At 59.4% G+C, this 57088-nt stretch carries 52 protein-coding genes and 1 pseudogene (2 of these 53 running past the window's edge); 14 read left to right on the forward strand and 39 right to left on the reverse strand.

From position 1 onward, the window contains the following. The 3 genes in view from plsB to ACXPVS_RS05615 are tightly spaced (at most 29 nt apart) and all read left to right on the forward strand, a layout consistent with a single transcriptional unit that may run on beyond the window. A protein-coding gene (gene plsB, locus ACXPVS_RS05605; RefSeq protein ID WP_458509033.1) for a glycerol-3-phosphate 1-O-acyltransferase PlsB crosses the window boundary here: on the forward strand, positions 1 to 1890 show its 3' portion. The gene continues 594 nt to the left of window position 1, outside the view; the window shows 1890 of its 2484 coding nt (coding positions 595–2484); its start codon lies off the left edge, out of view; its stop codon occupies positions 1888 to 1890. A gap of 3 nt (positions 1891 to 1893) precedes the next feature. After that, a complete protein-coding gene (locus ACXPVS_RS05610; RefSeq protein WP_458509034.1) occupies positions 1894 to 2292 on the forward strand; it encodes a YbaY family lipoprotein in 399 nt (132 codons plus the stop codon). Positions 2293 to 2321: 29 nt separating this feature from the next. Further along, a complete protein-coding gene (locus tag ACXPVS_RS05615; protein ID WP_458509035.1) occupies positions 2322 to 3011 on the forward strand; it encodes a DUF4197 domain-containing protein in 690 nt (229 codons plus the stop codon). Between the two features lie 85 nt (positions 3012 to 3096). On the opposite strand, the gene ACXPVS_RS05620 is transcribed toward ACXPVS_RS05615, so the two are convergent. Then, on the reverse strand, positions 3097 to 6168 hold the full coding sequence (locus ACXPVS_RS05620) for an efflux RND transporter permease subunit (RefSeq protein ID WP_458509036.1): 3072 nt from the start codon (positions 6166 to 6168) through the stop codon (positions 3097 to 3099). A gap of 6 nt (positions 6169 to 6174) precedes the next feature. Continuing rightward, positions 6175 to 7275: an efflux RND transporter periplasmic adaptor subunit gene (locus tag ACXPVS_RS05625; protein ID WP_458509037.1), complete on the reverse strand. Its 1101-nt coding sequence runs from the start codon at positions 7273 to 7275 to the stop codon at positions 6175 to 6177. Between the two features lie 94 nt (positions 7276 to 7369). Between ACXPVS_RS05625 and ACXPVS_RS05630 the strand changes: the two genes are divergently transcribed. Next, the gene (locus tag ACXPVS_RS05630; protein WP_458509038.1) at positions 7370 to 8005 is read left to right on the forward strand and encodes a TetR/AcrR family transcriptional regulator; all 636 of its coding nucleotides are present in this window, start codon (positions 7370 to 7372) and stop codon (positions 8003 to 8005) included. Between the two features lie 44 nt (positions 8006 to 8049). Here the strand turns inward: ACXPVS_RS05630 and ACXPVS_RS05635 are convergent, their stop codons facing one another. Continuing rightward, positions 8050 to 8832 carry a class I SAM-dependent methyltransferase gene (locus ACXPVS_RS05635; protein WP_458509039.1) on the reverse strand — a complete coding sequence of 261 codons (783 nt, stop codon included), beginning with the start codon at positions 8830 to 8832 and terminating at the stop codon, positions 8050 to 8052. Between the two features lie 93 nt (positions 8833 to 8925). On the opposite strand from ACXPVS_RS05635, the gene ACXPVS_RS05640 reads away from it, so the two are divergent. After that, complete coding sequence (locus ACXPVS_RS05640) at positions 8926 to 9546, forward strand: energy transducer TonB (protein WP_458509040.1); 621 nt, start codon at positions 8926 to 8928, stop codon at positions 9544 to 9546. Between the two features lie 17 nt (positions 9547 to 9563). On the opposite strand, the gene ACXPVS_RS05645 is transcribed toward ACXPVS_RS05640, so the two are convergent. The 7 genes from ACXPVS_RS05645 to ppc form a co-directional block, all read right to left on the reverse strand. Next, positions 9564 to 10259, reverse strand: coding sequence for an extensin-like domain-containing protein (locus ACXPVS_RS05645; RefSeq protein ID WP_458509041.1), 696 nt, complete (start codon positions 10257 to 10259; stop codon positions 9564 to 9566). A 2-nt stretch (positions 10260 to 10261) separates the two neighbouring features. Next, positions 10262 to 11083, reverse strand: a complete 822-nt coding sequence (locus tag ACXPVS_RS05650) for an isocitrate lyase/PEP mutase family protein (RefSeq protein ID WP_458509042.1) — start codon at positions 11081 to 11083, stop codon at positions 10262 to 10264. Positions 11084 to 11115: 32 nt separating this feature from the next. Further along, positions 11116 to 11976 carry a DUF72 domain-containing protein gene (locus ACXPVS_RS05655; RefSeq protein WP_458509043.1) on the reverse strand — a complete coding sequence of 287 codons (861 nt, stop codon included), beginning with the start codon at positions 11974 to 11976 and terminating at the stop codon, positions 11116 to 11118. Then, positions 11976 to 12281, reverse strand: coding sequence for a hypothetical protein (locus ACXPVS_RS05660; protein ID WP_458509044.1), 306 nt, complete (start codon positions 12279 to 12281; stop codon positions 11976 to 11978). The genes ACXPVS_RS05655 and ACXPVS_RS05660 overlap by 1 nt, the downstream gene beginning before the upstream one ends. Positions 12282 to 12457: 176 nt before the next feature. Then, positions 12458 to 13132, reverse strand: a complete 675-nt coding sequence (gene tsaB, locus ACXPVS_RS05665; protein WP_458509045.1) for a tRNA (adenosine(37)-N6)-threonylcarbamoyltransferase complex dimerization subunit type 1 TsaB — start codon at positions 13130 to 13132, stop codon at positions 12458 to 12460. A 93-nt stretch (positions 13133 to 13225) separates the two neighbouring features. Continuing rightward, entirely contained in the window at positions 13226 to 13876 is a 651-nt protein-coding gene (gene adk / locus ACXPVS_RS05670) for an adenylate kinase (protein WP_458509046.1), read from the reverse strand. A 288-nt stretch (positions 13877 to 14164) separates the two neighbouring features. Next, a complete protein-coding gene (gene ppc / locus ACXPVS_RS05675) occupies positions 14165 to 16795 on the reverse strand; it encodes a phosphoenolpyruvate carboxylase (protein WP_458509047.1) in 2631 nt (876 codons plus the stop codon). Between the two features lie 334 nt (positions 16796 to 17129). Here ppc and ACXPVS_RS05680 point away from each other — a divergent pair, with 334 nt between their 5' ends. From ACXPVS_RS05680 to ACXPVS_RS05690, 3 genes are all read left to right on the forward strand, one after another. Next, the gene (locus ACXPVS_RS05680; protein ID WP_458509048.1) at positions 17130 to 17474 is read left to right on the forward strand and encodes a pilin assembly protein; all 345 of its coding nucleotides are present in this window, start codon (positions 17130 to 17132) and stop codon (positions 17472 to 17474) included. 275 nt (positions 17475 to 17749) lie between these two features. Continuing rightward, positions 17750 to 18163 (forward strand): DUF4398 domain-containing protein, encoded by a 414-nt coding sequence (locus ACXPVS_RS05685; protein WP_458509049.1) that lies wholly within the window; start codon positions 17750 to 17752, stop codon positions 18161 to 18163. Positions 18164 to 18212: 49 nt separating this feature from the next. Then, on the forward strand, positions 18213 to 19001 hold the full coding sequence (locus tag ACXPVS_RS05690; RefSeq protein WP_458509050.1) for an OmpA family protein: 789 nt from the start codon (positions 18213 to 18215) through the stop codon (positions 18999 to 19001). 70 nt (positions 19002 to 19071) lie between these two features. On the opposite strand, the gene ACXPVS_RS05695 is transcribed toward ACXPVS_RS05690, so the two are convergent. The 15 genes from ACXPVS_RS05695 to ACXPVS_RS05765 form a co-directional block, all read right to left on the reverse strand. Then, entirely contained in the window at positions 19072 to 19401 is a 330-nt protein-coding gene (locus ACXPVS_RS05695) for a hypothetical protein (protein ID WP_458509051.1), read from the reverse strand. Further along, positions 19398 to 20312: an alpha/beta hydrolase gene (locus tag ACXPVS_RS05700; protein ID WP_458509052.1), complete on the reverse strand. Its 915-nt coding sequence runs from the start codon at positions 20310 to 20312 to the stop codon at positions 19398 to 19400. The genes ACXPVS_RS05695 and ACXPVS_RS05700 overlap by 4 nt, the downstream gene beginning before the upstream one ends. 61 nt (positions 20313 to 20373) lie before the next feature. Then, positions 20374 to 21624 carry a flavohemoglobin expression-modulating QEGLA motif protein gene (locus ACXPVS_RS05705; protein ID WP_458509298.1) on the reverse strand — a complete coding sequence of 417 codons (1251 nt, stop codon included), beginning with the start codon at positions 21622 to 21624 and terminating at the stop codon, positions 20374 to 20376. Between the two features lie 63 nt (positions 21625 to 21687). Beyond that, positions 21688 to 22242: a hypothetical protein gene (locus ACXPVS_RS05710; protein WP_458509053.1), complete on the reverse strand. Its 555-nt coding sequence runs from the start codon at positions 22240 to 22242 to the stop codon at positions 21688 to 21690. A 69-nt stretch (positions 22243 to 22311) separates the two neighbouring features. Beyond that, complete coding sequence (locus ACXPVS_RS05715) at positions 22312 to 23016, reverse strand: TetR/AcrR family transcriptional regulator (RefSeq protein WP_458509299.1); 705 nt, start codon at positions 23014 to 23016, stop codon at positions 22312 to 22314. A 114-nt stretch (positions 23017 to 23130) separates the two neighbouring features. After that, entirely contained in the window at positions 23131 to 24633 is a 1503-nt protein-coding gene (gene lysS, locus ACXPVS_RS05720; RefSeq protein ID WP_458509054.1) for a lysine--tRNA ligase, read from the reverse strand. Between the two features lie 71 nt (positions 24634 to 24704). Beyond that, positions 24705 to 25800 (reverse strand): peptide chain release factor 2 gene (prfB, locus tag ACXPVS_RS05725; RefSeq protein ID WP_458509055.1). Its coding sequence is split into 2 segments (ribosomal slippage): positions 24705 to 25727 and positions 25729 to 25800, totalling 1095 coding nucleotides; the frame shifts between segments, so codons are not numbered across the junction. Between the two features lie 107 nt (positions 25801 to 25907). Then, positions 25908 to 26909, reverse strand: coding sequence for a diguanylate cyclase domain-containing protein (locus tag ACXPVS_RS05730; RefSeq protein WP_458509056.1), 1002 nt, complete (start codon positions 26907 to 26909; stop codon positions 25908 to 25910). 47 nt (positions 26910 to 26956) lie between these two features. Then, positions 26957 to 27967, reverse strand: a complete 1011-nt coding sequence (gene cheB, locus ACXPVS_RS05735) for a chemotaxis-specific protein-glutamate methyltransferase CheB (RefSeq protein WP_458509057.1) — start codon at positions 27965 to 27967, stop codon at positions 26957 to 26959. After that, positions 27964 to 30252, reverse strand: a complete 2289-nt coding sequence (locus ACXPVS_RS05740; protein ID WP_458509058.1) for a response regulator — start codon at positions 30250 to 30252, stop codon at positions 27964 to 27966. Before ACXPVS_RS05740 ends, cheB begins: the two co-directional genes overlap by 4 nt. Further along, complete coding sequence (locus tag ACXPVS_RS05745; RefSeq protein WP_458509059.1) at positions 30249 to 30932, reverse strand: chemotaxis protein CheW; 684 nt, start codon at positions 30930 to 30932, stop codon at positions 30249 to 30251. Before ACXPVS_RS05745 ends, ACXPVS_RS05740 begins: the two co-directional genes overlap by 4 nt. After that, positions 30929 to 32182 (reverse strand): CheR family methyltransferase, encoded by a 1254-nt coding sequence (locus tag ACXPVS_RS05750; protein ID WP_458509060.1) that lies wholly within the window; start codon positions 32180 to 32182, stop codon positions 30929 to 30931. The genes ACXPVS_RS05745 and ACXPVS_RS05750 overlap by 4 nt, the downstream gene beginning before the upstream one ends. Continuing rightward, positions 32179 to 32715, reverse strand: coding sequence for a chemotaxis protein CheW (locus ACXPVS_RS05755; protein ID WP_458509061.1), 537 nt, complete (start codon positions 32713 to 32715; stop codon positions 32179 to 32181). Before ACXPVS_RS05755 ends, ACXPVS_RS05750 begins: the two co-directional genes overlap by 4 nt. Beyond that, positions 32715 to 34337: a methyl-accepting chemotaxis protein gene (locus ACXPVS_RS05760; protein ID WP_458509062.1), complete on the reverse strand. Its 1623-nt coding sequence runs from the start codon at positions 34335 to 34337 to the stop codon at positions 32715 to 32717. The genes ACXPVS_RS05755 and ACXPVS_RS05760 overlap by 1 nt, the downstream gene beginning before the upstream one ends. A gap of 195 nt (positions 34338 to 34532) precedes the next feature. Further along, complete coding sequence (locus ACXPVS_RS05765) at positions 34533 to 35264, reverse strand: tellurite resistance TerB family protein (RefSeq protein ID WP_458509063.1); 732 nt, start codon at positions 35262 to 35264, stop codon at positions 34533 to 34535. A 189-nt stretch (positions 35265 to 35453) separates the two neighbouring features. Between ACXPVS_RS05765 and ACXPVS_RS05770 the strand changes: the two are divergent. After that, positions 35454 to 36090, forward strand: a pseudogene (locus ACXPVS_RS05770) (LysR family transcriptional regulator); the annotation flags it as partial. A 517-nt stretch (positions 36091 to 36607) separates the two neighbouring features. Here the strand turns inward: ACXPVS_RS05770 and ACXPVS_RS05775 are convergent. Continuing rightward, positions 36608 to 36793 (reverse strand): hypothetical protein, encoded by a 186-nt coding sequence (locus tag ACXPVS_RS05775; RefSeq protein WP_458509064.1) that lies wholly within the window; start codon positions 36791 to 36793, stop codon positions 36608 to 36610. 392 nt (positions 36794 to 37185) lie between these two features. Between ACXPVS_RS05775 and ACXPVS_RS05780 the strand changes: the two genes are divergently transcribed. Then, a complete protein-coding gene (locus ACXPVS_RS05780; protein ID WP_458509065.1) occupies positions 37186 to 38811 on the forward strand; it encodes a glucan biosynthesis protein D in 1626 nt (541 codons plus the stop codon). Positions 38812 to 38874: 63 nt separating this feature from the next. On the opposite strand, the gene ACXPVS_RS05785 is transcribed toward ACXPVS_RS05780, so the two are convergent. The 3 genes from ACXPVS_RS05785 to ACXPVS_RS05795 all read right to left on the reverse strand — a co-directional run bounded on the left by ACXPVS_RS05785 (position 38875) and on the right by ACXPVS_RS05795 (position 42498). Then, entirely contained in the window at positions 38875 to 39981 is a 1107-nt protein-coding gene (locus ACXPVS_RS05785) for an NADH:flavin oxidoreductase/NADH oxidase (RefSeq protein ID WP_458509066.1), read from the reverse strand. A gap of 198 nt (positions 39982 to 40179) precedes the next feature. Next, the gene (gene recJ, locus ACXPVS_RS05790) at positions 40180 to 41889 is read right to left on the reverse strand and encodes a single-stranded-DNA-specific exonuclease RecJ (protein WP_458509067.1); all 1710 of its coding nucleotides are present in this window, start codon (positions 41887 to 41889) and stop codon (positions 40180 to 40182) included. 66 nt (positions 41890 to 41955) lie between these two features. Then, a complete protein-coding gene (locus tag ACXPVS_RS05795) occupies positions 41956 to 42498 on the reverse strand; it encodes a YaeQ family protein (protein WP_458509068.1) in 543 nt (180 codons plus the stop codon). A gap of 147 nt (positions 42499 to 42645) precedes the next feature. Here ACXPVS_RS05795 and ACXPVS_RS05800 point away from each other — a divergent pair, with 147 nt between their 5' ends. Together ACXPVS_RS05800 and ACXPVS_RS05805 are read left to right on the forward strand one after the other, a co-directional pair. Then, positions 42646 to 43845: a CaiB/BaiF CoA transferase family protein gene (locus ACXPVS_RS05800; RefSeq protein WP_458509069.1), complete on the forward strand. Its 1200-nt coding sequence runs from the start codon at positions 42646 to 42648 to the stop codon at positions 43843 to 43845. Beyond that, positions 43826 to 44752: a TIGR02285 family protein gene (locus ACXPVS_RS05805; protein ID WP_458509300.1), complete on the forward strand. Its 927-nt coding sequence runs from the start codon at positions 43826 to 43828 to the stop codon at positions 44750 to 44752. Before ACXPVS_RS05800 ends, ACXPVS_RS05805 begins: the two co-directional genes overlap by 20 nt. Positions 44753 to 44996: 244 nt before the next feature. Here ACXPVS_RS05805 and ACXPVS_RS05810 read toward each other — a convergent pair whose 3' ends face one another. From ACXPVS_RS05810 to ffh, 10 genes are all read right to left on the reverse strand, one after another. Then, positions 44997 to 46355: a transporter substrate-binding domain-containing protein gene (locus ACXPVS_RS05810; RefSeq protein ID WP_458509070.1), complete on the reverse strand. Its 1359-nt coding sequence runs from the start codon at positions 46353 to 46355 to the stop codon at positions 44997 to 44999. Positions 46356 to 46488: 133 nt separating this feature from the next. Further along, the gene (thrC, locus tag ACXPVS_RS05815) at positions 46489 to 47898 is read right to left on the reverse strand and encodes a threonine synthase (protein ID WP_458509071.1); all 1410 of its coding nucleotides are present in this window, start codon (positions 47896 to 47898) and stop codon (positions 46489 to 46491) included. Positions 47899 to 47964: 66 nt separating this feature from the next. Continuing rightward, positions 47965 to 49269 carry a homoserine dehydrogenase gene (locus ACXPVS_RS05820; protein WP_458509072.1) on the reverse strand — a complete coding sequence of 435 codons (1305 nt, stop codon included), beginning with the start codon at positions 49267 to 49269 and terminating at the stop codon, positions 47965 to 47967. Between the two features lie 134 nt (positions 49270 to 49403). After that, positions 49404 to 50135: a bifunctional protein-disulfide isomerase/oxidoreductase DsbC gene (gene dsbC / locus ACXPVS_RS05825; RefSeq protein ID WP_458509073.1), complete on the reverse strand. Its 732-nt coding sequence runs from the start codon at positions 50133 to 50135 to the stop codon at positions 49404 to 49406. A gap of 197 nt (positions 50136 to 50332) precedes the next feature. Then, positions 50333 to 51229 (reverse strand): site-specific tyrosine recombinase XerD, encoded by an 897-nt coding sequence (gene xerD / locus ACXPVS_RS05830; protein ID WP_458509074.1) that lies wholly within the window; start codon positions 51227 to 51229, stop codon positions 50333 to 50335. 136 nt (positions 51230 to 51365) lie between these two features. Continuing rightward, complete coding sequence (gene rplS / locus ACXPVS_RS05835) at positions 51366 to 51716, reverse strand: 50S ribosomal protein L19 (RefSeq protein WP_003175895.1); 351 nt, start codon at positions 51714 to 51716, stop codon at positions 51366 to 51368. 45 nt (positions 51717 to 51761) lie between these two features. Next, positions 51762 to 52535: a tRNA (guanosine(37)-N1)-methyltransferase TrmD gene (trmD, locus tag ACXPVS_RS05840; protein WP_458509075.1), complete on the reverse strand. Its 774-nt coding sequence runs from the start codon at positions 52533 to 52535 to the stop codon at positions 51762 to 51764. Then, the gene (gene rimM, locus ACXPVS_RS05845) at positions 52517 to 53053 is read right to left on the reverse strand and encodes a ribosome maturation factor RimM (RefSeq protein WP_008014731.1); all 537 of its coding nucleotides are present in this window, start codon (positions 53051 to 53053) and stop codon (positions 52517 to 52519) included. The genes trmD and rimM overlap by 19 nt, the downstream gene beginning before the upstream one ends. Before the next feature lie 5 nt (positions 53054 to 53058). Beyond that, entirely contained in the window at positions 53059 to 53310 is a 252-nt protein-coding gene (gene rpsP, locus ACXPVS_RS05850) for a 30S ribosomal protein S16 (protein WP_045059142.1), read from the reverse strand. Positions 53311 to 53560: 250 nt separating this feature from the next. Next, a complete protein-coding gene (ffh, locus tag ACXPVS_RS05855; protein WP_458509076.1) occupies positions 53561 to 54937 on the reverse strand; it encodes a signal recognition particle protein in 1377 nt (458 codons plus the stop codon). Positions 54938 to 55147: 210 nt separating this feature from the next. Between ffh and ACXPVS_RS05860 the strand changes: the two genes are divergently transcribed. After that, the gene (locus ACXPVS_RS05860; protein WP_458509077.1) at positions 55148 to 55960 is read left to right on the forward strand and encodes a cytochrome C assembly family protein; all 813 of its coding nucleotides are present in this window, start codon (positions 55148 to 55150) and stop codon (positions 55958 to 55960) included. Between the two features lie 12 nt (positions 55961 to 55972). Next, positions 55973 to 57088: the 5' portion of a transporter associated domain-containing protein gene (locus ACXPVS_RS05865; RefSeq protein WP_458509078.1), read on the forward strand. The gene runs 129 nt beyond the window's last position; only the first 1116 of its 1245 coding nucleotides appear in the window; its start codon is at positions 55973 to 55975; its stop codon lies beyond the right edge, outside the window.

Raw genomic sequence — 57088 nt, forward strand, 5'->3', positions numbered from 1 at the left:
CTGCGGGTACACTTTCGCAACCTGAAAGCAGCGGTGATCGGTCCGGACATTTCCCACCGTCGCAACCTGGTCAAAGGCCTGCTGAATCAGCCACTGGTCAAGCAAGCGATCCTCGACGAAGCCGAGCGTGAAAACATCTCCCCGGAGAAAGCCAAGGCCCAAGCCCTGCGTTATGGCAACGAGATCGCCTCCGACTACACCTACACCGCGATCCGCTTTCTGGAAGTGGTGCTGAGCTGGTTCTGGAACAAAATTTACGACGGAATCAAGATCAACCACATCGAAGGCGTGCAGAAGGTCGCTCAGGGTCACGAAGTGATCTACGTGCCGTGCCATCGCAGCCACATCGACTACCTGCTGCTGTCCTATTTACTGTTCCGCAACGGCCTGACCCCGCCGCACATCGCCGCCGGGATCAACCTCAACATGCCGGTGATCGGCAGCCTGCTGCGGCGTGGCGGTGCGTTCTTCATGCGCCGCACCTTCAAGGGCAACCCGCTCTACACCTCGGTGTTCAACGAATACCTGCACACCCTGTTTACCAAAGGCTTCCCGGTGGAGTACTTCGTCGAGGGTGGCCGTTCACGCACCGGGCGCATGCTGCAACCAAAAACCGGGATGCTCGCGATCACCCTGCGCAGCTTCTTGCGTTCGTCGCGGATGCCGATCGTCTTCATCCCGGTCTACATCGGTTATGAACGTGTGCTGGAAGGCCGGACCTACCTTGGCGAACTGCGTGGCGCGACCAAGAAGAAAGAATCGATCTTCGACATTTTCAAAGTCATCGGCGCGCTCAAGCAGCGTTTCGGCCAGGTGGCGGTGAACTTCGGCGAGCCGATCAAACTGGCGGAGTTCCTCGACAGCGAACAACCGGACTGGCGCCAGCAGGAACTCGGTCCGCAGTTCAAACCGGCCTGGCTCAACGAAGCCACCAACCGCCTCGGCGAGAAAGTCGCGCAGCATCTGAACGAAGCGGCAGCGATCAACCCGGTCAACCTTGTGGCCCTGGCGTTGCTGTCCACCAGCCGTCTCGCGCTGGATGATCGCGCCATGGCGCGCGTGCTCGACCTGTATCTGGCGCTGTTGCGCAAGGTCCCGTATTCGCCCCACACCACGCTGCCGGAAGGAGACGGCCGGGCGCTGATCGAGCATGTGAAGGACATGGATCTGCTGTCCGAGCAAAGCGATGCCCTGGGCAAAATCCTGTATCTGGACGAGCAAAACGCCGTTCTGATGACCTACTACCGCAACAACGTTTTGCACATCTTCGCGTTACCGGCGTTACTGGCGAGCTTCTTCCAGAGCGCCTCGCGCATGAGCCGCGAACAGATCCTGCGCTACACCCACGCGCTGTATCCATACCTGCAATCGGAGCTGTTCATCCGTTGGTCGCGGGACGAACTGGATGCAGTGATCGACCAATGGCTCGAAGCCTTCGTCGAGCAAGGTCTGCTGCGTTTTGAGAATGACGTTTATCTGCGTCCGGCACCGAGTTCTCGGCATTTCGTTCTGCTGACCCTGCTGTCGAAAAGCATCGCCCAGACCTTGCAACGCTTTTACATGACGGTCTCGCTGCTGCTCAACAGCGGTCAGAACAGCATCAGCGCCGAAGAGCTGGAAGACCTGTGCACGGTCATGGCCCAGCGCCTGTCGATCCTCCATGGCCTCAACGCCCCAGAGTTCTTCGACAAGAGCCTGTTCCGCCATTTCATCCAGACGATGCTCGATCTGGACGTGCTCAAGCGCGACGAGGCTGGCAAGCTGAGCTACCATCAATTGCTCGGCGAACTGGCCGAAGGCGCGGCCAAGCGGGTGTTGCCGGCGGAGATTCGTTTGTCAATCCGTCAGGTGGCATTGCATCGCAGTGAAGATGAGGCGGATCAGGCTTAATTTATGAAAAAACTCTTGTTACTGGGGCTTACTGCTTTGCTCGGAGCCTGCCAAACCCTACAGCCCGCCACCAAAACCAGCCTTGATGGCGAAGTCTTCTACCTGCAACGCATCGCCCTGCCGCCGGACGCCACCTTGAGCGTCAGCCTGCAGGACGTGTCCCTCGCTGACGCGCCCGCGGTGGTCCTCGACGAACACAAAGGCCCGGTCAAAGGCCAGGTGCCGCTGCCGTTTCATCTGAGTTACGATCCAACGCAGGTCAAACCGGGCCATCGTTATTCGGTCAGCGCACGGATCGAAGTGAATGGCGAACTGATGTTCATCACCACCGAGCATCACGCCGTGCAACTGGATGGCAGCGATCGGCAGCCACTGAAAATCCGCGTCGACGCCGCTCGCTAACTCTCAAATTTTGAACAAAGGAAGCTGCCATGTTCCGCCCTACCCTTCGCTTCGCCGGCCTGTGCGCAGGCTTGATGATCTCCGCCAGCGCCTTGGCGCTGTCGCTCAACGACCTGTCACAAAAAGACGCCACCGGCGGCCTCAAAGATGCCCTGACCCAAGGCGCGCAACTGGCCGTGAAGCAACTCGGCACGCCGGGCGGCTTCAGCAACAACCCGGACGTGAAAATCGAACTGCCGGGCAAACTGGGCAAAGTCGCCAGCAAGATGAAACAGTTCGGCATGGGTGACCAGGTTGATCAGCTGGAAATCAGCATGAACAAAGCGGCTGAAACCGCCGTGACCCAGGCCCAGCCAATCCTGGTGGACGCGGTGAAGAAGATGAGCGTGGAGGATGCCAAGGGCATTCTCAGCGGCGGCAAGGACTCGGCCACTCAGTACCTGAGCAAAACCAGCCGCGAACAGATCCGCGTCAAGTTCCTGCCAATCGTCAAGCAAGCCACCGACCAGGTGGGCCTGGCCAAACAGTACAACTCGTTCGCCGGGCAAGCCGCCACGCTAGGTGTGCTGGATGCGAAGAATGCCAACATCGAAAGCTACGTGACCGAGCAGGCGTTGAACGGCTTGTTCGAAATGATTGCTAAACAGGAAGAAACCATTCGCCAGAATCCCGCGGCGGCAGCGACCAGCTTGGCGAAGAAGGTGTTTGGAACGTTGTAGTTTTTGAGCGACTGAAACCCACAAAAAGCCCGCTGACCTTTACAGGTTCAGCGGGCTTTTTTTTTGCGCTATTGCTGCTGCGTGTTCAAGCTGATTCCTTTTTTACTCGGAACCACGCCGCATACAGCGCCGGCAAAAACAGCAACGTCAGCGCCGTCGCGACAATCAACCCACCCATGATCGCCACCGCCATCGGGCCGAAAAACACACTGCGTGATAGCGGAATCATCGCCAACACCGCCGCGAGCGCAGTCAACACAATTGGCCGGAAACGCCGCACCGTCGCTTCAATAATTGCCTGCCAAGGCTCGAGCCCGCCAGCAATGTCCTGCTCGATCTGATCCACCAGAATCACCGAGTTACGCATGATCATTCCGGACAGTGCGATGGTGCCGAGCATGGCGACGAAACCGAACGGCTGACGGAACACCATCAGGAACAAGGTCACACCGATCAAACCCAAAGGCGCCGTCAGAAACACCATTATCGTTCGTGAGAAACTGCGCAGTTGCAGCATCAGTAACGTCAGCACCACCACGATGAAAAGCGGCACACCAGCCTTCACCGAATTCTGCCCCCGAGCCGAGTCCTCCACCGTGCCACCGACCTCCAGCAAATACCCGTCCGGCAGTTCGGCGCGAATCGGATCGAGGGTCGGCATGATCTGCTTCACCAGTGTCGCGGGTTGTTCCTTGCCGTAGATGTCGGCGCGGACCGTCACGTTCGGCAAGCGGTTGCGGTGCCAGATGATGCCTTCTTCGAAGCCGTATTCGAGCGTCGCGATTTGCGACAGCGCCACGCTGCGACCGTTGTCAGTCGGCACCGCCAGGCTTGGCAGCAATGACAGTTCGGTGCGCTCGTGCATCGTGCCGCGCAACAAAATTTCGATCAACTCGTTGTCTTCACGGTACTGGCTGACGCTGGAACCGGTCAGAGAGATTTGCAGGAACTTCGACAGATTCGCAGTGCTCACGCCAAGCGCCCGGGCACGGTCCTGATCGACGTTCAGATACACGACTTTGCTCGGTTCTTCCCAATCCAGATGGACGTTGACCACATGCGGGTTCTCGCGCACCTTGGCGGCCACCTTACGGGCCAACGCGCGGACTTCCTCGATGTGCTCACCGGTTACCCGGAACTGCATCGGATAGCCAACCGGTGGCCCGTTCTCCAGGCGTGTCACCCGCGCGCGCAGGGCCGGGAATTGCTCCTTGAGGGCTTCGATCAGCCAAGTGCGCAGGGTTTCGCGCTCTTCGATGGTGTTGGCCAGGACGACAAACTGCGCGAAGCTCGCTGCAGGAAGTTGTTGATCCAGCGGCAGGTAAAAACGTGGCGAACCGGTGCCAACGTAAGCGACATAGTTGTCGATACCGGCGTGATCCTTGAGCAGTGCTTCGAGGCGCTTGACCTCATCGCCGGTGTTGCTCAACGAAGCGCCTTCCGCCAGTTTCAGATCGACCATCAACTCCAGACGACCCGATGCCGGGAAGAACTGTTGCGGCACAAAGCGAAACAGGATGACAGAACCGATGAACAACACGACCGTCAGGACAATGACCGTCTTGCGCCGCCGTACGCACCACGCCACCAAGCGTCTGACGCGCTGATAGAACGGCGTACCGTATGGGTCGGGCTGGCCGTCGACCGTGCCATGTTTGGCGGCATGAATCTTCGCCAGATCCGGCAGGAGTTTCTCCCCCAGATAAGGCACAAACACCACAGCGGCCACCCACGAGGCCAGCAACGCGATGGTCACCACCTGGAAGATCGAACGGGTGTATTCACCCGTGCCCGATTGCGCAGTGGCAATCGGCAGGAAGCCGGCAGCGGTGATCAGCGTACCGGTAAGCATCGGGAAGGCGGTGCTGGTCCAGGCGTAACTGGCCGCCTTGATCCGGTCGAAACCCTGCTCCATTTTGATCGCCATCATTTCCACGGCGATGATCGCGTCGTCCACCAGCAGGCCCAGCGCCAGTACCAATGCCCCGAGAGAAATCTTGTGCAGGCCGATTCCCAGGTAATACATGCAGGCGAACGTCATCGCCAATACCAAAGGAATCGCCAGCGCGACCACCATGCCGGTGCGCACGCCCAGGGAGAAGAAGCTCACCAGCAGGACGATTGCCAGCGCTTCCACCAGCACCTGAACAAATTCACCAACGCTGCTTTTCACGGCGGCCGGCTGGTCGGAGACCTTGCGCAACTGCATACCGGCAGGGAGGTTGTTCTGGATCCGGTCGAACTCGATTTCCAACGCCTTGCCCAGCACCAGAATGTCACCACCGTCCTTCATGGCCACGGCCAGACCAATGGCGTTTTCCGCCATGAAGCGCATGCTCGGCGCTGGCGGATCGTTGAAACCCCGACGCACATCAGCCACATCGGCGATGCGGAAGGTGCGGTCACCGACGCGGATCGGGAAACTCTTGATCTCTTCGACCGTCTGAAAACTCCCCGAGACGCGTAGCTGCAGTCGCTCGCTGGAGGTCTCGAAGAACCCGGCGGAGGACACCGCGTTCTGCTCTTCAAGGGCCTGCTGCACCGCCGACAACGGTAGACCCAGGGTGGCGAGTTTGACGTTGGAGAGTTCGATCCAGATCTTCTCGTCCTGTAACCCAAGCAGATCGACCTTGCCCACATCCTTGACCCGTTGCAGCTGAATCTGCACGCGGTCGGCGTAGTCCTTGAGCACCGCGTAATCAAAACCTTCGCCTGTCAGGGCGTAGATATTGCCAAACGTTGTGCCGAACTCATCATTGAAGAATGGCCCCTGGATGCCCGGTGGCAGGGTATGACGAATGTCGCCGATCTTCTTGCGAACCTGGTACCAGAGGTCCGGAATTTCCACCGAGTGCATGGAATCGCGAGCGACGAACGTCACTTGGGATTCGCCCGGACGGGAGAACGAAACGATGCGTTCGTACTCGCCGGTTTCCATCAGTTTCTTTTCAATACGCTCGGTCACCTGACGCGACACTTCCTGCGCTGTGGCTCCTGGCCAGTTGGTCCGAATCACCATGGCCTTGAAGGTGAACGGCGGGTCTTCACTTTGACCGAGCTTGGTGTAGGACAGTGCGCCGACAACGGCTAGCAAGAGCATCAGAAACAGTACGATCTGGCGATTACGCAGCGCCCATTCGGAAAGATTGAAACCCATCGGGGATTACTCCTTGTCCGCCAGATTGACCACGCGGTTGGAGCGATCCACCGGACGTACTTGCTGCCCTTCAAGCAGCACATGGACGCCAGCGGCCACCACCCAATCGCTGGCGTTCAGTCCTTCGAGTACCGGGACGGTTTTCTCGCCGAAGGCTCCGACCCGCACCGGGGTTTTCTTCAGGGTGTTGTTGGCATTGACGACCCAGACGTAGGTCGCGCCGTTTTGCGCTGTCAGCGCGGAAAGCGGCACCGACAGCGGCACCACATCGGAGGTCTGAACGAACACCCGGGCGCTCTGGCCGAGTTCAGCGGGGACCTTGCCGGTAGTGAACGCGATACGGGCGGCAAAGGTGCGCGATTTTGGATCGGCAGCCGGCGACAGCTCACGGATGCGCCCGGCGAAACGTTGGTCCGGTTGGGTCCAGAGTTCCACCGACACTGGCTGACCAACCTTGAAGCGGCCAAAGCTCTGCTCCGGCACGCTGATCAACACTTCGCGCTCGCCATCGGTAGCGAGGGTAAATACGGTTTGCCCCGCCGTCACCACTTGCCCGACTTCAACCGCGCGCTTAGCCACCACGCCATCCTGCGGCGCACGCAGCACGGCGTAACTGGCCTGGTTGGTCGAAACGTTGAACTCGGCTTTGATTTGCTTGAGGCGTGCTTCACCCGCTCGGTAAAGGTTTTCGGAATTGTCGTACTGCGAACGGCTGACCATCTGACGGTCCACCAGGGTCTTGTAGCGATCACGTTCGGCACGCACCAAGTTCAGATTGGCCTCGGCAGCGGCGACTTGGGCACGGGTGGCTTCCAGTTGCAGGCGTACATCCTGAGGATCAAGTTCCGCCAGAGGTTGATCGGCCTTGACCCGCTGCCCCTCTTCGACCAGTCGTCGACTGACTTTACCGCCAATGCGAAACGCCAGGTCCGGCTCATACCGTGCGCGGACTTCGCCGGGAAAACTTTCCATCGCCTGGGCCGAAGGCTCTGGCTGCACCACCATGGCCGGGCGGATGGTGACTTGGGGCGCCTCTTCGTGACCACACGCAGACAATAAAAACGCCAGACTAACTGGCAACGCGAGGGGCAAGGCATAGCGGAACATGGTGAAGGACCTTTCGCTAATGGTGCTTGGAATAATTATACTGAGCGGTATGTTATTAATAGCAAACTCACCAGTCCAGTATTAAAAGCGAAGAATGTCGAACAATCTTTCAGCACCCAACGGTCCGGGCCGTCCCAAGGATCTGGCCAAGCGCCAGGCGATCCTCGATGCGGCGAAAATTCTGTTTCTGAGCAAGGGTTATGCGAATACCAGCATGGACGCCGTCGCGGCCGAGGCCGGTGTGTCGAAGCTGACGGTCTACAGCCATTTCAACGACAAGGAGACGCTATTCTCCGCCGCCGTGATGGCCAAGTGCGAAGAGCAGTTGCCGACGCTGTTTTTCGAGTTGCCGGACGGCACTGCCGTAGAAACGGTGCTGTTGAACATCGCGCGCGGCTTTCATCAACTGATCAACAGCGACGAATCCGTTAACCTGCATCGGCTGATGATGACGCTGGGCAGCCAGGACCCGAAACTCTCGCTGATCTTCTTCGAGGCCGGGCCTGAGCGCATGCTGCATGGCATGGAGCGGTTGCTGACCAAGGTTGATCACAGCGGCGCGTTAAGCATCGAAAAACCGCGTAATGCGGCCGAGCATTTCTTCTGCTTGCTCAAGGGGGCGGGGAATTTCAGGCTGCTTTATGGCTGCGGCGAACCGCTGACCGGGGATGCGGCCGAGAGCCATGTGCAGGAAGTGGTGGAGTTGTTTATGCGGGCGTATCGGCCTTAGCGATGATCGTTCCCACGCTCTGCGTAGGAACGATCAGTGCTGGATCAAAGTTTCAGCGCTTTCTTCGGGTAAATATCATACCGGCTGGATTTACCGTCCAGCGCATGACTCGGCTTCGGCCCTTCGATGCATGGCGCCTTGCGCGGGCGCTTGACCACCACTCGATGGCTGGCCAACGCCAACGCCGCTTCGAGCAGTGCAGGCGCATCCGGGTCATCGCCTACCAGCGGCCGGAACAGGCGCATTTCCTTCTTCACCAAGGCCGTTTTCTCACGATGGGGAAACATCGGGTCGAGGTAGATCACCTGCGGCGGCTCGCCTTCCCAATTGCGCATTACCTCGATCGAGTTGCCCTTGAGCAAGCGCATGCGCGCCACAATCGGCGCCACGTCAAAGTCTTCCGCGCCGCGTGCCAGGCCATCTTCAAGCAACGCGCCGATCAACGGCTGACGCTCGATCAGGCTCATCTCGCAGCCCAGGCTCGCCAGCACAAACGCATCTTTGCCCAGCCCCGCCGTGGCATCCAGCACGCGCGGACGCACGCCCTGGGCAACACCGACCGCCTTGGCGATCATCTGACCGCTCCCACCGCCATACAGGCGGCGATGGGCAGCACCGCCCTCGACGAAGTCCACCCGCACCGGCCCCGGCGCATCCGGGCCCAGTTGCTGCAATTGCAAACCCTGGTCGCCGACCTGCAAGGCAAACTCACCGTCATCCACCTGCATCGGCAACCCCAGGCGCTCGGCCCATTGTTCGGCCTGTGGCTGAAAAGTCGCGGCCAAGGCCTCGACATGGATGCGGCAGGCCGCTGGTTGCTCAATCATGAGAAAACACGCTCAAAAAATTAATGATCGGCAAAAACGGCCGATAACAAAACTATCGAGCATTTTGCCAGAGCTGAGCGTCGACCGAGAAAAATGTCAGACATTCAACGCACATCGATAGGCTACATCTCGCCCCACGGCGATTTTGGCCTACGAAACTCCCAAGCACTGAGCGGCGTCAGTCACCTGTGGCAGGATTTCTTTGCCCAGGCACTGGCCGATCAGTCGGGCGATGTCGTACCGGCTTCTCTCAACTTTCCACCGGTCGATCTCGACAGCCCGATCGAACCCACTGTTGGCAGCGAACTGCTGGCTCACATCATTTCCCAGCGCGAATGCGATGTGAAAGAAACCGAGGTCCGCCCGCCCGAGCCACTGTTCCTGCCGATTGCCGAGTTCGAAATGGACCTGGCCGACAAACCTTTCCCACCGTTCCCGGTACAAGAAATTGTCGCGCAGCAGAAACAACAGGACTTCGAAAGCCGCTGGGTCCGCCCGATCGTGCTCACGGCAGGTCAACCGCTGCCAGCGTCTGGCGCCGTACCGCAACCGCGTCCGCTGCATCTGCCAATCGCCGAATTCGAACTCGATCTGCTGGACAAGCCATTCCCGCCGTTCTCGCCCGAAGAACGGGTGGAGCAACAGAAACAACTCGATTTCGATAACGGCTGGGCTCGCCCGATCGTCCTGCAAAACCTGCGAATCGCCGCCTGACCTTCAATAACAGGCCCTCAGCGACACACCTTCCACGGCCCGACATCCACATGAAAGTGATTGCGATGGGCGGCGTTGTAATCCGGACTCAAGACCACACTGAACAGGTCACAGGCACCATCGCGGACCTGACGTAAAAACCGTGCGTCCCGATTATCCTTCGGCCAATCCTTGAGCACGTTGATGGATCGGCCATCAGCCAAACGAAAACCGGCGATATCCAGCGCATCAGCGCTGGCATGCTGGCTGCGTCTGCCGTTCTCGCGGTTGTAGACGTTGCGACAGGCAAAACTGCCGAGATGGTCGACACGCGTTACCGCTTGACCGTAGATCGCTTGTGCGGCGGGTTGCAGGGCGTGGTGCTCGAACAGCGCGAACGACACCGCCAGACGGCAACTGGCGAGGAAGCTGCTGCTCAGGGCCACCTCGCCGCCTTGTACGCGCAGCGTGTTGATCAACGCACACGTCGCGTCGGGACTGTCAGCCTGATGGGTTACGCGCAATCCGGAGCTGCTCAGGGCTTGATCACACAACTGTGGATCATCGCGCAGGCGCATCAGTTTGTAGCGCGTCAGAAAATTGGGCGCGGCCTTCACGTCCAGCGGCGCCCAAGGGTTCCACTGTGGTGGCATCGATATCCAGCCACGCCAGACGCTCATCGCCGCTGTGCAGATGATTAACAGCATCAACAGCAGCCACCACCGAAACCGCATCGTCATCCTTTGAACAGTTGATTAGCCTGGGCGTACGGCATCGATCGCGACGTGAACCCGAATGTGCCCGACCTCTTGATCTCTTCGGCAGCGCGGAAGAACTCGCCGTAGGCTGCCAAGGCCAGAGCCGAACCGACACTAATCCGCTTGACGCCCATTTCGCTCAACTGCTCGACCGTCAGTTTGAGCCCACCGGACATCAATACGTTGACTGGCTTGGGCGCCACGGCGCGGACCACCGCCAACACATCTTCAGCACTGCGCAGACCCGGCGCATAAAGCACGTCGGCCCCTGCCTCGGCAAACGCCTGCAAGCGGCGAATGGTATCGGCAAGATCAGGATTGCCGTGCAGAAAATTCTCCGCGCGAGCGGTCAACATAAAGGGAAACGGCAAGCGGCGAGCCGCTGCCACGGCAGCCTCGATGCGCGCCACGGCATGCTCGAAGCAGTAGATCGGCGCGTCTTCACGCCCCGTGGCATCTTCGATCGAGCCGCCAACCGCACCGGCCTCTGCCGCACGCCAAATACTCTGTGCGCATTCAGCTGGATCGTCAGCGAAGCCGTTTTCCAGGTCGACGGCGACGGGCAGGTCAGTGGCCGCGACAATCGCCCGAACGTTTGCCAAGGTGTCGTTCAGCGTCAACGCGCCATCGGGACGGGCGTTGGAAAAGGCGTATCCGGCACTGGTGGTCGCCAGCGCCTCGAAACCCAGGCTGGCGAGCATCTTCGCCGAACCGGCGTCCCATGGGTTGGGAATGACAAAAGCCCCTGCGCGCTCGTGCAGTGCCTTAAACGCTTGGGCTCGAAGGGTGTGCGCATCCATTGGCAGGCTCCTGAAAAAGCAGGGGATCCGCTTCAGAGCAGACCAAGTTGCTCGGCAGCGGGCTCTCTGTATAGCTCAGGCAGCGGCGGCAGGCCAGGCAAACGCTGCATCAGTTTTGCGTGAAAACGTTGCGCCAGTTTGGCGGCCAGCAGGTTGTCGGCGGTGTGCAGGAAGATATAGGGCCTGCGCCCCTCTTCGATCCACACGGCGATTTTCTCGACCCACGGCAGCAGGAACGGATCGTTGGCCTCAAGCTGCGGATGGCCAATGAAACGCACCTGCGGACATTGCGTGAAGGCGGCCGGACGGGGCGGCACCCTGGGTTTTTTCGATTGGGCGTGAAGTACAGCAGGATCGGTCGATGTGCAGCTGAACAGCGCGCGGGGATCGAGGCAGATACGCTCGACACCGCGATCCAGTAGCAGGCGATTGAGCATTCTCTCGGCATCGCCCTTGGCGAAAAAGTCGTCATGACGTACTTCAACCGCCAGTGGCCGGTCCACAGCATCAATAAAACCGGCAAGCTCCGACAGTCGCTTCGGCGTAAAGCTTTTGGACAGTTGCAGCCACAGCGGTGAAACCCGTTCACCCAAGGGACTGAGCAATTGCAGGAAGGTGTCGGCAGCGGTCAATTGTTCGCGCAGATCACCGCTGTGACTGATGTCACCGGGGAACTTGGCAGTGAAGCGAAAGTGTTCGGGCATGGTTTGCGCCCAACGCTGCACGGTGGTCGCAGCCGGGCTCGCGTAGAAGGTCGTATTGCCTTCCACGGCGTTGAATACACGGGAATAGAGATTCAGAAACTCAGCGGGTTTGGCGTCTGGCGGATAAAGATAATCGCGCCAGGCGTTTTCACTCCAGGATGGACAGCCCAGGTAGTAAGGCAGTCGCATCAGATGTACAGGTCGAGGCCCAGCACATCCGAATCCCAATCGACAAAACCGGCGGTGCTCAGGTAACTGGCAAGGGCCTTTGCGACACTGTTGCTCATGGCACGGTGATAAAGCATGTCTTGTTGACGGGCGGGAAGATTGCTCAAGCGTTGCGCAGAGGCTTTGGCAGCGCGGGCAGCCATTTGCGCTTCGGATGGAATTTCCAACTCGCCGTCGATATCGACGTAGTCGTCATCCGCCACAGGACCTTTGCGAGGCTTGCGTTTGATGGGGTAGGACTGAGAGGGAACGCCGTCTATACGCATGAGTACATGTCCGGGATCAATGATGGCAGTTTAGTGGCTCATGGCCCGCTTCGCAAACTGCCGAGTGATAACTAGAACACATAAAATGGAAAAGGTTTAAAAGCTGGGGATATAGAACGACGATTGGCAACATCCGATAGATTGCCTGCTCGCGAAAGGCCCCATCGGCTTCGGAATCAACGCGCTTTCGGCGTTGCCACTTTATCGCGCAAGTACACCGGCTGAGCCTCATCAGCCACGATCGCTTCGCCGCGCGCCCAGGCAAAACGCGCCAGGGTCAGCAGGTCCTCAGCGTGAGGCAGCATGCCCGCATCCTGCCCGGTCAGGCTGACGGCGATTCGCTCGGCATACCCCCAACCAGTGCCGGCGCCAAACCACTCACCGCTGGCGTCAGCCGGCAACGCGGCGACTTCAGGCGGCAGCACCGCTTCATGGCCGACTAGCCGCATCTCCCCCGCCGTTTCGCGGTAGCAACCCCAATACACTTCGTCCATGCGCGCATCGATGGCGGCCACAACCTGGTTTACGCCATGTTCGCGATAGGCCCGCTGCGCCAGCACGGCCAGGTTCGATACTGGCAACACCGGACGATCCAGCGCAAACGCCAGCCCCTGCACCACGCCGACGGCAATCCGCACGCCAGTGAAGGCACCCGGCCCACGCCCGAAAGCGATTGCATCGACCGCTTGCAAGGTGGTCCCGGCATCCGCCAGCAACTGCTGAATCATCGGCAGCAGCTTTTGCGCATGCAGGCGTGGGATCACCTCGTAATGGCTCGTGACTTTACCGTCATGCAGCAAGGCAACGGAGCAAGCTTCAGTCGCGGTGTCCAGGGCCAGCAAGGTGCTCATCGATGTTTCCGTAAGAGAGGTCAGAAAAAGTGCGTCAGTATAAACAACTACGGCCCGCAAGCGGGCCGTAGAAGATGAAGCGATTCAGACTTTTCAGCTCAGTGCTTCAAGCACCTTGCCGGTGATCACTTCAACCGAGCCGACGCCCGCAATGTGGCTGTATTTCGGCTTGCCATCAGTCGCAGCAGACAGCGTCTGGTAGAACTCGACCAAAGGTTTGGTCTGGGAATGGTAGACCGACAGGCGATGACGCACGGTTTCTTCGGTGTCGTCCTTGCGCTGCACCAATGCATCACCGGTGATGTCGTCCTTGCCGGCGATCTTCGGCGGGTTGTAAACAGTGTGGTAAACACGGCCGCTGGACTCGTGAACACGTCGACCGGCGATACGCTGAACGATTTCTTCGTCATCGACGGCGATTTCGACCACGTGATCCAGTTCCACGCCGGCTTTCACCAGGGCTTCAGCCTGAGGAATGGTGCGCGGAAAACCGTCGAACAGGAAACCGTTGGCGCAATCGGCCTGGCTGATGCGTTCCTTGACCAGGTTGATGATCAGGTCATCGGAAACCAGACCACCGCTGTCCATGACGCTCTTGGCGATCAGGCCCAGTTCGGTGCCGGCCTTGACCGCGGCACGCAGCATGTCGCCGGTGGAGATTTGCGGGATACCGAACTTTTCGGTGATGAACTTAGCCTGAGTACCTTTACCGGCCCCGGGAGCTCCCAGCAGAATGACGCGCATCGATGTGCTCCTCAATTTTTTATATGGATAACGTCAGATTCGCCTCGTGGGGCCAATCTCAAAAAAGGGTCGTGACCGCCCAAACGGTCAAAGGCTGATCAAGATACACAGCAGGCCCGGAGCACACAAGCCGCCGAAAGTCGGAGAAACCCGCGCCTGATGTGGCCTATCGTCGGGGTAACCCTAGTCGCAACCCCATCACTAACTGTCGCCTGGCCGCACTTTTCAACCCCTCGCCCACAGGCACCTCGACGCTCGCGCCGAGTGCCTTGACCCACGACGAGAACCTTAGCCGGTATTACGCAAACCGGCGGCAATCCCCGCCACAGACACCAGAAGCGCCTGTTCTACCGGGCTGCCCTGCGCCACTTCCTGTTGTCGCGAACGCGCCAACAACTCAGCCTGCAATAGATGAAGAGGGTCGAGGTAAGTGTTGCGCAAGCGGATGAATTCAAGTGTGGCTGGGCTATGCGCCAGTAGCTGCGACTGACCGGTCAGCCCCAGAACCACCGAGCAGGCCTGCGACAATAGGTCGCGTAAATGCGCGCCCAAAGGGAGCAGATCCGGCTCGACCAAGCGCTCATCGTAAGACTGGGCGATATCGGCATCGGCCTTGGCCAACACCATTTCCAGCATATCAATGCGCGTGCGGAAGAACGGCCACTGCTCACGCATCTGCCCCAGCAGTTCACCTTCGCCGCGCTCCAGCGCTTTGCTCAGCGCAGCTTCCCAACCGAGCCACGCCGGCAACATCAGACGCGTCTGGGTCCAGCCGAAGATCCACGGGATCGCCCGCAGGCTTTCAATCCCGCCGGCGCGGCGCTTGGCCGGACGACTGCCCAGCGGCAAGCGTCCCAGTTCCTGCTCCGGAGTGGACTGGCGGAAATACTCGACGAACTGCGGATTCTCCCGCACCACGGCGCGATAAGCGCTGACACCGTCAGCGGCCAATTCGTCCATCAAATGGCGCCAGGCAGGTTCCGGTGGCGGCGGCGGCAGCAAGGTCGCTTCCAGTACCGCGGCCAGGTACAGATTGAGGTTCTGCTCGGCGATGTCCGGCAGGCCGAATTTGAAACGAATCATTTCCCCCTGCTCGGTGGTACGGAAACGCCCCGCCACCGAACCCGGCGGCTGCGACAGAATCGCCGCGTGTGCCGGGCCGCCACCGCGCCCCACGGTGCCACCGCGACCGTGGAACAACAGCAGCTCCACTTGCTGCTCGCGGCAGATGTCGACCAAGCGCTCCTGCGCCCGATACTGTGCCCAGGCCGCTGCCGTCGTGCCGGCGTCCTTGGCCGAGTCAGAGTAGCCAATCATCACTTCCTGCGGCCCTTGCAGGCGCGAGCGATAACCGGGTAACAGCAACAGTTTTTCAATCACTGGGCCGGCGTTGTCGAGGTCGGCAAGGGTCTCGAACAGCGGCACCACGCGCATCGGCCGCAACACGCCAGACTCTTTGAGCAGCAGTTGCACGGCCAGCACGTCGGAAGCGGCGCCGGCCATGGAGATCACATAAGAACCGAGCGATGCGCCCGGCGCGGCAGCGATTTCGCGGCAAGTCGCCAGCACTTCGGCGGTGTCGGCGGACGGTTTGAAGTATGCCGGCAGTAACGGCCGGCGGTTGTTCAGTTCGCGCATCAGGAAGGCAATGCGCTCTTCCTCGCTCCAGTTCTCGTAGCGGCCCAGGCCCAGGTAATCGGTGATTTCGTTCATGGCCGCGGTATGTCGCGTCGAGTCTTGACGCACATCGAGCCGCACCAGGAACAGCCCGAACGTCACCGCCCGGCGCAGGCAATCGAGCAGCGGCCCATCCGCAATCACGCCCATGCCGCACTCATGTAGCGAGTTGAAGCACAGCTCCAGCGGATCGAGCAGCTCGCGGTTGTTTTGCAACACATCGGCGGGTGCCGGCGTGGTGGTCGTCAAGGAGGCGTGAGCCCAGTTACGCGTCGCGCGCAGGCGTTCACGCAGCTGCTTAAGCACCGCGCGGTAAGGTTCGGCGCTGTCCCCGGCCTTGGCCTTCAAGTCATCGCTGGCCTGCTGCATCGACAATTCGGCCGCCAGGTGATCGACATCGCGCAGGTACAAGTCAGCAGCCATCCAGCGTGCCAGCAGCAAAACTTCACGGGTGACGGCAGCAGTTACATTCGGGTTGCCATCCCGGTCACCGCCCATCCACGAGGCAAAGCGAATCGGTGCGGCCTCCAGCGGGAGGTGCAGGCCCGTGGCGTCATGCAGCGCTTTATCAGCCTTGCGCAAATAGGTGGGGATCGCCTGCCACAGCGAATGTTCGATCACCGCGAAACCCCATTTGGCTTCATCCACCGGGGTTGGACGGGTGCGGCGGATTTCTTCGGTGTGCCACGCTTCGGCGATCAGGCGCTGCAACTTCGTTTGAATCTGCTCGCGTTCGGCTGTGGTCAGGTCACGATGGTCCTGGGCGGCCAGTTGCGCGGCAATGGCGTCGTACTTCTGGATCAGCGTGCGGCGCGCCACCTCGGTCGGGTGAGCGGTGAGGACCAATTCGATCTCCAGCCGCCCCAGTTGCCGGGCCAGGGATTCAGCACTATGGCCTTCAGCACTCAGGCGGGCCAGCAGTTCCGGCAGTACCCGCGCTTCGAACGGCGCAGGCTGTGACTCTTCGCGACGGTGAATCAGCTGATATTGCTCGGCGATATTGGCCAGGTTGAGAAACTGGTTGAACGCCCGCGCGACCGGCAGCAACTCTTCTTCGCTCAATTGGTTGAGGCTGGCGCTCAGCTCAGCGTCCATTGAACCGCGACGGTCGGCCTTGGCGCCCTTGCGAATCTGCTCGATCTTGTCGAGAAACCCGTCCCCGTACTGTTCACGAATGGTGTTGCCCAACAGCTCACCCAACAGGTGAACATCCTCGCGCAAGCGTGCATCAATATCGGTCATCAGCAGTTCTCCAGCGAAAATCCGGGTGTGCTTTGTCATTAGAGAGTGCCGTTGTAAAGCGGTTCTTACAAGCGGACGACGATGGGAATGCTGTTCGCCTGAGAAAGTTTTGGGATTGGGGATTGGTGGGTGTATATCCGTTTGTGCGGTGTTGGCGGGTGACGGTTTCGCTTTTACAGCGAGTCACCAAGGCAACGTTCACCATTAGACGACGAAGGGACTTTAAACCTTGGGCGTTAAAGCTAGTCTGAAGAGTAAGCCTTACACCGGCTGCCGCCGGCGATTGCCGGACACTGACACTGCCTGCCACGAGCAGCTGCGCACTGAGGTCATTATGAAAATCCGCGAGCTTGCCCATCACTGGGAAGAAAACGCCAAGGGTCGCCTGACCGACACCGGATACTCGATTCATCTGGATGTGGAGGCTGCCGCACGGCTGGCGGCAATTATCGATATGTACCCCAAACGGCAGCCCGTAGAACTGCTCGGCGAGCTAATCGGCGCCGCCCTGGAAGAGCTCGAAAAGAGCTTTCCGTATGTGAAGGGCTCGACCGTCGTGGCCACCGACGAAGAAGGTGATCCACTGTACGAAGACGTCGGTCCGACTCCGCGCTTTCTCGCATTGTCCCGCCGTCATTTGCACGATTTGTCGGCCGTCGACGACAAACAGAAACACTGATTAGCGCACTTCTTTCACCCTCCAACACTGCGGACTCCTGGCCCCCTACAGGGCCGGGAATACGGCTGCTTGAGGCAAGAGCTCCCGGTTTAGAGCCTTGCCCGCCCGGTCAAAGTTTTTTTGGGCGATAGGCCATATTCTCTGAACTTTCGAAAAACGCCTCGGGTCACACCCAGTAACCACACTTGGGACGGCCGTTTTAGAACACCCCCGGAAATTGAGGGTCGCGGTACCTTGCCCAAGATGGATTTTTAAGTTTTTCAGGAGTTTTTCCAATGGAGTTGAAGACCATGACGACCCGAACTGCCAGATCCTCGTTCCCCCCTCTGCGTAGCCTGAAACTGGCTGCACTGGCCATCGGCAGCAGCTTCGTTCTGGCCGGCTGTGCCGGTAACCCGCCAAGCGAGCAATTCGCCGTAACGGAATCGGCGGTCAACAGCGCCGTCAGTGCCGGCGGTACCGAGTTCGCCGCAGTGGAAATGAAGTCCGCGCGGGACAAGCTCAAACAAGCCGAAATCGCCATGCACGACAAAAAGTATGACGAAGCCAAAGTCCTGGCCGAACAGGCCGAGTGGGACGCACGCGTGGCTGAGCGCAAAGCCCAGGCTATCAAAGCGGAACAGGCTGTGAAGGATTCTCAGAAAGGTGTTCAAGAGCTGCGTCAGGAAAGCCAGCGCACCGTGCAGTAAGCGGCGCGGCACGACGTAATTCTTACTCGATTAAAAGGACGAAACCACCATGCATAAACAATTGATGATCCCTGCCCTGCTGGCCGCAAGCGTTGCACTGGCTGCCTGCTCCACGCCGCCGAACGCGAACCTGGAACAGGCCCGTAGCAACTACACCGGCCTGCAAACCAACCCGCAAGCCAGCAAAGTCGCGGCGCTGGAAACCAAAGAAGCCGGCGATTACCTGGACAAGGCTGACAAGGCTTACCGGGACAAAGAAGACCAGGCCAAGGTCGACCAACTGGCCTACCTGACCAATCAACGTGTTGAAGTGGCGAAGCAAACCATCGCCCTGCGCACCGCGGAAGCCAATCTGAAAAATGCTTCTGCGCAGCGTGCCCAGGCTCGTCTGGAGGCCCGCGACGCGCAGATCAAACAATTGCGGGACAGCCTGAACGCCAAGCAAACCGATCGCGGTACCTTGGTGACGTTCGGTGATGTGTTGTTTGGCACTGACAGGGCGGATCTGAAGTCCAGCGGTCTGGTGAATATCAACAAACTGGCGCAGTTCCTCTCGCAAAACCCTGATCGCAAAGTGATCGTTGAGGGCTACACCGACAGCACGGGCACCGCCAACTACAACCAGTCGCTGTCCGAGCGTCGTGCCGGTTCCGTGCGCACGGCGCTGGTGAAAATGGGCGTTGATCCCGCGCGTATCGTGGCGCAGGGTTACGGCAAGGAATACCCGGTGGCCGAGAACAGCAGTGTCTCGGGCCGTGCGATGAACCGTCGGGTGGAAGTGACCATTTCCAACGACAACCAGCCAGTGATCCCGCGCTCGGCGGTTAGCGCGAACTAAGCCTCTGTGCTGAAACACAACAGCCCCGCCTGAGTCGATCAGGCGGGGCTGTTGCTTTTCAGATCGGGCGCTACGGTTGCAGTTTTTGCGGGGATTCCTCACCCACGCAGCGCACGGCTTTTTTCTTGTTGTTGACCAACACGCCGCTCAGGCCTTTCTGTTCGGTGTCGAACATCACCAGCACGCCATCGATGCATTGCGCGACTTGCGGGGCCGGTTCCAGGGAGACTTTGTAGTCTTCGCCCGGCACCGTCTTGAGCATGGTGAAGTCGCTGAGCAGCAGCGCATCTTCGGGTTTGGCGAAGTGCAGGTAGCCGTAGAACCATAGGGCTGCGACAGTGCCGAGGATGCTGCAGATACCGGTGATGATCAGCGGGATGGCGTTACGTTCTTCACTCATTGCGGGCTCTCTGTTGGTTCATCTTCAGAATTTTTCGGCGCCGGGTAGTTCGGGACTTCGCCCAGGCGACGCAGACCGTTGAAATGCTGCGGGTCGTCGAGATAACGCAGCATGACTTTGCGCCAGACCGGGTCGGCGAACGTCTGCACATGACCCCCACGGGTTAGTTGCAGCACCCGCGGCGGCGGCGCAGCTTGATACAGACGGATGCCGTTGGAAAGGGGCACGATCGGATCGTCGATGCTGTGGTAGATCAGTTTCGGCACGCCATTGAGCTGCGCCATGGAATAGATCGCGCTGTCGCCGTCCGGCACCAGCCACGATAGCGGGACCTGGAACGTCCAGAACACCCAAGAGTTGCTCAACGCATAGCGACCGACACTGCGGTAACTGGCGGGCACGCCGTCGAGGACGAAAGCCTTGAGTTGTTTCTGGCGTTCGGGGTGCTGAACCAGATAATGCACGGCCATCGAACCGCCAAGGCTTTGGCCCAGGAGGATCAGCGGCTTGCCCTTGACCTCCGGCGCCTGATCGAGCCACTTGAACGCGGCGTCGATGTCCTGGTAGATCTCTGGCAACGTCGGTTCACCCTCGGACAGACCGTAGCCGCGATAGTCCAGCAGCAGCACTTGATAGCCTTCTTTGGGTAACCACCAACTCCCCCCAAGGTGCATGGGCAGGTTGCCGCCATTGCCGTGCAAATGCAGCACCGTGCCTTTGACTTCGACACCTTGTTTGGCCGGCAACCACCAGCCGTGCAGCTTGAGGCCGTCAGCGGTGGTCAGGGTGACGTCGCGGTATTCGAGTTTGGCTTTTTCCGGGGTAAACAGCTGGCCAGGCTCGGGGTAGAACAGCAGCGAGCTGCAACCGTTCAGGGTCAGCAGCAGGCAAAAAATGCCGAGGAATCTCATCCGTTGAAACCTCGCGAAAATGGAGTTGGTACACCGCGCCCACATTTGGACGGCGTACACGTTAGAGGATATTGGAGTAATCCGCTTCGATCCGGTCCAGGCTCAGGTGATTGAGGAAGTTGGAGAAGCACATCCATGCCGACAGCGCGTTCAGGTCACGGAACTGATCCGGCAAATACTTCGGTGGCACCACCAGCCCTTCATCCACCAACTGACGCAAGGTCCGCATGTCTTCCAGCGTGGTCTTGCCGCAAAACAGCAGCGGTATCTGCTCAAGCTTGCCTTTACGCACGGCCAACTGAATGTAGTTGTAAACCATGATAAAGCCCTTGAGGTAGGACAAGTCTTTGGTAAATGGCAGACCTGTCGGCACCGAGCCACGGAAAACCCGACTGGCGTTGCCGTAGCTTTCCGCCATTTCAAAACCTTGCTCGCGGAAGAACTCAAAGATCTGCAAGAAGTCAGCGCCCTCTTCCACCATGTGAATGGCACGGGTGCGGTTGGTCAGTTTGCGCAGGCGACTTGGGTACGAGGCGAAAGTGATGATTTCCATCAGGATCGCCAGGCCTTCCTGAGTCACCGTCGACGACGGCGGACCTTTGGAGAGGAAGGTGCAGATCGGCTGGTTCAGGCCATTGAGCGTGGTCCCCACATGCACCAGCCCTTCGTGGACTTCCAGAGCGCGCACGTCACGGTCGTTGAACATCGCGTCGGCGCGGATCTTGATGTAGTCGGCGCCAGCCGCCGCATCGGCGACGATCCCGTCGGACTCGAATACGCGAATGGTTTCCTCGGCCTCACCGAATACCTTGTTCAAGCGGGTTTGCAGCAGGTGGACGGCTTCCTTGGCGGTGAGGATTTTCGGTTCGTCCTTCAGGTCGCCACGGCCATCGATATTGTTCAGGTAATCCGAGAGCATCAGGCCGAGGTCGGAAAGGGTCGGGTCGCCGGCGTGGAACGCGTCGGAAGCGGCACCGTAAAGCTCCTGTGAAATCAGCCCGAAATCCTCGGTGCCGCGCGCTTCGAGCATGCGCACCACCATCCGGTATTCCTTGCACATGCGGCGCATGATCTGGCCAACCGGGTTGAACTGACCCAGCTGACGGGTGATGTCGCGCTCGATGTTCTGGAATTCCAGCTTCACCTTGCTGGAGTCGAACGACAGGGGCCGATTCAGGTAGTAATCGCGGTCCACCGCCGGCATTTCCTTGCCCTTGGCCTTGAGGAAACCCTTGCGGATGCTGTCGTCCCACTTGACTGCATCGAGGACGCGAATCGGCGTCTGCGCCAGCACAATGCGATCGGACAACATGCGTATCGTCTGCTGGTAATCGTCCACCCGAAACTCCTGTAGAAAAACCGTTTACGTGCTGGGTTATTTGGCTTTGGCCAGGCGCTGATAGCGCACGGCCTCGACGAACACATCGGAATTGGCCGGGTCGTCAAGGTAGGCGAAGACCTGGTCCAGATTGTTGTTGATCAACACGCCGTCGCCGTCGTCGGTCTGGAAGCCTTCGCCGCTGAGGACTTTTTGCCTCAGGGCCTGGTTGATCTGCTCGATATCGAGGTGATAGACCACCAGCTCATGCTTATCGGTGAGTTCAAAACCTAAGAGAGTGAAATGCCCACCGAATTGCGCCGGCACCTTGGCCGACAGGTACCAGCGACTGCCATGGCGGGTGACCGTGAAGGGATAGGCTTCACGCTCCTTGGGTTTAGCCTTGAAGTAGCTGACCGCCTGATAGTGATTGTCGCCCAGGTGTGTCAGATGCAGACTCAGCGGTTCACCCCAGGCGTTAGTGCTGGTCCATTTGCCGAGCAACCCTTTAGGCGCGGGTTCACCCGAGGGCAGCGGCTCCTTGAAGGTCACCAGACAGCCACTGAGCAGCAGGAACGACAAGGCGATCACAACGACACGCCAGGCTTTCATTCAACACTCCCTATGAACACACTTCGCCCTGCGATCGCGCCCACGCTCTGCGCGGAAACGATCAGTTGCCTACACCGACGCCAATACCAAATGCATGTAGCGAGTCAGGATGCCGAGCATTTCGGCTTCGGCGACAGGCTCGGCGTCGTTGAGCAGACCCTGATATTCCATCCGTCCGATAATCGCCGTCAACACCTTGGCATCCTGTTGTGGCTCGCGGGAACCCAATACCTCGAAAAAATGGCAGGTGCCTTGCAGAAGAATTTGCTGATGCGAGCGCACCAACATCGCCAGGCGCGGGTTCAACAAGGCCTCCTGACGAAACGCCTGTTCGGCCATCAAGTGTTCGCGACGGTTGTGCAATTGGCGCTGCACATAATCGGCGGTCAGGCGTGCGATATCGTCGGCCAGCTGTGAACGGGACTCGGGGCTGCCATCGCCATAAGCAACCATTTCGCGCAGCAGGCCCTCGTTGTTGGCCCACAGCTTGGCCATGAATGCCGCGCTGCGTTCCACGTATTGGGCAAAGGTATCGGTGAGCAGGTCATCGATATCCTTGAAATAGTAAGTGGTGGCCGACAGCGGCACACCGGCCTCTGCGGCCACCGCGCGGTGACGCACGGCCCGCACGCCATCGCGCACGACAATGCGCATCGCCGCATCGAGAATGTCCTGTCGACGCTGCTCACTGCCCTGTCGGCTGGCCTTGCGACCCTGGTACTGAACACTTTCAGCGACCGCAGTGGCGACGTCCGCTGCACCCTCTTGAGCAATTGCACGGTTCACGACAGGTATTCCTCTCTTACTTCAAAAGTAACCAATTAATACGTTTGTACCAGACAGGCAATAAAAAGCCGCCTGTTTTAGGCGGCTTTTTTATTGAAACACTTACGCTTGTGGCCGCATGTGCGGGAACAGGATCACGTCGCGGATCGACGGTGAGTTGGTCAGCAACATCACCAGGCGGTCGATGCCGATACCTTCACCCGCCGTTGGCGGCATGCCGTACTCCAGCGCACGCACGAAGTCGGCGTCATAGTGCATGGCTTCGTCGTCGCCGGCGTCCTTGTCGGCCACCTGCGCCATGAAGCGCTCAGCCTGATCTTGCGCGTCGTTCAACTCGGAGTAGGCGTTGGCGATTTCACGGCCACCGATGAACAGTTCGAAACGGTCGGTGACGTTCGGGTTGTCGTCGTTACGACGGGCCAGCGGCGACACTTCGAACGGGTACTGAGTGATGAAGTGCGGCTGCTCCAGCTTGTGCTCGACCAGCTCTTCGAAAATCATCACCTGCAGTTTGCCCAGACCTTCGAAGCCCAATACCTTGGCGCCGGCCTTCTTGGCGATGGCGCGGGCCTTGTCGATGTCGGTCAGGTCGTCAGCGGTCAACTCAGGGTTGTACTTGAGGATCGAGTCGAACACCGACAGACGCACGAACGGTTCGCCGAAGTGGAACACTTTGTCGCCGTAAGGCACGTCGGTGCTGCCCAGAACCAACTGCGCCAGCTCGCGGAACAGTTCTTCGGTCAGGTCCATGTTGTCTTCGTAGTCGGCGTAAGCCTGGTAAAACTCCAACATGGTGAATTCAGGGTTGTGACGAGTCGAAACGCCTTCGTTACGGAAGTTCCGGTTGATCTCGAACACCTTTTCAAAACCACCGACCACCAGACGCTTGAGGTAGAGCTCCGGCGCGATGCGCAGGTACATGTCCATGTCCAGGGCGTTGTGGTGTGTTTCGAATGGCTTGGCCGCTGCACCACCTGGAATGGTTTGCAGCATCGGTGTTTCGACTTCCAGGAAGTCTCGCTTCATCAGGAAGCTGCGGATGTGCGCGATGACTTGCGAACGAACGCGGAACGTCTGGCGCACGTCGTCGTTGACGATCAGGTCAACGTAACGCTGACGATAACGGGATTCGGTGTCGGTCAGGCCGTGGTGCTTGTCCGGCAGCGGGCGCAGGGATTTGGTCAGCAGACGCACGCGGGTCATTTCGACGTACAGGTCGCCCTTGCCGGAGCGCGCCAGGGTGCCTTCGGCGGCGATGATGTCGCCCAGGTCCCAGGTTTTCACCGCGACCAGGGTTTCTTCAGACAGGGTTTTACGGTTGACGTAAACCTGGATGCGCCCGGACATGTCCTGGATCACCATGAACGAGCCACGGTTGAGCATGAGACGACCGGCAACCTTGACCGGGATTGCAGCTTCTGCCAGCGCTTCCTTGGTCTTGTCCGCGTACTGTTTCTGCAAGTCTTCGCAGTAGTTGTCGCGGCGAAAGTCATTCGGGAAGGCATTGCCCTTGGCGCGCTCGGCAGCCAGCTTTTCCTTGCGCAGGGCGATCAGGGAGTTTTCTTCCTGTTGCAGGGCTTGCGGGTCGAGTTCTAGGTCGCTCATGTCTTTAAAAATTCCATCACGGGTTCGTTGCCCCCACCGATGGCAGGGGACTTAAGGTCTTGACTGGCGGTTTACAGGCCTTGCTTCAGGCTGGCCACCAGGTATTCGTCGATATCGCCGTCGAGCACTTTGTCGCAGTCACTGCGTTCGACGTTAGTACGCAAATCCTTGATTCGCGACTGGTCGAGCACGTAAGAGCGAATCTGGTGACCCCAGCCGATGTCCGACTTGGTGTCTTCCAGGGCCTGGGAGGCGGCGTTGCGTTTCTGCACTTCCTGCTCGTACAAGCGCGCCCGCAACATTTTCATCGCGGTGTCTTTGTTGGCGTGCTGGGAGCGTTCGTTCTGGCAACTGACCACGGTGTTGGTCGGTACGTGCGTAATACGGACGGCCGAGTCGGTGGTGTTGACGTGCTGACCACCGGCACCGGAGGAGCGGTAGGTATCGATGCGCAGGTCCGACGGGTTGATGTCGATTTCGATGTTGTCATCGATTTCCGGCGACACGAACACGGCCGAGAACGAGGTGTGGCGACGGTTACCGGAGTCGTACGGGCTCTTGCGCACCAGACGGTGCACGCCGATTTCGGTACGCAACCAGCCAAAGGCATATTCGCCCTTGATGTGGATTGTGGCGCCCTTGATCCCGGCGACTTCACCGGCCGACAGCTCCATGATGGTCGCGTCGAAACCGCGTTTGTCGGCCCAGCGCAGGTACATGCGCAGCAGGATGTTGGCCCAGTCCTGGGCCTCGGTACCGCCGGAGCCGGCCTGGATGTCCAGGTAGGCGTTGTTGGCGTCCATCTCACCGCTGAACATGCGACGGAATTCGAGTTTTTCCAGGGACTCGCGCAAACGCTCGACTTCGGCAGCGACGTCATCGACGGCGGCCTGGTCTTCTTCTTCGGCGGACATCAGCAGCAGGTCTTTGGCGTCGGCCAGGCCTGTGTGCATTTCGTCGAGGGTTTCGACGATCTGAGCCAGCAGGGACCGCTCGCGGCCCAGCTCCTGAGCGTATGTCGGGTTGTTCCAGACGGCCGGATCTTCAAGCTCGCGATTGACTTCAGTCAGACGCTCATGCTTTTGATCGTAGTCAAAGATACCCCCGAATAGTTTCGGAGCGCTCGGACAGGTCCTTGATACTGTTAAGGATCGGGTTGATTTCCATGGCGGGCAGCACTCGTTGGCGAACTTTTGAAAGCCGGCGAGTATAACGTAATCAGCCTGTCACGGCAGCCCGCCTAGCGGCTTTTAGGGGCGAATGAACCTGATGGCTCATTCAATCCCCACCTGATTACGCCCATTGTTCTTCGCCAGATACAGCCCTTTGTCCGCCGCCAAGATCAATTGACGGCAATCGCCGCCCGATTGCGGGGTCATGGTCGACAGGCCGATGCTGATGGTCAGGCTCGAACCTTCGGCCGGGACAACATGCGGAATCTTTAGCGAAGCGACCGTCTGGCGCAGTTTTTCCGCGACCAGTCGCGCGCCGCCCGGCGAAGTATTGGGCAGCACCAAGGCAAATTCTTCGCCGCCATAACGGGCCGGCAGGTCCGAAGGTCGCGCGCTGGCATCACGGATCGCCGTGGCCACTTTGCGTAGAGCCTCATCGCCTTCAAGGTGGCCGAAACTGTCGTTGTAGGACTTGAAGTAGTCGACATCGATCATCAGCAGAGACAGTTGACTTTGTTCTCGCAGCGAGCGGCGCCACTCAAGCTCCAGGTATTCGTCGAAATGCCGACGGTTCGACAGCCCGGTCAGACCGTCTGAGTTCATCAAGCGTTGCAGCACCAGGTTGGTGTCGAGTAACTGCTGCTGGCTGACCCGCAACGCGCGGTAAGCGGCGTCGCGTTGCAGCAACGTCATGTAGGAGCGCGAGTGATAGCGGATGCGCGCCACCAGTTCGATGTTGTCCGGCAACTTGACCAGGTAATCATTGGCCCCGGCCGCAAACGCCGCGCTCTTGATCAGCGGGTCCTCCTTGGTCGACAGGACAATGATCGGGATGTCCTTGGTCGCCGGATGGTTGCGGTACTCACGCACCAGGCTCAAACCGTCAAGACCGGGCATCACCAGGTCCTGGAGGATCACCGTCGGCTTGATGCGGATCGCCTGGGCGATGGCCTGGTGCGGGTCGGCGCAGAAGTGGAAGTCGATGTTATCTTCGTTCGACAACCCGCGACGCACCGCCTCGCCAATCATTGCCTGATCGTCCACCAACAACACCATGGCGGCGTTTTCGTCGGTTTTGAAGCCGTCGTGCTGTAAATCATTCATGAGCAGTCACCTGAGTACTACTTGGGCCAGATTGCTGTGAAAAGCCTTCATTTTTGGAAGATTTCCAGCAATCTTGGCGCTATCTTTTCCAGTGGGCGAATTTCCACAGCGGCATCGATGGCCGCTGCCGCCTTCGGCATGCCGTACACCGCACTGCTGTTCTGATCCTGAGCGATGGTCAGGTAGCCCTGTTGGCGCATGAGTTTAAGCCCCTGTGCGCCATCACGTCCCATACCTGTGAGCAAAACACCCACCGCATCGCCGTTCCAGTAACTGGCCACACTCTCGAAGAACACATCGATCGAGGGCCGGTAGATCTCGTTGACCGGTTCGGCGGTGTAGGCCAGCGTGCCGTTTTTCAACAAGCGAATATGGTGATTGGTGCCCGCCAGCAGCACCGCGCCAGCCCGCGGAGGCTCGCCTTCCTGGGCCAGGCGCACGTTCAGGCCGCTGGCGCTGCTGAGCCATTCGGCCATACCGGCAGCGAACACCTGATCAACATGCTGCACCAGCACGATGGCGGCCGAAAAATCTCGCGGCAATCCCTTGAGCAATACTTCCAGTGCGGCCGGCCCACCTGCCGATGAGCCAATGGCGATCAGGCGCTGGCGCGAAGCCGAACTGCGCAGCGGGCTCGGGGCGGCTCGCTCCCGATTGCCCCGGTCACCGATCAGCCAACCGATGTTCATGATCTTGCGCAGTAACGGGGCCGCTGCTTCTTGGGCATTGCCGGCACCGATGGCCGGCGTATCAACCACATCCAGCGCTCCGTGGCCCATGGCCTCAAAGACTCGATGCACGTTCTGCACGCGGTCGACCGTAACGATGACAATCGCGCACGGCGTAGCCGCCATGATCCGCCGGGTCGCCTCCACCCCATCCATCACCGGCATGATCAGGTCCATCAGAATCAGATCCGGCGTATTTTCAGCGCAACGCTGCACCGCCTCGGCCCCATGACTGGCGACCCAGACCACCTCGTGCGCCGGCTCGAATGCCAGGGCGCGGCGCAGGGCCTCTACGGCCATGGGCATATCGTTGACAATCGCTATTTTCATGCACGCGCTCCTCCAATGAGCTCAACCACCGCGTCAAGCAGGGCGTCGTCATGAAAACTGGCTTTGGCTAGATAATAATCGGCTCCAGCGTCCAGTCCACGTCGACGGTCCTCTTCACGATCCTTGTAAGACACCACCATCACCGGAAGGGATTGCAGGCGATTGTCCCGACGCAATAATGACACCAGTTCGATGCCATCCATACGTGGCATATCGATGTCGGTGATCAGCAGATCAAAATCCTCCGATCGCAAGGCGTTCCAGCCGTCCATACCGTCCACCGCCACCGCCACGTCATAGCCGCGATTGAGCAACAACTTGCGTTGCAGCTCACGTACGGTCAGCGAATCGTCAACCACCAGAATCCGTTTTCGAGCCGCTTCAACCGCCTGGCTGCCTTGACGGGCAATGCGCTCAAGACGCCCGGTATTGAGCAGTTTGTCCACCGAACGCAGCATGTCTTCGACGTCGACGATCAGCACCACCGAACCATCGTCGAGCAAGGCCCCGGCGGAAATGTCCTGCACCTTGCCCAGACGCTCATCCAGCGGCAAAACAACCAACGTCCGCTCGCCGATAAAACGCTCGACCGCCACGCCGTAAATCGCCTCACGCTCGCGAATCACCACCACTTTGAGGGTTTGCTGACTGTTCTGGCTCGCCGGACGCTGCAACAGTTGACTGGCCGCGACCAGCCCGACATGCCGGCCTTCGTGCCAGAAATGCTGACGACCTTCGACCTGGAGAATGTCCGACGGCTCCAGATCGCACATCCGTTCGATGTGGGCCAGCGGAAAGGCATACGCCTCGTCACCGACTTCCACCACCAGACTGCGCACCACCGACAGGGTCAGCGGCACTTGGAGATGGAAGCGACTGCCCTCGCCCGCCGCCTGTTCCAGCTCGACCGCGCCGCGCACCTGGCGGACCATGTGCTGGACCGCGTCCAGTCCGACGCCGCGTCCGGAGACTTCGGTGACCGTGTCGCGCAGGCTGAAACCCGGTAGAAACAGGAAGGTCAGCAGCTCTTCTTCACTCAATTGCGCGGCGGTTTCGGCCGGGGACAATTGGCGCTCGATGATGCTGCGGCGGACCTTTTCCAGATCGACGCCATTGCCGTCATCGCTCAGCTCCAGCACCAGCAAACCGGCCTGATGGGAAGCGCGCAAACGGATCAGGCCTTCAGCGGGTTTGCCCGCCAATAGCCGCTGCTCCGGGGATTCGATACCGTGATCCACAGCATTGCGCAGCAGGTGAGTCAGCGGCGCTTCAAGTTTTTCCAACACGTCGCGGTCGACTTGAGTTTTCTCGCCCTCGATCTCCAGTCGCACCTGCTTGCCGAGGCTGCGCCCGAGGTCGCGGACCATGCGCTCTTGCCCGGCCAACACATCGGCAAACGGCCGCATGCGGCAGGCCAGCGCGGTGTCATACAACACTTGCGCCCGCTGGCTGGCCTGCCAGGCGAACTCATCCAGTTCGGCATTCTTTTCCACCAGCAATTGCTGCGACTCGGCCAGTAGCCGACGAGCGTCTTGGAGGGCCTCCTGTGCTTCTAGACTCAAGGCATGTTCCTTGAGGTGGACGTTGAGGTTTTCCAGCGCCCGCAGGCCGTTGCTCTGCATACGTTTGAGGCGTTGCATGGTGGCCAGGTGCGGTTTGAGCCGCAGGGTTTCCACCAGGGATTTGCTCGACAGATCAAGCAGGCTGTTCAGGCGTTCGGCCGTGACCCGCAGCACCCGCTCACCGTTTTCGGTGGTGCGTTTGGCCTTGCGCGGTGGCTCTGCGGGTTGCAGTTCGGCGACCGGGATTGGCGCCTCGACCTTGGGCGTCGGTGGTTCGAGCTGAAGTTCCGCCATCACAGGAGCGGCAGATGCAGCGACCGGCGTGGGCGTCGCCCTCGGATCAAGCAACCGCGCCATCAACACCACATAGGCCTCGATTTCCGCCAGTTCAGGGTTGTTGTCCGGTGTCGCAATGCGCATCAGCAAATCGGTGCCTTGCAACAAGGCATCGATGTGTTCGGGCCGCAAGTACAGGCGCCCTTCCTGGGCACTGACCAGGCAATCTTCCATCACATGCGCGACGCTGACCCCGGCGTCGACACCGACGATCCGTGCCGCGCCCTTGAGTGAGTGCGCCGCGCGCATGCACGATTCCAGGTGATCGGCCTGGGTCGGGTCGCGCTCCAGCGCTAGAAGACCTGCGCTCAGCACCAGCGTCTGGGCCTCGGCTTCCAGACTGAACAGTTCCAGCAAAGAGGCGTCGCGCATTTGCTCGGGGGTCATGTAAGGCTCCGGGTCACGGCGGACAACAGCTGATCTTCATCCAGCCACCGCAGGCTGCGACCTTTGAAGGGCAACACGCCGCAGGTGTATTTGGCGCTGGCCTGAGTACCAGAGCGGGAAGCCGCCTCGAGGACGCGTTCGTCGATGGCGTGAATCCCGTCCACTTCATCCACCGGTACCACCACCGGTCCGCCATGGGCGGCGATGATCAGCATGCGCGGCATGACCCGCGCGCCGGACGCCACGCTGCTGGCGCCGTCGAGCCCCAGCAACTCCACCAGCGACAGGCACGCCACCAACGCGCCGCGCACATTCGCCACGCCGAGCAAGGCCCGGGAGCGTTGGTGCGGCAAGGAATGAATCGCTTGCAGCGGCGCCACTTCCACCAGACTGCGAGTGGCCAGGGCCAGCCATTCTTCGCCCAGGCGGAACATCAGCAGCGAACGGGTTTTCACCTCGCGCTCAACCGTGCTGGAGACGTGCCCGTGGTCTTCCTGCTGTAACGCGTAGCGGTCGAGCAAGCGCGTAGCCGCAGCCGAATACACCGCGCAATTGCGGCAGTGAATGTGATCGCTCAGCAGCGGGCAGGACTTGTCGCCGTGGACACCGATGCGGTTCCAGCAGTCGTCGATGGCCTGGGCATCTTCATGGGTGAGGTTAAAGGTGTCGACGGCGTTCATCGGTTACGCTCACTGCGGGCGGCGCGGTCCTGCAATCGTCTGGCTCCTGCCGTGTCGCCCAAGGATTGCAGCAACGCCGCCAGGTGCATCAACGCGTCGGGATGTTGCGGGTCGAGGTACAGCGCCTTGCGATAGAAACCCTGAGCCTCAAGGACTCTGCCGGCGACATCGCTGAGCAGGCCCAGCCAGTAAAAGACCTGGGCCACGGGCTCGTGACTGCGCAAATAGCTCTCGCACGCGGCGCGCGCCTCGGCGCTTTTGCCTTCGTTGGCCAGTGCGGCGATGTTCGCCAGCAGTGTGGCGGTGTCCGGGTTGGCGACTTTCGTTACGACAGGGAGCGGCGTCACCGTTGCGAAGGGTCGACTGCGAACGGGCGGCGGCGTCACGGGGCGCACCGGTTGGCGCACGGGCAGAGGCGTCGGAACGAACGTCGCAAAATGCTCCGGCTCAGGTGCGCTTTGACGACTGAACGCAAAGGACTGCGGGATGCCGATCGACCGCATGCCAAAACGGCCGAGCAAACTGCCCTCCGCCGGGCCAATAAACAGCACGCCGTCGACGTGAGTCAGACGCTTGAGCACTTCGAACACTTGCTGCTGGGTCGGCTGATCGAAATAGATCAGCAGGTTGCGGCAAAACACAAAGTCATAGGGGGGGTCATTGACCAGCAACGTCGGATCCAGCAGATTACCGACCTGCAAACGCACTTGTTCGAGCACTCGCCCGCTGAGCCGGTAGCCCTCGACTTCGGCGGTGAAATGCCGGGCGCGAAAGGCGATGTCTTGACCACGAAACGAATTCTTGCCGTACAGGGCGCGCCGGGCTTTTTCCACCGACAACGGACTGACGTCCATGCCTTCGACCTTGAACTGGTGCGGCTGTAACCCGCCATCGAGCAACGCCATGGCGATGGAATACGGTTCTTCCCCGGTGGAACACGGCAGGCTGAGAATCCGCAGCGCGCGCATATTGTTGATGTCGTTCAGGCGTTTGGTGGCCAGTTTCGCCAATGTGGCGAAGGATTCCGGGTAACGGAAAAACCAGGTCTCGGGGACAATTACCGCTTCGATCAGCGCCTGCTGCTCGTCCTGCGAACCCTGCAAGGTGTGCCAATACTCATCGGCCGTCAGCGCTTTGGATGCCGTGCTGCGCTGGCGCACCGCGCGCTCGATGATCGCAGGTCCCACCGAGGTCACGTCGAGACCGATGCGCTCTTTAAGGAAATCGAAAAACCGCTGATCGCTGCTCATGGCCGCTCCTCGAATAGCGCCCGGTCCAACGGCTGCGATGGAAACAGCAGTGCGCGAACCTGATCGTCCAGCAGATCGGCGACCCGCACCCATTGCAGCAAACCCTGGGCATCTTCACGCACCGGCCCGAGGTACGGCGCCTGACGATTGTCCAGGCCATAGGGCTGAAAATCCGCCGGATTGCAGCGCAAGGTATCGGTGGCCTGTTCCAGAATCAGCCCGAGCCATTGCGCCTCAGCGGACTCGTCCGGACGGTAATTGACCAGCACCAGGCGGGTGCTGGTGCGGGCCTGGGCCGGTTGGCCGAATGTCAGCGCACTGAGGTCGATCACCGGCACCACCGCGCCGCGGTAAGCGAACACCCCGGCCACCCATTCCGGCGCGCGGGGAATCGGCTTCAACGGCAGGCGCGGCAGCACTTCCGCCACCTCGCTGGCCTGCAAGGCATAGCGCTCGTTGCCGATGCGGAACACCAGAAACAATGATTGCAACGCCGGCTTCACGGCGGCGCGTTTGGCCGTGGGTTCGCTCATCAGACTTTGAATCGCGAAACGCCGCTGCGCAGCCCTACGGCCACCTGGCTCAGTTCGTCGATGGCGAAACTGGCCTGGCGCAGGGACTCGACGGTCTGGCTGCTGGCATCACCCAGCTGCACCAGCGCGTGGTTGATCTGCTCTGCGCCCGTGGCCTGGGCCTGCATGCCTTCGTTGACCATCAACACCCGCGGCGCCAATGCCTGTACCTGATGGATGATCTGCGACAACTGCTCTCCGATTTGCTGCACTTCAGACATGCCACGGCGCACTTCTTCAGAGAACTTGTCCATGCCCATCACCCCGGCTGACACCGCCGACTGGATCTCGCGCACCATCTGCTCGATGTCGTACGTAGCGACGGCGGTCTGGTCCGCCAGTCGCCGCACTTCGGTGGCGACCACGGCAAAACCGCGACCGTATTCACCGGCCTTTTCGGCCTCGATGGCGGCGTTGAGGGACAGGAGATTGGTCTGGTCGGCGACCTTGACGATGGTCACCACCACCTGATTGATGTTGCCGGCCTTCTCATTGAGGATCGCCAGTTTGGCGTTGACCAGATCGGCCGCGCCCATCACCGAGTGCATGGTCTCTTCCATCCGCGCCAGGCCTTGCTGCCCGGAACCGGCGAGCACCGAGGCCTGATCGGCGGCGGTGGACACTTCGGTCATGGTGCGCACCAGATCCCGCGAAGTGGCGGCAATCTCACGGGACGTTGCGCCGATTTCGGTGGTGGTGGCGGCGGTCTCAGTGGCGGTCGCTTGCTGTTGCTTGGAGGTGGCGGCGATCTCGGTCACCGACGTGGTGACCTGCACCGATGAGCGCTGGGCCTGGGACACCAGGGACGTCAGCTCGGCCATCATGTCGTTGAAGCCGGTTTCCACGGCGCCAAATTCGTCCTTGCGCGCCAGGTTCAAGCGGTTGCTGAGATCACCGGTGCGCATGATTTCGAGAATTTCGACGATCCGGTTCATCGGCGCCATGATTGCGCGCATCAACAGCAGCCCGCAGAGGGCGGCGGCCATTACCGCGATTAGCAGGGAGATGCCCATGATGGTTTTAGCGGTGACCACCGCGTCATCGATGTTCGCGATTTCCTGGTCAGCCACCGCTTTGTTTTCGCGGATGATGTCATTGAGCTTCATGCGACCTGCGGTCCAGGCCGGGGTCAGTTGCTCGTTAAACATCTTGATGGCTTCAGCTTCCTGATTGCGCTTATGCAAATCGAGCACTGCAGCCAGCACCTTGTTGTAGTCGTCATGGCGCTTTTCAAAAATGGCGTACTCGACCTTGTCTTCCTCCGTGGTGACCGTGCTTAAGTAGTTACTCATCTGCCCTTGCAGCTGCACCTCGAAGTTTTTGAAGTTTTCGGCCTCTTCAGCGCTGAAGCCCTGCCCCTCCTTCAAACCCAGCATTTCCTGGGTCCGCAGATACGTGTCGACCCAGGCACTGCGGATCATCGAGCTGTAATACAACCCGGGCAGCGCGTCTTCACGGACGTTGGCTTCGCTGGCTTCGATCTTCAACAGCCGGGAATACGAGACGACGACCATCAGCAGCATGATGGCGATAATCACCGCAAAGCTCGCCAAGATGCGTTGGCGCAACGTCCAGTTCTTCACAGTCAGTCCTCGGGGCGGAATTTCAAATGATGCGCAGTATAGCCGAGGGCGGGGTTACATCTGGAAAGGGTTGCGCACCACTTTTCATCACCGGCAAAAACAGCCGGAATTGGCCTTGAGGGGAGGGGGAGCTCGTAGCGCGACTGAAGCCGCCTTCGCGGTGATCCGACTTGCCCGCGAAGGCGGCCTGATGACTTACACGCAAGCCTGTCGCACCTGCTTCTCCAATTCAGCCTTCAACCCCGGTTCAAGCTTGAGCTGACGCGCCAGTTCATCGAGGTAGGACTTTTCCATGAAGCTCTCCTCATCCACCAGCATCACACTGGCGATGTACATCTCTGCGGCCATTTCCGGTGTGCTCGCGGCACGGGCAACGTCGGCCGGGTCCAGCGGTTTGTTCAGTTCGGCGTGCAGCCAGTGCTGCAACTCTTGATCGGTATCGAGTTTGGTGAATTCACCTTCGATCAGCGCACGTTCACGCTCATCGACATGGCCATCAGCTTTAGCGGCGGCCACTAGCGCTTTGAGAATCGCCTGGCTGTGCAGCTCGACTTGCTCTGCGGGCAAACGATCAAGGGTTTGTGGTTCGCTTGTTGTATTAGAACGTGGTGCGGTGCCCTGCTGGGCTTGCCAGTTACCGTACGCCTTGTAGGCAATCACACCCAACGCAGCCAGACCGCCATAAGTCAGGACCTTGCCGCCGACACTGCGCCCTTTCTTGCTGCCCAACAGCAAACCCATGGCACCGGCCGCCAACGCCCCGCCGCCTGCGCCCGAGAGCAAACTGCCGAGGCCGCTCGAACCGCCGCCGCCGAGCAATCCGCCCAAGCCACCGCCAGTGGCCTTGTTATGTGAGCCGCCGGCCTTGTTCTGCAACATGTCCTGACCGGACCTGAGTAGCTGATCGAGCAATCCACGCGTGTTCATTTGCCGCCTCCAGAAAAGGGGTTAACCAGATCAATAAGGCCACCAGCCTAGTTCGAAAGTGCCTGGCATCCACGGTGCGAGAGTGCTTCGAGATGTTGCGCAGCGCTGTTCAGCGGACCACGGGCCTTCAGAAAAATGGATATACACTGAATCAAATCTATAAAAACCGCCCACCGGGTACGTTCCCCCATGATGACCTTGCGTCAGATCCGTCATTTCATCGCCGTGGCCGAGACCGGTTCAATCTCAGCCGCCGCGCAAACCGCGTTCATTGCTCAGTCCACCTTGACCCTGGCCATCCAGCAATTTCGGCCTGTTCAACCGTCACGCCAAGGGCATGACGCTGACCCACCAGGGCCACCAATTCCTACGCCAGGCGCACCTGATTCTGACAACGGTGGACAACGCCAAACGCAGCCTGCAACAGAGCACCGATCAGGTCGCCGGGCAGTTGATTATCGGCGTGACCAGCCTGGTGGCCGGTTACTACCTTGCGGATCTACTCACCCGCTTCCAGCGCGCCTACCCCAACGTCGAGATCCGGGTGATGGAGGACGAGCGCCCTTACATTGAGCATTTGCTGGTCAGCGGTGAGATCGATGTCGGCGTATTGATCCTCTCCAACCTCGAGGACCGCCACGCCTTGCAGACCGAAGTGCTGACCCACTCGCCGCATCGGTTATGGCTGCCGGCCCGAGAGCCGCTGATGGACCACAACGCCCAGCGCATGTGGGCAGCGGCCTCCCTACAACCGCGCATCACCTTAGTGGACCCATTCCTGACCGTTGCCCGCGAGCAGCCCCACGGCGGACGCAAGCCATCTATAAGACGGCCGCGCCCCAGTCACAGGGAGCAGCATGCCCACACAAGAAAAGAGAACCCGAAAAATGGCTGGCGCGCGTTGCCGAGGCGAGCACCGAACAAGTCGAAGCGGCGATCCTCGCCGCTCACCGCGCCTTCGCCGGTTGCTGGACATCGCCAACGCCATCGAAAAACAAGCCGGCCTCTTCGCCCGTTTTGTCTTTTCGAGTTGAAGAACTTCTGGCCCAACAACTGGATAAACTGACCGACCTGGACGCCATGAAGGCTAAGTGGGCAATACGTGCCGAGCGTAGCCTTGACTGAAAAAGCGGAAAGCGACCTCGTCGCGACTCATGAGCATGACCTAGACGTTGTTGGCGCTGAGGCTGCCATCGAGATAATTTCGACGATCTTGCAATCCTTCCAGCAACTGGAAAAAATTCCCGGATCGGGCACGCCTTCTGTGGTGCCAGATGTGCGTGAACGGGTAATTGCCGACATCCAGCGGCAGCACGATGCCCACTGCTGGATGTCGCCCATCATTAAAACCGCGACACACTCCTCATCGCCTCCACCAGATACCGCATCGCAATCTGGTCGCTTTCCGACAGCTCCCGATAGCGCTCCAACAACTTCATCTCGTCCGAACTGACCCGACGCCTTCTGCGCGCAGTGGTCAGGCAAGGAAGGATGCCCAGCAACTGGGTGATGCCTTGTACTTTCGTCATCGACGATGTCCTTCTATAAGCCCGAGAAAACTTCAAAAACCGCATCGCCCTCTCCTTTTTGCAGTCGCCGGCCTGAAGGGCTGAGCCCGGCCATAAATACAGAATAGAAACTATCGCGGCGGTGAAAAGCGTTTTTTAGAGTAATTAGTCAACAAAAACAGGAATGCCCTATAAATCAGAAAGTACTGTCAGAAAAATTAACCGGCCTGTCTTGTTTCATCGCCACGAAGCCAAAGTGCTACCCATCATTTTTTCTACACGACCGAACGGTTGAAGCTATTTGCAATCTGTTTGATGTCCGTAGCGTTTGGCCGAGGGCATGTCCGAACCTTTATTTTTGATCCAGCACGTGCCAGGAACGGCCCGGGATTTGTTCACGACAGGTTGAACTTATGCACCGCAGGAATTTGCTCAAAGCATCCATGGCCATCGCTGCCTACACCGGATTATCAGCCACCGGCCTGCTGGCTTCGCGGGCCTGGGCCGGTACCGGCGCGGCGGATGGCGAAGCTCAGGCGTTCGACTTCGAAGCACTGAAAATCCAGGCCAAACAGCTCGCCGGCCATCGGTACCAGGACACCAAGCAGGTGCTGCCGCCGACCCTGGCGACCCTGACACCGCAGAACTTCAACGCGATCCGTTATGACGCCAACCACTCACTGTGGAATGACCTCAACGGTCAGCTGGATGTGCAGTTCTTCCACATAGGCATGGGTTTCAAGCAACCGGTGCGCATGTACAGCGTCGACCCCAAGACGCGTCAGGCGCGGGAGGTGCATTTGCGCCCTTCCCTGTTCAACTATGAAAAAACCACGGTCGATACCAAACAGCTCACGGGCGACCTGGGGTTTTCCGGCTTCAAGCTGTTCAAGGCCCCGGAACTGGACCAGCACGACGTACTGTCCTTCCTTGGCGCCAGCTATTTCCGTGCGGTCGATGCCTCAGGCCAGTACGGGCTGTCGGCACGCGGCCTGGCGATTGATACCTATGCCAAGAAACGTGAAGAATTCCCGGACTTCACCAAGTTCTGGTTCGAGACCCCGGACAAGGACAGCACCCGTTTCGTGGTCTACGCCCTGCTGGATTCACCGAGCGCCACCGGCGCTTACCGTTTCGACATCGACTGCCAGGCCAGCCAGGTTGTCATGGGCATCGATGCCCACATCAACGCGCGCACCGCCATCGAACAACTGGGCATCGCGCCGATGACCAGCATGTTCAGCTGCGGCACCCATGAACGACGCATGTGCGACACGATTCACCCGCAAATCCACGACTCTGATCGCCTGGCCATGTGGCGCGGCAACGGCGAGTGGATCTGCCGCCCGCTGAACAACCCGGCCACCCTGCAATTCAACGCCTTCGCCGACACCGACCCGAAAGGTTTCGGTCTGGTGCAGACCGATCATGAGTTCGACAGCTATCAAGACACCGTCGACTGGTACAGCAAACGTCCGAGCCTGTGGGTAGAACCTACGACCTCGTGGGGCGAAGGCTCTATCGATCTGTTGGAAATTCCTACAACCGGCGAAACCCTGGATAACATCGTTGCATTCTGGACCCCGAAGAAACCGGTCGCGGCCGGCGACTCACTGAACTACGGCTACAAGCTGTACTGGAGCGCACTGCCACCGGTCGGCACGCCGTTGGCGCGGGTCAACGCCACGCGTTCGGGCATGGGCGGCTTCATCGAAGGCTGGGCGCCTGGCGAACATTACCCGCAGGTTTGGGCTCGACGGTTTGCCGTGGATTTCACGGGAGGCGGTCTGGACCGCTTGCCTGAAGGCGCAGGGATCGAGCCGGTGGTCACGTGCTCGAATGGGCAGGTCAAGGATTTCAACGTGCTGGTGCTGGATGACATCAAGGGTTACCGCATTACCTTTGACTGGTACCCAGCCAATGACAGTGTGGCGCCGGTGGAACTGCGGTTATTCATTCGTGCTCATGACCGCACGTTGAGTGAAACCTGGTTGTACCAGTACATCCCGCCTGCACCTGAAAAGCGCAAGTACACCTGACAGCTGTAGAAACGCAAAAGCCCCGACCAAACGGGTCGGGGCTTTTGGGTTTTACAGCGTTAATCAGTCGCGCAAATCCGACTCATAAATCGGCTGTTCACGATGAGTGGCCCGCTGATACTGCGCCGGCCATATGGCCTTGCGTCCACCCAGGTCATCATCGGCATGCAGCGGCCAGTACGGATCACGCAGCAGTTCACGGGCGAGAAAGATGATGTCCGCCTGGCAGGTCCGAAGAATGTGCTCGGCCTGCGCCGGCTCGGTGATCATTCCTACCGTGCCGGTGGCAATGCCTGACTCCTTGCGCACTCGTTCAGCGAAGCGGGTCTGATAACCGGGACCTGTAGGAATCTCGGCGTTGGCCGCGGTACCGCCCGACGAGACGTCAATCAGGTCTACACCCAACGCCTTGAGGCGTCGCGCCAGCTCGACCGTTTCATCGGGATTCCAGCCGTCTTCCACCCAATCGGTGGCCGACACCCGCACGAACAGCGGTAGCTCTTCAGGCCACACCGCACGCACCGCTTCGGTGACTTGCAGCACCAGCCGGATACGATTCTCGAACGAACCACCATATTGATCGCGCCGCTGATTGCTCAGGGGCGAAAGAAACTGATGCAACAGGTAGCCGTGGGCGGCGTGTATTTCCACCACTTTGAAACCGGCGATCAGTGCTCGCTGGGCCGAAGCGACAAAGGCCTGAATGACGTCAGCGATCTCGCCATCATCGAGTGGCTTGGGGTGGGTGTGCTGAGGGTCGAAAGCAATCGGCGATGGGCCCACCGGGATCCAGCCACCGTCTTCGGGTTTGATGCTGCCATGTTTGCCGATCCACGGCCGATGGGTGCTGGCCTTACGCCCGGCGTGGGCCAACTGAATGCCGGCCACCGCGCCTTGTGCCGCAATGAAGCGAGTGATGCGTTGCAAAGGTTCGATCTGTTCATCGTTCCACAGACCGAGGTCCTCGGCGGTGATGCGTCCGTCGGCGGTCACCGCCGTGGCTTCGGTAAACACCAGGCCGGCCCCGCCGACAGCGCGGCTGCCGAGGTGGACCAGGTGCCAGTCATTGGCCAGTCCATCGACGCTGGAGTATTGGCACATCGGCGACACCGCAATGCGGTTGAGCAGGGTCAATTGGCGAAGGGTATAGGGTTCAAGCAGCAGACTCATGGGGCACCTCTCGAATCAGTGGGCAGGCTCCAGGGTTCTGTTTGAAAAGTCGACGAGTGACAGGAAAAAGGTGCAGCACCCGCCCCCGCGGGCAAAAAATCGACAAGACGTCACAAGGATAATCAAGCAGTGCTTAGAGACTAGTCGACATCGGGGATGGGGGAAGGGTTCAGATCGATTGGGTGCCCGCCGTTCACATCAACGCGGTTCGATATGGGCAATCATCAACTGCACCGTCTCGTTGCCACGAAACTCATTGAGGTCGAGTTTGTAGGCCAATTCCACCCACTTGATGTTCGGATTCGGCCAGATGTCGCGGTCGATGCCGAAGGCAATACCATCCAGCTTCACCGAACCACATTCACTTTTGAGCACCACTTTGAGGTGCCGCTCGCCGACCACCCGCTGCTCGACCAACTGGAACACGCCGTGGAACAGCGGCTCCGGGAAGTGCTGCCCCCAAGGTCCGGCATGACGCAGGGCGCGGGCCAGTTCCAGGTGGAATTCCTCGACCGCCAACGTGCCGTCCGACAGCAGGCGCCCGGTCAGGTCTTCTTCGCGTAATTGCCTACGCACTTGCGCATCAAAGGCTTCGGCAAACAACGGAAAATTCGCTTCCGGCAGCGTCAGGCCGGCGGCCATCGCATGGCCGCCGTATTTGCTGATCAGATTCGGATGCTGCGCCGCCACCACGCTCAACGCGTCGCGAATATGAAAACCCTGAACCGAACGCCCCGACCCCTTGAGCAAGCCATCGCCGGCATCGGCAAAGGCAATGGTCGGACGGAAATAGCGTTCTTTCATACGCGATGCAAGGATTCCGATGACACCTTGGTGCCACTCGGGATCGAACAGGCACAGGCCGAACGGCATCGACTCGACCGGCAAATCCTTCAACTGAGCCAGCGCTTCACGCTGCATGCCCTGCTCAATGGATTTTCGGTCCTGGTTCATGCCATCGAGTTGAGCGGCCATTTCACGCGCCAGACCGGCGTCTTCGGTGAGCAGGCATTCGATGCCCAGGCTCATGTCATCCAGACGCCCCGCCGCGTTTAGACGCGGGCCAACAATGAAACCCAAGTCGGTAGAGGTGATGCGCGTGTGATCACGCTTGGCGACTTCGAGGATCGCCTTGATCCCCGGCCGAGCGCGCCCGGCGCGAATCCGCTCCAGGCCCTGATGTACCAGAATCCGATTGTTGGCATCCAGCGGTACCACATCGGCGACGCTGCCCAGGGCCACAAGGTCCAGCAACTCGCCGATGTTCGGCTGCGGCTTGCTCTCGTACCAACCGAGGCTGCGCAAACGCGCACGCAGGGCCATCAGCACATAGAAAATCACCCCGACGCCGGCCAGCGCCTTGCTCGGAAACTCGCAACCCGGCTGATTCGGATTAACGATGGCATCGGCCAACGGTAACTCGTCACCGGGCAAGTGGTGGTCGGTGACCAGCACCTGGAGCCCGGCCTTTTTCGCCGCCGCCACGCCTTCAACGCTGGAGATGCCGTTATCCACAGTGATCAGCAGCTGTGGTGTACGGGTCAGCGCCACTTCAACGATTTCCGGCGTCAGGCCGTAGCCGTACTCAAATCGGTTCGGCACCAAATAGTCGACGTGAGCCGCGCCCAGCAGGCGCAAGCCCAACATGCCCACGGTACTGGCCGTCGCGCCATCGGCGTCGAAGTCACCGACAATCAGAATCCGCTGACGCTGCTCGAGCGCTGTCACCAGCAACGCCACCGCTGCATCGATGCCTTTGAGTTGCTGGAATGGAATCAACCGCGCCAGGCTCTTGTCCAGTTCCGCCTCGGACAGCACGCCGCGCGCCGCGTACAGACGGGTCAGCAGCGGCGGCAGATCACCGAGGAATGGCAGGGTGTCGGGCAACAGGCGAGGTTCGATGCGCATGGGGTGACAGGTGCTTCTCTTGAATACGTAGGATAAAAACGGGTAACGCGGACCAGCAGCGAATTATCAGCCGCGTTCGCCGCTCAGCCACTGCAACTGGACTTCGTGCTGACCACGGTCGTCGGTGACGAAAATCGTCCCTTCGCTGATCATCACGTCCCACTTGATAACCCGGGGCATGTCTTTGGCCAGGGTTTCCAGGACTTCCTGCGGAACAGCAGCGATGTGCACGTTTTTCAGGTTCTTGATCGCCGGAATCACTTTGGTCTCCCAGACGCGCAGGCTGCCGTAAGCCAGCAGGCTGGTGCGCTCGGTGCGACGCGAGCACCACGTCAGGCGATCGGCGTCTGGCTGGCCGACTTCGATCCAGTGCAGGACACGGTCGTCCAGGCTCTTTTCCCACAAGGCAGGTTCGTCCACGTCTGACAGACCTCGACCGAACGCCAACTGCTCGTTATACCAAAAGGCGTAGGCCAGCAGCCGCACGGTCATGCGCTCTTCGGTTTCCGAAGGGTGACGGGCGATGGTCTGCTTCACGCTCTCGTACACGTTGCGGTCGAGGTCGGTAAGGTTCAGTTCAAACTTGTAGGTCGTGGACGGCTGGGCCATGAACGGGCTTCTTGATACGGGGAAAGGCGGCAAGTCTAACCGATGCGGTAGGTAATCCACGAATTGAAGGCGATCAACCTTGGTCGTCTGACGTTCGGCTATGTTAAAACCCTGTATTCGCTCAACCTTTGTCCTACAGGATCCAGCATGCCGCTCACCGGAAAACCGCTTTCAGGTCTGAAAGTCATTGAATTGGGTACGCTGATCGCCGGGCCGTTTGCCTCGCGCATTTGCGGAGAGTTTGGTGCCGAGGTGATCAAAATCGAGTCCCCCGATGGCGGCGATCCGTTGCGCAAATGGCGAAAACTGTATGAAGGCACCTCCCTGTGGTGGTTCGTCCAGGCGCGCAACAAGAAATCCCTGACCCTGAACCTCAAACACCCCGACGGCCTGGCGATCCTGAAAAAACTGCTCAGCGAGGCGGACATTCTGATCGAGAATTTTCGCCCTGGCGTGCTGGAAAAGCTCGGCCTGAGCTGGGAAGTCTTGCACGCACTGAACCCGAAACTGGTGATGGTGCGTCTCTCGGGTTTCGGTCAGACCGGGCCGATGAAGGATCAGCCGGGCTTTGGCGCCGTCGGTGAATCCATGGGTGGCTTGCGCTACATCACCGGGTTCGAAGACCGGCCACCGGTGCGCACCGGGATTTCCATCGGGGACTCGATTGCGGCGTTGTGGGGTGTGATTGGTGCGCTGATGGCGTTGCGTCATCGCGAGGTCAACGGGGGCCTCGGCCAAGTGGTGGATGTGGCGCTGTATGAAGCGATCTTCGCCATGATGGAAAGCATGGTCCCCGAGTTCGACGTATTCGGCTTCATCCGCGAACGCACCGGCAACATCATGCCGGGCATCACGCCCTCCTCGATCCACACCAGTGCCGACGGCAAACATGTGCAGATCGGCGCCAATGGCGACGCGATCTTCAAACGCTTCATGCTGACCATTGGTCGCGAGGACCTGGCCAATGACCCCGCGTTGGCGAGCAACGACGGACGCGATAGCCGCCGCGACGAGATTTATGGGGTGATTGATCGCTGGGTTAACTCGCTGCCGCTGGACACCCTCATCGAGCAGTTGAATCGCGCCGAGGTACCGGCCAGCCGGATCTTCAGCGCTGAAGACATGTTCAGTGACCCACAGTACCTGGCCCGTGAAATGTTCCTGAAGGCCAAGTTGCCGGACGGCAAAGATTTCAAGATGCCGGGAATTGTGCCGAAACTATCAGAGACCCCCGGTACATCGGAATGGGTCGGGCCGCAGTTGGGCGAACACAATGCGCAGGTACTCAACGATCTTGGTTATGACAAGGAACAGATCGCAAAACTGCGTGCAGACGGGGCCATCTAAGCTGAAACGCCTGCTTTCATCAGCACTCGAACTCGCCCAAGGCTGGCGGGCTTTGGCGCCGTTCATCTTATTATCGTGCCTTGGCGCTCCCGCCTCGGCGCAACCCAAAGAGACGCTGATCTGGCTGCTGCGCGATTTGCCGCCAACGATGATTCTCGAAGGTCCGAAAAAAGGACAGGGAATCATCGATCAACTGCTGCCGCTGTTGATCGCCGGCATGCCGCAATACCAACACACCCTGATGCGAGTCAATCGGGCCCGCGGCATGCAAATGCTCCACGAAACGTCGTTTACGTGCGACCCCTCGCTGGTCTGGACCCAAGAGCGGGAACAGTGGATTACGTTCTCCATTCCGGCCTTCCGTGCCGTCAGCAATGGCCTGGTCGTCCGGCAGGAAGAGCGAGTGGTACTGGAACCGTTTCTTGTCGACGGTGAAGTCGACCTGGCGGCAATGCTGGCCAGTGGTCGACAGAAAGTCGGTGTGGTGGCTGAGCGCAGTTATGGTCAGTTCCTCGACACGCTGCTGCAACAGGCACTGCCCGATGCGCTGACACATCACTACGGCAACGACGCCCTCGGCAGTCTGTTACAGATGCAGCGCCTGGGTCGCTTGCAGGTGGTTTTGGGTTACTGGCCGGAAATTCGCTATAAGGCCAATCAGGCACAGATCGCCGCCGACCAGCTGGAGTTCTATCCGGTCAAGGGCACGAGTCAATACCTGTCCGGGCACATTGGCTGCTCCAATACACCTCAAGGCCGAAAGGCGATCAATGAGATCAACCAGCTGTTACGCGCCATGCCGCATGATCGACTGGATCAGCAATACGCTGACTGGCTGGATCCGCAAAGGCGCGGCGACTACCTGAAAGAAACCAAAGCGTTTTTTGAGCATCGGGCCGAGCAATGACAAATCGCAGGCAAAAAGAAACCCCGAGTAGTGGGGAGACGACTCGAGGTTAAACGTGGCCTACATAAAGACCCGTGCAACAAGCTACAAGCACCGGAGCACAATGCTTGATCCTGCTGTTACATGGTCTGACCGACCTAAGTGCAGGAAGGTTCCCACAAAAAACAATTCAATTTCGGTTCACCAGGATCCTGTCCTGAGCAGCACTACGCAACGCCACGGTGACAGATAAAAAACAGCCGCGTCATGCCAACTGCTTGCGCTTACCGATATCGGTCCATCCTCCCAGCAAGCCCCGCAATTGTCCGTCGGCACTGTAAAAAGGCACCGTCCACTGATAGACATGCCTGACGCCGTTATTGAACGTCAATTGACGCTCACTGAAACGGGTCTTGCGCGTACTCAGCTGGGCCATGAACTCTGCATGCAGCAGTTCGGCAGTCTCTTTGGGCAAGACGTCCAGCTCAATCAGCTGTCGTCCCTGAACCTGGTCGAAACGGGTCGACAAGTCCTCCTCATAACTTTTGTTGCACATGATCAAACGCCCCTCCAGATCACGAACAAACATCGGATCGGGCACCGCATCCATCAACGCGTGCTGGAAGGCAAGCTGATCACTCAGACTTTTCTCGGCATCAAGGCGTTGCTGGATCAATACCGTGAGCCGTCGATTCCAGAGCAGGGACAACAGGCCGAACAGACTGGCGATAAACATTCCCCAGCAGCCCCACTCGGCGAGTCGGTGCCAGGCGCCGGGCACCTTAATGGGGGCAATCCCCTGGAGCCATTTCAGGCGAATAGCGCGCAGTTCGGCAGGATCAAGCGCCTCAAGCGCCTTGTTGAGGATGCTCGACAGCTGAGGCTGACCTTTGCGTACGGCCAAGTGGTCTGCCTCCCATTTGCCCTCCACCGTATACCCGACCTTGAGCTGCCCGGACGGATAGAGTTGTGCGCCGGTTTCGTTTTCGATAGTGGCATACGCCTCACCGCTCTCGACCAGCGCCCGGGCCTCCGCGTAGGTTCTAACCGAGCGCAGCTCGATGTCCGGATAGTCGCGGCGAATCGCGGCCTCCAGCGCATGCCGGGTCGGCAACACCAGAACCCTTCCCGACAGCTGCTCCAGGGATTGCACCTCCGGCGCCTCGGCCCGCCCGACGAATACCCAGCCAGCGCCACCGAACGCATGACTGAAATCCAGAAACGTCTCGCGTTCGTCATTCATCGCCAGCGTCGTGCTCATGTCCGCGGCGCCACTCTCCAGTCGCCCGAGCAACTGATCGGTGGAAAACGATTCTTCGTGAACAAACTGCACGCCCGTCATTGCGCTGATGCGGTTGAGCAGATCATTGTTCAAGCCGTTCCATTGGCCGTGCTCATCCTTGAACAGGTACAGCGGATATTGCACCGATGCGACGATGACGTTCGAATGCTCGGCAATCCATTTCAACTCCTGAGCGTCCAACTCGACTGTTGCACCGGCGTTATCCCCTCCAGCCCCGGGCGCCATCAATTGCGACGCGCTGCCCCATTGAGCAAAGCCCAGGGTACCGACTAAAAAAAACATCCAGCACGCGGCTGGTTTTAACCCTCTGAAAAACAGCATTGCCACTTCCTTGGTGATCGTCTCGCCCGCCCTTCATGGGCGGCTCTTCATTTACGAAACTCGACAAGTGTGGCATGCAGAAATGAGAAAGCCCGTCAGGAGACGGGCTTCAAAATGTGACAGATTTAATTGGTTACAGAGGCTTGCCGCGGTTGCCATGCTGACTGACAAAGGCCTGCACGGCTTTCAGGTCATTTGGCAGCACGGTGCAGCGCTCATCTCGCTCAAACAAATCAGAAAGATGTGCAGGTAGTTCGAGTGCTTTTCCTACACCTGCTTTTTCCACTGCATCCGGGAATTTGACCGGATGCGCCGTACCCAGGATCACCATCGGGATCTCCAGGCTGCGACGGCACTCGCGCGCCGCCTTTACACCGATAGCCGTGTGTGGATCCAGCAGTTCGCCGGTTTGCTCAAAAACTTCGGCAATGGTTTCGCAAGTTTGGGCATCATCCACGGCCAGCGAATCGAACAGCTTGCGGGCTTCGGTCCAGCGTTCCTGTTCAACGCTGAAACCGCCACCTTGTTTGAAGGTGTCCATCAGCCCGGCGATCGCTGCGCCGTTGCGACCGTGCAGGTCGAACAACAGGCGTTCGAAGTTCGACGACACCATGATGTCCATCGACGGCGACAGCGTGGCGTGCAGGGTGTCCTTGACGTACTGATTGCCGCTCATAAAGCGGTGCAGGATGTCGTTGCGGTTGGTGGCGACGATCAACTGATTGATCGGCAGGCCCATGTTGCGCGCCAGGTAACCGGCGAAAATGTCGCCAAAGTTGCCGGTCGGCACCGAGAACGATACCGAACGTGCCGGGCCGCCCAACTGCAGGGCTGCATGGAAGTAGTAAACGATCTGGGCCATGATTCGCGCCCAATTGATCGAGTTCACGGCGACCAGACGCGTGCCTTTGAGGAAGCGCTGGTCAGCGAAGCTGGCCTTGACCATTTCCTGGCAGTCATCGAAGTTGCCTTCGATGGCGATGTTGTGGATGTTTTCGCCGAAGAGGGTGGTCATCTGCCGACGCTGCACTTCGGACACGCGATTGTGCGGGTGCAGGATGAAGATATCGACGTTTTCGCAGTGCTTGCAGCCTTCGATGGCGGCCGAACCGGTGTCACCGGACGTTGCGCCGACGATCACTACGCGCTCACCACGTTTTTCCAGCACGTAGTCGAGCAGACGACCAAGCAGTTGCAAGGCGAAGTCTTTGAACGCGAGGGTCGGACCGTGGAACAGTTCCAGCACCCATTCGTTACCGTTCAGCTGACGCAGTGGTGCCACGGCGTTGTGGGAAAACACGCCATACGTTTCTTCAAGAATCTTTTTGAAATCGGCATCGGGAATGCTGCCAGTGACGAACGGGCGCATCACCCGGAAGGCCAACTCGTGATACGGCAGGCCGGCCCAGGAAGCGATCTCTTCCTGGGTGAAACGTGGCAGGCTTTCCGGGACATACAAACCGCCGTCCGTGGCCAGACCGGCCAGCAGGACGTCTTCGAAATTCAGGGCCGGTGCCTGGCCGCGGGTACTGATATAACGCATGACTGGCTCCAATAGACAGTGTTCGCAAACCCGGGCTCGCAGGCGAGCCCGGTGAACGATAACGGCTTAGTTCAGGTGCTCGACGCGGATCCGTACGACCGGACCGACCACGCCCGCCAAGGCTTCCAGGGCGGCGATCGCGTCGTTCATGTGCTGTTCCAGCACGCGGTGAGTCAGCAGGATCATCGGCACCAGGCCGTCGTGTTCTTCGACTTCCTTCTGCATGATCGATTCGATGTTGATGCCTCGCTCCGACAGGATGCTCGCCACCTGCGCCAACACGCCTGGATGATCCTTGGCCTGGATGCGCAGGTAATAGGAGCTTTCGCAGGCCTCGATTGGCAGGATCGGGTGGGCCGACAGCGAATCCGGCTGAAAGGCCAGGTGCGGCACGCGGTTTTCCGGATCGCAAGTCATGGCGCGAACCACATCTACCAGGTCGGCGATCACCGACGAAGCGGTCGGTTCCATGCCCGCGCCAGCACCGTAGAACAGGGTCGAACCGGCGGCGTCGCCGTTGACCATCACCGCGTTCATCACGCCGTTGACGTTGGCAATCAGGCGATCGGCCGGGATCAGCGTCGGGTGTACGCGCAACTCGATACCGGCAGCCGTGCTGCGAGCCACACCGAGGTGCTTGATGCGATAGCCCAGCGCTTCGGCGTAGTTCACGTCAGCGGTGGTCAGCTTGGTGATGCCTTCGGTGTAGGCCTTGTCGAATTGCAGCGGGATGCCGAACGCGATGGACGCCAGGATCGTCAGCTTGTGGGCGGCATCGATGCCTTCAACGTCGAAGGTCGGATCGGCTTCGGCGTAACCCAGGGCTTGCGCCTCGGCGAGTACGTCTTCAAAGGTACGACCTTTCTCACGCATTTCGGTGAGGATGAAGTTACCGGTGCCGTTGATGATGCCGGCAACCCAGTTGATGCGGTTGGCCGACAGGCCTTCACGGATCGCCTTGATCACCGGAATGCCACCGGCCACGGCGGCTTCGAACGCCACAATCACGCCCTTCTCCTGGGCCTTGGCAAAAATTTCATTACCGTGAACGGCGATCAACGCCTTGTTCGCGGTCACAACATGTTTTCCGTTCTCGATCGCTTTGAGTACCAGCTCGCGGGCAACGGTGTAGCCGCCCATCAGCTCTATGACGATGTCGATCTCAGGGTTCGTGGCCACTTCGAAGACATCGTTGGTAATCGCAATACCGGTCGTCTGGAACTGAGGCTTTGGCGTGCGCATGGCAATTTGTGCCACTTCGATTCCACGCCCGGCACGACGAGCAATTTCCTCGGCGTTACGCTGAAGTACGTTGAAGGTACCGCCACCGACGGTCCCTAACCCACAGATGCCTACTTTGACCGGTTTCACTGTGAACTCCCCATAAAACGGCCGACTCAAGGCCGGCCGTGAAAACAACCGCCTACTCGCGGTCCTCTATTAATGGCTCGGCGAACGCTGCCGCCGAACCATGATCGTCAATGGCTGACCGTGACGATGCGAATTTACTTCGCGCCCAACGCCAGTTTGGCGACTTGTGGCGCAGGCTGGTAGCCCGGAATGACCTGACCGTCAGCCAAAACGATGGCCGGCGTGCCGTTCACGCCGATCGACTGACCGAGGGCAAACTGTTTGGAAACCGGGTTATCGCACTTGGCGGCCTTGATTTCCTTGCCATCGACCATCTTGTCCATCGCGGCTTTCTTGTCTTTCGAGCACCAGACCGCTTGCAGCTGTTCGTCACCCGGCGAGCCCAGGCCCTGGCGCGGGAACGCGACGTAACGCACTTCGATGCCGCGCTTGTTCAGCTCGGGCACTTCGGCGTGCAGCTTGTGGCAGTACGGGCAGGTGGTGTCGGTGAACACGGTGATGTGCGACTTGGTTTCGCCGATCGCCGGGTAGACCACGGTTTCAGCCACCGGGATGTCATTGATCAGTTTGGAAATGCCCAGGCGTTCGGTCTTTTCGGTCAGGTTGACCGGTTTGCCGTCCTTGAGCTGGAACATGTAACCCTGAACGACGTACTGACCATCGGCGCTGGCGTAGAGCACGCGGCTGCCTTTAAGTTTGACTTCGTACAAACCGGCCAGCGGGCTGGCGCTGATGGTTTCGATCGGAGTTTCAAGCTGGAGGCTTTCCAGGCTTTTACGAATGGCTTTGTCGGCCGCGTCATCGGCGACGGCAAAGGTGCTGACCAACGCAATGGCTGCGGCGGCGAAAATAGGGGTCAGACGCATGAGAACTCCTGAAGGCGGACAAATGGGACGATCAGAACGCCCGTGCCGAAACACCGGGTCATAAACGCCCATCGTGCAAACCGGCAAAGCCTACCACATAAGGCCCCTGTGGCCGAATGCGGGTGATGCAGGACATCGCAGCACCCGCTTTCTGTGGGAGTAAGCTCGCTACCACGGAAAAGCAAATCACCAAGCGGTTATCCGCGTGGGTGATGTCTGGCGTGCAGGTCTTGCAAGCGGGCGCGGGCGACGTGGGTGTAGATCTGCGTGGTCGACAGATCGCTGTGGCCGAGCAGCATTTGCACGACCCGCAAGTCGGCGCCGTGGTTGAGCAAGTGCGTGGCAAAGGCATGACGCAGGGTATGCGGCGACAACGACTTGCCGATCCCGGCAACCTTGGCCTGATGCTTGATGCGATGCCAGAAGGTCTGCCGAGTCATCTGCTCGCCGCGCTGACTGGGAAACATGACATCGCTGGGACGCCCGCCAAGCAGCTCGTCACGGCCATCGCGCATATAGCGCTCGACCCAGACAATCGCCTCCTCGCCCATCGGCACCAGCCGCTCCTTGCTGCCCTTGCCCATCACTCGCAGCACGCCTTGGCGTAGATTGACCTGCTCCAGCGTCAGGCTGATCAGTTCCGTCACACGCAAGCCGCAGGCATAAAGCACTTCGAGCATGGCGCGGTCACGTTGGCCGATGGCGTCACTCAGGTCAGGTGCTTTTAACAAGGCCTCCACATCCGCTTCCGACAAGGATTTAGGCAGTGGTCGACCCAGTTGCGGCATATCGACACGCAAGGTTGGATCGACGGCAATCAGCTTTTCCCGCAGCAAATAGCGATAGAAGCCACGCACGCCGGAGAGAAATCGAGCGGTCGAGCGGGGTTTGTAGTTTTGCTCCAGACGCCAGGCCAAGTGATCGAGAATCAACTCACGCCCGGCATTGATCAGTTCCAGGTGCTTTTCCTGCAGCCAACCGTTGAAAAGGGTCAGGTCGCTGCGATAGGCATCGCGGGTGTTGTCGGACAGGCCTTTCTCCAGCCACAGGGCGTCGAGGAATTGGTCTATCAGTGGATGATCGATGGCGGGCATAAAGGCTCAGGCAAGACAGGTCACAACCGGACAGTGGCAGACAGTCTTTCATAGCCTGCGCGGTCATTGCACCCATAAATCGCAGGCAACAAAAAAGCAGCCCGCAGGCTGCTTTTTCTTGCATCGGAAGCTGGACTTAAGCCAGTTTTTCCTTGATGCGAGCTGCTTTACCGGACAGGTCACGCAGGTAGTACAGCTTGGCTTTACGTACGTCACCGCGACGTTTAACGGCCATGCTGTCGATTTGCGGGCTGTAGGTCTGGAAAGTACGCTCTACGCCAACACCGTTGGAGATTTTACGAACGGTGAAAGCACTGTTTACGCCGCGGTTACGCTTGGCGATAACAACACCTTCGAACGCCTGCAGACGCGAACGGTCGCCTTCCTTCACTTTCACCTGAACGACAATGGTGTCGCCCGGGGCAAAGGTAGGGATCTCTTTGGTCATCTGCTCTGCTTCGAGTGCAAGGATGATTTTGTTAGTCATGCTGTGCTCCTAAGGTAAATCGTCGGATCTACCATCGATACGTTGTTAACTATCGTCCCGCTCGCGGATGTATTCCTCGAGCAGCTTCTTCTCTTCTCCAGAAAGCGAGCGGCTTTCCAGAAGATCGGCGCGTCGTTCAAAGGTCCTACTAAGGGACTGCTGTAAACGCCAACGCCGGATATGCGCGTGATTGCCACTTAGCAACACGTCGGGAACACGCTGATCCGCATACACCTCCGGTCGGGTGTAGTGCGGGCAATCCAGCAAACCATCCGTAAAGGAATCTTCCTCGGCGGAGTCCGCATGCCCTAAAGCTCCAGGCAGCAGTCGTGTAACCGCATCGATCAGGACCATCGCCGGCAGCTCGCCGCCAGACAGTACATAGTCGCCAATCGACCACTCTTCATCGACATGAGCCTCTATAAAACGCTCGTCAATGCCCTCATAGCGGCCGGCAATCAGAATCAATGCATCCAGATTCGCCAACTCGCGTACCGCCGACTGAGTCAGTTGACGGCCTTGGGGGGACAGGTAAATTACCTTCGCCGCCTCCCCGGCTGCTGCCTTGGCCTGAACCAACGCATCTTCCAGGGGCTTGATCTTCATCACCATGCCCGGACCACCGCCAAATGGGCGATCGTCTACAGTGTGATGTCGATCCGTCGTGTAGTCTCGCGGATTCCAACAGGTGAGCTGCAAGAGCCCCTGTTTCACCGCACGACTGGTGATGCCGTACTCGCTGATGGCGGAGAACATCTCGGGAAACAAACTGATCACTTCTACGCGCAAGTTAGCCACGCTTAGAAGTCCGCATCCCATTCCACCTTCATCTCGCCTGCGGCAAGGTCGACGGCCAACACGCATTGCTCCGTATAGGGCAACAGGCGTTCGCGATCATCCAGGCTGCCAGCGCAAGGCTTGACCACCATTACATCATTGGCGCCGGTTTCCAGAAGATGATCGATTTTCCCGAGCAATTGCCCGAGTTGATCAATGACCTTCAGACCTTCCAGCTGGTACCAGTAGTACTCGCCGTCGGTCAATTCAGGGAACAGGTTGCGTGGCACGCAGATCTCATAACCGGCCAGAAGACGCGCTTCTTCACGATCATCAAGACCCTTGAGCTTTGCGACCAGGAACTTATCGTTCCCACGTCCACTGACCAGCTCGACCTGTTTCACATTACCTTCGCGCTTGAGCGTCCAGGTTTTGTACTGCAACAGGTTTTCAGTCGGATCAGTAAAGGAATACACCTTCACTTCGCCGCGAACGCCATGAACCGAATAAATTTTGCCGATAACGATCAAATCATCAGCTACAGCTGGCGTCGCGTTCATATTGCTCAGGCCGCAGCCTTAGCCGAGTCCTTCAACAACTGAGCAACACGCTCAGAAGGTTGTGCACCAACGCTCAGCCAGTAGGCTACGCGCTCTTGGTTCACGGACAGACGGACTTCTTGACCACGAGCAACAGGGTTGAAGAAACCAACCTGTTCCTTGTGCGAACCGTCGCGCGGGTTGCGGCTGTCGGTTACGGTCAAGTGGTAAAACGGGCGCTTTTTGGAGCCGCCAAGGGCAAGACGGATTGTTAGCATGTGAACATCGTTCCTGTAGTCGGTGCTGCAAATCTAAAGGCACAGCGGGCATAGGTGCCCGAAAGGCCGCATATTCTAAGGAATATCCGGACTTTTGCAAATGTCTTTTTCCGGCTGCCTATCGGCCGCCATCAAGATTTGCTATAGAGCCGTCGTTGAAAACGGCCAGTCAGCTCCCGCCAAGTGCGGGTTTGCTGGAGATCCCACTTCCGTGTGGGAGTTGCAAGGGCCAAGCCCCTGCGTAAATTATTTACATTCTCGGCATGCCGCCGCCGGGCAACATACCGCCCATGCCGCGCATCATTTTCGCCATTCCGCCTTTTGCGGAGAACTTCTTCATCATCTTCTGCATCTGCTTGTGCTGCTTGATCAAGCGACCGATGTCCTGCACCTGAGTACCGGAACCCATGGCGATCCGGCGCTTGCGCGAACCGCTGATCAGCTCAGGGTCGCGGCGCTCGGCCGGGGTCATGGAATTGATGATGGCTTCCATCTGCTTGAATTGTTTCTCTGCCGCGCCTTGGGCGTTACCCATCTGCGCCACGTTCATACCGCCCATGTTTGGCAGTTTGTCCATGAGGCCGCCGAGGCCGCCCATGTTTTTCATCTGTTGCAGCTGATCGCGGAAGTCTTCGAGATCGAAGCCTTTGCCCTTTTTCAGCTTCTTGGCCAGTTTGTCGGCCTTGTCCTTGTCGAGGGTCTGCTCGGCCTGCTCGATCAGACTGAGTACGTCGCCCATACCGAGGATGCGTGAAGCAATACGCTCAGGATGGAACGGCTCGAGTGCGTCGCTCTTCTCGCCCATACCGATGAACTTGATCGGCTTGCCGGTGATGGCGCGCACCGACAGTGCAGCACCGCCACGGGCGTCGCCGTCGACCTTGGTCAGGATCACACCGGTCAACGGCAGCGCGTCACCAAAAGCCTTGGCCGTGTTGGCGGCGTCCTGACCGGTCATGGCGTCGACCACGAACAGTGTTTCGACCGGGTTGATCGCGGCATGCAGCGCCTTGATCTCGCCCATCATCTCTTCATCGATGTGCAGGCGACCGGCGGTATCGACAATGACCACGTCGATGAATTTCAGTTTTGCTTCTTTAATGGCTGCTTGCGCGATATCGACTGGCTTCTGGCTCAGGTCGGACGGGAAGAAGGTTACGCCGACTTCACCCGCGAGCATTTCCAGTTGCTTGATCGCCGCCGGACGGTAAACGTCCGCAGATACGACCATGACCGACTTCTTCTTGCGCTCTTTGAGGAAGCGCGCAAGCTTGCCGGCGGTGGTGGTTTTACCCGCCCCCTGCAAACCGGCCATCAGCACGACGGCCGGAGGAACGGCGCTCAGGTTCAGATCTTCGTTGGCCGCACCCATCAGGCTTTCGAGTTCGGCCTGGACGATCTTCACGAAGACCTGGCCCGGCGTCAGGCTGCGCGACACCTCAGTGCCGACGGCGCGTTCCTTGACCGAGTTGACGAAGTCCTTGACGACCGGCAAGGCGACGTCAGCTTCGAGCAACGCCATGCGCACTTCGCGCAGGGTGTCTTTGATGTTGTCTTCGGTCAGCTTGGCCTTGCCGGTGACATGGCGCAGCGTCTGCGAGAGACGGTCGGTTAAGTTTTCAAACATTGCGCGATCCTTTCAGGCCCTGTGTAGACCGGGATAATGGCGGCCCAGACCGGAATAAACATGTGCTCGGCGAGCCTGCGGCGTGGGCAGGTCGCGGATTATAGCGAAGACTGCGTCTGGCGGACACCTCGTCGTCAGGTTGCATGGTCTTTCGTGCTGCGGGGATTCTATGCCAAACTCAGCGCCTTTCGGGCTTGCCTAACAGGATTTATGCTCCCCTTGTCACCCAGTTTGCTAACTACCCTCGCCGCCGCCTGCTTATATGCCGCTGCGACCCTCTATCAGGGCACTCGTCTGGCCACCGGCGCCAAGGCGAACAAACGCCTGCTGGTCACGCTTGGCGTGCTCGCCGTGCTGGCTCATAGCGCCAGTCTGTTCACCCACCTGCTGACACCGATTGGCCTGGGCCTGGATTTTTTCAGCGCCGCCAGCCTGATTGCCGCCGCGGTGATTGCCCTGACGCTGTTGGTCTGCTCGCGGATCCCGGTGGAAAACCTGCTTATATTGCTGTTCCCGCTTGGCGCCGCCACCGTGCTGCTCGCACAGTTCGCCCCCGCCGGCACCGTGCAGATCATCGACGAAGAACCAGGCATCCTCGCGCACATATTGTTGTCGATCCTCGCCTACGGCATGTTCACCATCGCGGTATTCCAGGCGTTGCTGCTGCTGGTTCAAGACCATCAGCTAAAGCACAAACACCCCTCGGGCCTGATCAAGAACTTCCCGCCGCTGCAAACCATGGAAAGCCTGCTGTTCGGTTTCCTCTGGGCCGGCTGGACCCTGCTGTCGCTGTCGCTGATCTCCGGCTGGCTGTTCGTCGAAAACCTTTTCGCCCAGCACCTGGTGCACAAAACCTTGCTGGCATGCCTCGCCTGGATCGTCTTCAGCGTGCTGCTATGGGGCCGTAATCGTCTCGGCTGGCGCGGACACAAGGCCATTCGCTGGACCCTCGCCGGTTTCTGCTTGCTGATGCTGGCCTATTTCGGCAGTAAGCTGGTTCGTGAATACATCCTGCATATCTGACGGGCGGCATTAATGGACGATTTGCCCATAGGGCCGATGCTCGCGGTAGTGGCCCTGCTGATTTTATGGTCGGGGCTGTTTACCGCCATCGAAGCTGCGCAACAGTACGTGCTCGCCCAGCGGACAGCTTCGCGTTCGAGCGACAAGCCGGTGGCAACACTGAGTTTTTCGCTCAATAGCCTGATCCTCTGCAACACCCTGTGCCGCGCACTGATCATGGTCATCAGTACCTTGCTGGCCATTTTTACTTGGGCGGAAAACGGTCCATGGGTGGCCTGCCTGGGGGCTGGCGCGGTGATTCTGGTGTTCGCCGACTACCTGCCGCGCACCCTCGCCGTCCGTTACCCGGACGCAGTCCTGGCGCTGGGCAACACCTTGCTTGGCGCGCCACTGAAAATCATCTATCCCGCCGCCTGGTTGCTCAATGGCATAAGCCTGCTGCTGATGCGACCGTTCGCCCGCACAGTCAACGTGGTGCAGCAGAGCGAAGACGAGGCCCCGAGCGATCGGCATGACGATCACGAACACGCCGCCTGCCGCCCCCATCCACTGTCAGGCATCCATGCGCTGGACCACATCACGGTCAACGACATTCTGGTGCCACGCAGTGACGTCGACGGGGTCAATCTGGACGACTCCCTCGAGGAAATCATTGAGCAGCTTCGCGCCAATAAACGCACACGCTTGCCGGTTTTTCACAGCGACATCAATCAGGTCGAGGCAGTGCTCAACACCCGGCAGATCCGCCATCTGCTGTCCGACGCCAGTCTGACCCGAGACGCACTGCTCGCAGCCTGTCACGACCCCTACTTCGTGCCGGAAAGCACCCCGCTGCAACTGCAGCTGTTGAATTTCCACAAACAACAGCGACGCTTGGGCATGGTGGTCGACGAGTACGGCGAAGTGCTCGGCGTCGTGACTCTGGAAGACATTCTCGAGGAAATCGTCGGCGAGTTCGAAAGCCAGCACAGCCTGGATAACCCGCACATCCACCCACAGGCCGACGGCCGCCTGGTGATCGAAGGGGCGGCGTCGATTCGCGAATTGAACAAGAGCCTGGGCTGGCACTTGCCGAGCGACGGCCCGAAAACCCTCAACGGGTTGGTGACCGAGGCGCTGGAAACGATT

It is taken from the genome of Pseudomonas sp. Ma2-10, assembly GCF_054330215.1.

Bases quoted from the DNA above. Each gene is read 5' to 3' on its own strand.
- ACXPVS_RS05780 (WP_458509065.1), top strand. From the start codon at position 37,186: ATGCACCGCAGGAATTTGCTCAAAGCATCCATGGCCATCGCTGCCTAC.
- ACXPVS_RS05795 (WP_458509068.1), bottom strand. From the start codon at position 42,498: ATGGCCCAGCCGTCCACGACCTACAAGTTTGAACTGAACCTTACCGAC.
- ppc (WP_458509047.1), bottom strand. From the start codon at position 16,795: ATGACCGATATTGATGCACGCTTGCGCGAGGATGTTCACCTGTTGGGT.
- rpsP (WP_045059142.1), bottom strand. From the start codon at position 53,310: ATGCTAACAATCCGTCTTGCCCTTGGCGGCTCCAAAAAGCGCCCGTTT.
- ACXPVS_RS05680 (WP_458509048.1), top strand. From the start codon at position 17,130: ATGAAAATCCGCGAGCTTGCCCATCACTGGGAAGAAAACGCCAAGGGT.
- ACXPVS_RS05650 (WP_458509042.1), bottom strand. From the start codon at position 11,083: ATGGATGCGCACACCCTTCGAGCCCAAGCGTTTAAGGCACTGCACGAG.
- ACXPVS_RS05810 (WP_458509070.1), bottom strand. From the start codon at position 46,355: ATGCTGTTTTTCAGAGGGTTAAAACCAGCCGCGTGCTGGATGTTTTTT.
- ACXPVS_RS05740 (WP_458509058.1), bottom strand. From the start codon at position 30,252: ATGACCCCCGAGCAAATGCGCGACGCCTCTTTGCTGGAACTGTTCAGT.
- ACXPVS_RS05635 (WP_458509039.1), bottom strand. From the start codon at position 8,832: ATGATTGAGCAACCAGCGGCCTGCCGCATCCATGTCGAGGCCTTGGCC.
- ACXPVS_RS05705 (WP_458509298.1), bottom strand. From the start codon at position 21,624: ATGTTGTCCGATCGCATTGTGCTGGCGCAGACGCCGATTCGCGTCCTC.
- ACXPVS_RS05700 (WP_458509052.1), bottom strand. From the start codon at position 20,312: ATGAGATTCCTCGGCATTTTTTGCCTGCTGCTGACCCTGAACGGTTGC.
- recJ (WP_458509067.1), bottom strand. From the start codon at position 41,889: ATGCGCATCGAACCTCGCCTGTTGCCCGACACCCTGCCATTCCTCGGT.
- trmD (WP_458509075.1), bottom strand. From the start codon at position 52,535: ATGGGATGCGGACTTCTAAGCGTGGCTAACTTGCGCGTAGAAGTGATC.
- ACXPVS_RS05630 (WP_458509038.1), top strand. From the start codon at position 7,370: ATGTCGAACAATCTTTCAGCACCCAACGGTCCGGGCCGTCCCAAGGAT.
- thrC (WP_458509071.1), bottom strand. From the start codon at position 47,898: ATGCGTTATATCAGTACCCGCGGCCAGGCACCGGCCCTGAATTTCGAA.
- ACXPVS_RS05620 (WP_458509036.1), bottom strand. From the start codon at position 6,168: ATGGGTTTCAATCTTTCCGAATGGGCGCTGCGTAATCGCCAGATCGTA.
- tsaB (WP_458509045.1), bottom strand. From the start codon at position 13,132: ATGAGCACCTTGCTGGCCCTGGACACCGCGACTGAAGCTTGCTCCGTT.
- ACXPVS_RS05860 (WP_458509077.1), top strand. From the start codon at position 55,148: ATGCTCCCCTTGTCACCCAGTTTGCTAACTACCCTCGCCGCCGCCTGC.
- ACXPVS_RS05685 (WP_458509049.1), top strand. From the start codon at position 17,750: ATGGAGTTGAAGACCATGACGACCCGAACTGCCAGATCCTCGTTCCCC.
- xerD (WP_458509074.1), bottom strand. From the start codon at position 51,229: ATGCCCGCCATCGATCATCCACTGATAGACCAATTCCTCGACGCCCTG.
- ACXPVS_RS05645 (WP_458509041.1), bottom strand. From the start codon at position 10,259: ATGCGGTTTCGGTGGTGGCTGCTGTTGATGCTGTTAATCATCTGCACA.
- ACXPVS_RS05765 (WP_458509063.1), bottom strand. From the start codon at position 35,264: ATGAACACGCGTGGATTGCTCGATCAGCTACTCAGGTCCGGTCAGGAC.
- ACXPVS_RS05710 (WP_458509053.1), bottom strand. From the start codon at position 22,242: ATGAAAGCCTGGCGTGTCGTTGTGATCGCCTTGTCGTTCCTGCTGCTC.
- adk (WP_458509046.1), bottom strand. From the start codon at position 13,876: ATGCGCGTCATTCTGCTGGGAGCTCCCGGGGCCGGTAAAGGTACTCAG.
- ffh (WP_458509076.1), bottom strand. From the start codon at position 54,937: ATGTTTGAAAACTTAACCGACCGTCTCTCGCAGACGCTGCGCCATGTC.
- ACXPVS_RS05750 (WP_458509060.1), bottom strand. From the start codon at position 32,182: ATGAGCAGCGATCAGCGGTTTTTCGATTTCCTTAAAGAGCGCATCGGT.
- ACXPVS_RS05800 (WP_458509069.1), top strand. From the start codon at position 42,646: ATGCCGCTCACCGGAAAACCGCTTTCAGGTCTGAAAGTCATTGAATTG.
- ACXPVS_RS05640 (WP_458509040.1), top strand. From the start codon at position 8,926: ATGTCAGACATTCAACGCACATCGATAGGCTACATCTCGCCCCACGGC.
- cheB (WP_458509057.1), bottom strand. From the start codon at position 27,967: ATGAAAATAGCGATTGTCAACGATATGCCCATGGCCGTAGAGGCCCTG.
- ACXPVS_RS05775 (WP_458509064.1), bottom strand. From the start codon at position 36,793: ATGACGAAAGTACAAGGCATCACCCAGTTGCTGGGCATCCTTCCTTGC.
- rplS (WP_003175895.1), bottom strand. From the start codon at position 51,716: ATGACTAACAAAATCATCCTTGCACTCGAAGCAGAGCAGATGACCAAA.
- ACXPVS_RS05625 (WP_458509037.1), bottom strand. From the start codon at position 7,275: ATGTTCCGCTATGCCTTGCCCCTCGCGTTGCCAGTTAGTCTGGCGTTT.
- ACXPVS_RS05695 (WP_458509051.1), bottom strand. From the start codon at position 19,401: ATGAGTGAAGAACGTAACGCCATCCCGCTGATCATCACCGGTATCTGC.
- ACXPVS_RS05730 (WP_458509056.1), bottom strand. From the start codon at position 26,909: ATGAATGATTTACAGCACGACGGCTTCAAAACCGACGAAAACGCCGCC.
- lysS (WP_458509054.1), bottom strand. From the start codon at position 24,633: ATGAGCGACCTAGAACTCGACCCGCAAGCCCTGCAACAGGAAGAAAAC.
- ACXPVS_RS05690 (WP_458509050.1), top strand. From the start codon at position 18,213: ATGCATAAACAATTGATGATCCCTGCCCTGCTGGCCGCAAGCGTTGCA.
- ACXPVS_RS05615 (WP_458509035.1), top strand. From the start codon at position 2,322: ATGTTCCGCCCTACCCTTCGCTTCGCCGGCCTGTGCGCAGGCTTGATG.
- ACXPVS_RS05655 (WP_458509043.1), bottom strand. From the start codon at position 11,976: ATGCGACTGCCTTACTACCTGGGCTGTCCATCCTGGAGTGAAAACGCC.
- ACXPVS_RS05610 (WP_458509034.1), top strand. From the start codon at position 1,894: ATGAAAAAACTCTTGTTACTGGGGCTTACTGCTTTGCTCGGAGCCTGC.
- rimM (WP_008014731.1), bottom strand. From the start codon at position 53,053: ATGAACGCGACGCCAGCTGTAGCTGATGATTTGATCGTTATCGGCAAA.
- ACXPVS_RS05660 (WP_458509044.1), bottom strand. From the start codon at position 12,281: ATGCGTATAGACGGCGTTCCCTCTCAGTCCTACCCCATCAAACGCAAG.
- ACXPVS_RS05745 (WP_458509059.1), bottom strand. From the start codon at position 30,932: ATGAACGCCGTCGACACCTTTAACCTCACCCATGAAGATGCCCAGGCC.
- dsbC (WP_458509073.1), bottom strand. From the start codon at position 50,135: ATGCGTCTGACCCCTATTTTCGCCGCCGCAGCCATTGCGTTGGTCAGC.
- ACXPVS_RS05755 (WP_458509061.1), bottom strand. From the start codon at position 32,715: ATGAGCGAACCCACGGCCAAACGCGCCGCCGTGAAGCCGGCGTTGCAA.
- ACXPVS_RS05785 (WP_458509066.1), bottom strand. From the start codon at position 39,981: ATGAGTCTGCTGCTTGAACCCTATACCCTTCGCCAATTGACCCTGCTC.